This is a genomic window from Acetobacter syzygii (assembly GCF_000964225.1).
Taxonomy (GTDB): domain Bacteria; phylum Pseudomonadota; class Alphaproteobacteria; order Acetobacterales; family Acetobacteraceae; genus Acetobacter; species Acetobacter syzygii.
Genome location: NZ_BAMZ01000019.1, coordinates 1 through 57671, shown reverse-complemented (window position 1 = coordinate 57671; position 57671 = coordinate 1). Strand labels below are relative to the sequence as shown.

The 57671-nt window shown below is 56.2% G+C and carries 51 protein-coding genes and 1 tRNA gene (1 of these 52 running past the window's edge); 32 read left to right on the top strand and 20 right to left on the bottom strand.

What is annotated here, in order from left to right; translation table 11 throughout:
• Positions 1-48: the 3' end of an ATP-dependent Clp protease ATP-binding subunit ClpA gene (gene clpA, locus Absy_RS07760; RefSeq protein WP_048854170.1), read on the top strand. Its footprint begins 2298 nt before the window's first position; the window shows 48 of its 2346 coding nt (coding positions 2299-2346); its start codon lies beyond the left edge, outside the window; its stop codon occupies positions 46-48.
• 67 nt (positions 49-115) lie between these two features.
• Here the strand turns inward: clpA and Absy_RS07755 are convergent, their stop codons facing one another.
• Complete coding sequence (locus tag Absy_RS07755) at positions 116-619, bottom strand: DUF3465 domain-containing protein (RefSeq protein ID WP_052945726.1); 504 nt, start codon at positions 617-619, stop codon at positions 116-118.
• A 134-nt stretch (positions 620-753) separates the two neighbouring features.
• Positions 754-1650, bottom strand: coding sequence for a polyphosphate kinase 2 family protein (locus Absy_RS07750; protein WP_048854169.1), 897 nt, complete (start codon positions 1648-1650; stop codon positions 754-756).
• A gap of 109 nt (positions 1651-1759) precedes the next feature.
• Between Absy_RS07750 and Absy_RS07745 the strand changes: the two genes are divergently transcribed.
• Complete coding sequence (locus Absy_RS07745) at positions 1760-2368, top strand: YqgE/AlgH family protein (protein WP_084597004.1); 609 nt, start codon at positions 1760-1762, stop codon at positions 2366-2368.
• A gap of 34 nt (positions 2369-2402) precedes the next feature.
• Here Absy_RS07745 and rapZ read toward each other — a convergent pair whose 3' ends face one another.
• Positions 2403-3374 carry an RNase adapter RapZ gene (gene rapZ / locus Absy_RS07740; protein WP_048854168.1) on the bottom strand — a complete coding sequence of 324 codons (972 nt, stop codon included), beginning with the start codon at positions 3372-3374 and terminating at the stop codon, positions 2403-2405.
• 246 nt (positions 3375-3620) lie between these two features.
• Here rapZ and Absy_RS07735 point away from each other — a divergent pair, with 246 nt between their 5' ends.
• Positions 3621-4019, top strand: a complete 399-nt coding sequence (locus Absy_RS07735; RefSeq protein ID WP_048854167.1) for a RidA family protein — start codon at positions 3621-3623, stop codon at positions 4017-4019.
• Positions 4020-4037: 18 nt separating this feature from the next.
• On the opposite strand, the gene Absy_RS07730 is transcribed toward Absy_RS07735, so the two are convergent.
• Together Absy_RS07730 and Absy_RS07725 are read right to left on the bottom strand one after the other, a co-directional pair.
• Positions 4038-5819, bottom strand: coding sequence for a stimulus-sensing domain-containing protein (locus tag Absy_RS07730; protein WP_048854166.1), 1782 nt, complete (start codon positions 5817-5819; stop codon positions 4038-4040).
• Positions 5820-5828: 9 nt separating this feature from the next.
• On the bottom strand, positions 5829-6545 hold the full coding sequence (locus Absy_RS07725; RefSeq protein WP_048854165.1) for a response regulator transcription factor: 717 nt from the start codon (positions 6543-6545) through the stop codon (positions 5829-5831).
• Positions 6546-6735: 190 nt separating this feature from the next.
• Here Absy_RS07725 and Absy_RS07720 point away from each other — a divergent pair, with 190 nt between their 5' ends.
• From Absy_RS07720 to Absy_RS07680, 9 genes are all read left to right on the top strand, one after another.
• Positions 6736-7317, top strand: a complete 582-nt coding sequence (locus Absy_RS07720) for a nucleotide exchange factor GrpE (protein WP_048854164.1) — start codon at positions 6736-6738, stop codon at positions 7315-7317.
• Between the two features lie 206 nt (positions 7318-7523).
• Positions 7524-9434 carry a molecular chaperone DnaK gene (gene dnaK / locus Absy_RS07715; protein ID WP_048854163.1) on the top strand — a complete coding sequence of 637 codons (1911 nt, stop codon included), beginning with the start codon at positions 7524-7526 and terminating at the stop codon, positions 9432-9434.
• A 155-nt stretch (positions 9435-9589) separates the two neighbouring features.
• Positions 9590-10726, top strand: coding sequence for a molecular chaperone DnaJ (dnaJ, locus tag Absy_RS07710; RefSeq protein WP_048854162.1), 1137 nt, complete (start codon positions 9590-9592; stop codon positions 10724-10726).
• Positions 10717-11511, top strand: a complete 795-nt coding sequence (dapB, locus tag Absy_RS07705; RefSeq protein ID WP_173958331.1) for a 4-hydroxy-tetrahydrodipicolinate reductase — start codon at positions 10717-10719, stop codon at positions 11509-11511. Before dnaJ ends, dapB begins: the two co-directional genes overlap by 10 nt.
• A 189-nt stretch (positions 11512-11700) precedes the next feature.
• Positions 11701-12888 (top strand): methionine adenosyltransferase, encoded by a 1188-nt coding sequence (metK, locus tag Absy_RS07700; protein ID WP_048854160.1) that lies wholly within the window; start codon positions 11701-11703, stop codon positions 12886-12888.
• Positions 12889-12906: 18 nt separating this feature from the next.
• Complete coding sequence (trmB, locus tag Absy_RS07695; protein ID WP_084597003.1) at positions 12907-13644, top strand: tRNA (guanine(46)-N(7))-methyltransferase TrmB; 738 nt, start codon at positions 12907-12909, stop codon at positions 13642-13644.
• Positions 13645-13739: 95 nt separating this feature from the next.
• Positions 13740-15317, top strand: a complete 1578-nt coding sequence (purH, locus tag Absy_RS07690; RefSeq protein ID WP_048854158.1) for a bifunctional phosphoribosylaminoimidazolecarboxamide formyltransferase/IMP cyclohydrolase — start codon at positions 13740-13742, stop codon at positions 15315-15317.
• Between the two features lie 119 nt (positions 15318-15436).
• On the top strand, positions 15437-16195 hold the full coding sequence (locus tag Absy_RS07685) for an OB-fold nucleic acid binding domain-containing protein (protein ID WP_048854157.1): 759 nt from the start codon (positions 15437-15439) through the stop codon (positions 16193-16195).
• Between the two features lie 125 nt (positions 16196-16320).
• The gene (locus Absy_RS07680) at positions 16321-16497 is read left to right on the top strand and encodes a DUF1328 domain-containing protein (protein ID WP_025826588.1); all 177 of its coding nucleotides are present in this window, start codon (positions 16321-16323) and stop codon (positions 16495-16497) included.
• 94 nt (positions 16498-16591) lie between these two features.
• On the opposite strand, the gene glyS is transcribed toward Absy_RS07680, so the two are convergent.
• Positions 16592-18652, bottom strand: coding sequence for a glycine--tRNA ligase subunit beta (gene glyS, locus Absy_RS07675; protein WP_048854156.1), 2061 nt, complete (start codon positions 18650-18652; stop codon positions 16592-16594).
• Between the two features lie 4 nt (positions 18653-18656).
• Positions 18657-19541 (bottom strand): glycine--tRNA ligase subunit alpha, encoded by an 885-nt coding sequence (locus Absy_RS07670; protein ID WP_048854226.1) that lies wholly within the window; start codon positions 19539-19541, stop codon positions 18657-18659.
• A 233-nt stretch (positions 19542-19774) separates the two neighbouring features.
• On the opposite strand from Absy_RS07670, the gene Absy_RS07665 reads away from it, so the two are divergent.
• Entirely contained in the window at positions 19775-20533 is a 759-nt protein-coding gene (locus tag Absy_RS07665; RefSeq protein ID WP_048854155.1) for a DUF2076 domain-containing protein, read from the top strand.
• A 106-nt stretch (positions 20534-20639) separates the two neighbouring features.
• On the opposite strand, the gene Absy_RS07660 is transcribed toward Absy_RS07665, so the two are convergent.
• The 4 genes from Absy_RS07660 to Absy_RS07645 all read right to left on the bottom strand — a co-directional run bounded on the left by Absy_RS07660 (position 20640) and on the right by Absy_RS07645 (position 24407).
• On the bottom strand, positions 20640-21161 hold the full coding sequence (locus tag Absy_RS07660) for a helix-turn-helix domain-containing protein (RefSeq protein ID WP_181015895.1): 522 nt from the start codon (positions 21159-21161) through the stop codon (positions 20640-20642).
• A 135-nt stretch (positions 21162-21296) separates the two neighbouring features.
• Entirely contained in the window at positions 21297-22979 is a 1683-nt protein-coding gene (gene lnt / locus Absy_RS07655; protein WP_048854224.1) for an apolipoprotein N-acyltransferase, read from the bottom strand.
• A 94-nt stretch (positions 22980-23073) separates the two neighbouring features.
• Positions 23074-23919 (bottom strand): GNAT family N-acetyltransferase, encoded by an 846-nt coding sequence (locus Absy_RS07650; protein WP_048854154.1) that lies wholly within the window; start codon positions 23917-23919, stop codon positions 23074-23076.
• The gene (locus tag Absy_RS07645; protein ID WP_048854153.1) at positions 23916-24407 is read right to left on the bottom strand and encodes a Fur family transcriptional regulator; all 492 of its coding nucleotides are present in this window, start codon (positions 24405-24407) and stop codon (positions 23916-23918) included. The genes Absy_RS07650 and Absy_RS07645 overlap by 4 nt, the downstream gene beginning before the upstream one ends.
• A 159-nt stretch (positions 24408-24566) precedes the next feature.
• Between Absy_RS07645 and Absy_RS07640 the strand changes: the two genes are divergently transcribed.
• Entirely contained in the window at positions 24567-24851 is a 285-nt protein-coding gene (locus Absy_RS07640; protein ID WP_048854152.1) for a sulfurtransferase TusA family protein, read from the top strand.
• 57 nt (positions 24852-24908) lie between these two features.
• On the opposite strand, the gene rho is transcribed toward Absy_RS07640, so the two are convergent.
• Positions 24909-26207, bottom strand: a complete 1299-nt coding sequence (gene rho / locus Absy_RS07635) for a transcription termination factor Rho (RefSeq protein ID WP_048854151.1) — start codon at positions 26205-26207, stop codon at positions 24909-24911.
• Between the two features lie 251 nt (positions 26208-26458).
• Positions 26459-27607 (bottom strand): magnesium transporter CorA family protein, encoded by a 1149-nt coding sequence (locus tag Absy_RS07630; protein WP_048854223.1) that lies wholly within the window; start codon positions 27605-27607, stop codon positions 26459-26461.
• 264 nt (positions 27608-27871) lie between these two features.
• Between Absy_RS07630 and trpB the strand changes: the two genes are divergently transcribed.
• The 10 genes from trpB (at position 27872) to Absy_RS07580 (ending at position 40542) form a co-directional block, all read left to right on the top strand.
• Positions 27872-29116 (top strand): tryptophan synthase subunit beta, encoded by a 1245-nt coding sequence (gene trpB / locus Absy_RS07625; RefSeq protein ID WP_048854150.1) that lies wholly within the window; start codon positions 27872-27874, stop codon positions 29114-29116.
• On the top strand, positions 29113-29946 hold the full coding sequence (gene trpA, locus Absy_RS07620) for a tryptophan synthase subunit alpha (RefSeq protein ID WP_048854149.1): 834 nt from the start codon (positions 29113-29115) through the stop codon (positions 29944-29946). Before trpB ends, trpA begins: the two co-directional genes overlap by 4 nt.
• Before the next feature lie 19 nt (positions 29947-29965).
• Positions 29966-31222 carry a TIGR03862 family flavoprotein gene (locus Absy_RS07615; protein ID WP_048854148.1) on the top strand — a complete coding sequence of 419 codons (1257 nt, stop codon included), beginning with the start codon at positions 29966-29968 and terminating at the stop codon, positions 31220-31222.
• Positions 31219-32700, top strand: a complete 1482-nt coding sequence (locus Absy_RS07610; protein WP_048854147.1) for an ATP-binding protein — start codon at positions 31219-31221, stop codon at positions 32698-32700. The genes Absy_RS07615 and Absy_RS07610 overlap by 4 nt, the downstream gene beginning before the upstream one ends.
• 53 nt (positions 32701-32753) lie before the next feature.
• Positions 32754-33944 carry an ATP phosphoribosyltransferase regulatory subunit gene (locus Absy_RS07605; protein WP_084597012.1) on the top strand — a complete coding sequence of 397 codons (1191 nt, stop codon included), beginning with the start codon at positions 32754-32756 and terminating at the stop codon, positions 33942-33944.
• A gap of 68 nt (positions 33945-34012) precedes the next feature.
• Positions 34013-35302, top strand: a complete 1290-nt coding sequence (locus tag Absy_RS07600) for an adenylosuccinate synthase (RefSeq protein WP_048854146.1) — start codon at positions 34013-34015, stop codon at positions 35300-35302.
• Positions 35303-35554: 252 nt separating this feature from the next.
• Positions 35555-36250, top strand: coding sequence for a phosphate regulon transcriptional regulator PhoB (gene phoB, locus Absy_RS07595; RefSeq protein ID WP_048854145.1), 696 nt, complete (start codon positions 35555-35557; stop codon positions 36248-36250).
• Positions 36251-36282: 32 nt separating this feature from the next.
• The gene (locus tag Absy_RS07590) at positions 36283-37539 is read left to right on the top strand and encodes a sensor histidine kinase (protein WP_048854144.1); all 1257 of its coding nucleotides are present in this window, start codon (positions 36283-36285) and stop codon (positions 37537-37539) included.
• Positions 37540-37676: 137 nt separating this feature from the next.
• Complete coding sequence (pstS, locus tag Absy_RS07585) at positions 37677-38699, top strand: phosphate ABC transporter substrate-binding protein PstS (protein ID WP_048854221.1); 1023 nt, start codon at positions 37677-37679, stop codon at positions 38697-38699.
• A 160-nt stretch (positions 38700-38859) separates the two neighbouring features.
• Positions 38860-40542: an OprO/OprP family phosphate-selective porin gene (locus tag Absy_RS07580; protein WP_048854143.1), complete on the top strand. Its 1683-nt coding sequence runs from the start codon at positions 38860-38862 to the stop codon at positions 40540-40542.
• A 195-nt stretch (positions 40543-40737) separates the two neighbouring features.
• Here Absy_RS07580 and Absy_RS07575 read toward each other — a convergent pair whose 3' ends face one another.
• Positions 40738-41181, bottom strand: a complete 444-nt coding sequence (locus Absy_RS07575) for a glycine zipper family protein (RefSeq protein WP_048854142.1) — start codon at positions 41179-41181, stop codon at positions 40738-40740.
• A 139-nt stretch (positions 41182-41320) separates the two neighbouring features.
• On the bottom strand, positions 41321-42643 hold the full coding sequence (locus Absy_RS07570) for a hemolysin family protein (RefSeq protein WP_084597001.1): 1323 nt from the start codon (positions 42641-42643) through the stop codon (positions 41321-41323).
• 223 nt (positions 42644-42866) lie between these two features.
• On the opposite strand from Absy_RS07570, the gene acuI reads away from it, so the two are divergent.
• From acuI to Absy_RS07540, 6 genes are all read left to right on the top strand, one after another.
• Positions 42867-43850: an acrylyl-CoA reductase (NADPH) gene (gene acuI, locus Absy_RS07565; RefSeq protein WP_048854141.1), complete on the top strand. Its 984-nt coding sequence runs from the start codon at positions 42867-42869 to the stop codon at positions 43848-43850.
• 436 nt (positions 43851-44286) lie between these two features.
• Complete coding sequence (gene cydD / locus Absy_RS07560) at positions 44287-45948, top strand: thiol reductant ABC exporter subunit CydD (protein ID WP_048854219.1); 1662 nt, start codon at positions 44287-44289, stop codon at positions 45946-45948.
• The gene (gene cydC / locus Absy_RS07555; RefSeq protein ID WP_245614772.1) at positions 45945-47672 is read left to right on the top strand and encodes a thiol reductant ABC exporter subunit CydC; all 1728 of its coding nucleotides are present in this window, start codon (positions 45945-45947) and stop codon (positions 47670-47672) included. The genes cydD and cydC overlap by 4 nt, the downstream gene beginning before the upstream one ends.
• 47 nt (positions 47673-47719) lie before the next feature.
• Positions 47720-49312 carry a cytochrome ubiquinol oxidase subunit I gene (locus tag Absy_RS07550; RefSeq protein ID WP_048854140.1) on the top strand — a complete coding sequence of 531 codons (1593 nt, stop codon included), beginning with the start codon at positions 47720-47722 and terminating at the stop codon, positions 49310-49312.
• 15 nt (positions 49313-49327) lie between these two features.
• The gene (gene cydB / locus Absy_RS07545; RefSeq protein WP_048854139.1) at positions 49328-50464 is read left to right on the top strand and encodes a cytochrome d ubiquinol oxidase subunit II; all 1137 of its coding nucleotides are present in this window, start codon (positions 49328-49330) and stop codon (positions 50462-50464) included.
• Between the two features lie 14 nt (positions 50465-50478).
• A complete protein-coding gene (locus tag Absy_RS07540; protein WP_048854138.1) occupies positions 50479-50676 on the top strand; it encodes a hypothetical protein in 198 nt (65 codons plus the stop codon).
• Between the two features lie 273 nt (positions 50677-50949).
• Here Absy_RS07540 and Absy_RS07535 read toward each other — a convergent pair whose 3' ends face one another.
• Together Absy_RS07535 and argC are read right to left on the bottom strand one after the other, a co-directional pair.
• The gene (locus tag Absy_RS07535; protein WP_048854217.1) at positions 50950-51681 is read right to left on the bottom strand and encodes an SDR family NAD(P)-dependent oxidoreductase; all 732 of its coding nucleotides are present in this window, start codon (positions 51679-51681) and stop codon (positions 50950-50952) included.
• A gap of 34 nt (positions 51682-51715) precedes the next feature.
• Entirely contained in the window at positions 51716-52636 is a 921-nt protein-coding gene (gene argC / locus Absy_RS07530; RefSeq protein WP_048854137.1) for an N-acetyl-gamma-glutamyl-phosphate reductase, read from the bottom strand.
• 139 nt (positions 52637-52775) lie between these two features.
• Between argC and mazG the strand changes: the two genes are divergently transcribed.
• Positions 52776-53687, top strand: a complete 912-nt coding sequence (gene mazG, locus Absy_RS07525; RefSeq protein ID WP_084597008.1) for a nucleoside triphosphate pyrophosphohydrolase — start codon at positions 52776-52778, stop codon at positions 53685-53687.
• Between the two features lie 74 nt (positions 53688-53761).
• Here the strand turns inward: mazG and Absy_RS07520 are convergent, their stop codons facing one another.
• The 3 genes from Absy_RS07520 to Absy_RS07510 form a co-directional block, all read right to left on the bottom strand.
• A complete protein-coding gene (locus Absy_RS07520) occupies positions 53762-54289 on the bottom strand; it encodes a DUF2501 domain-containing protein (protein WP_048854135.1) in 528 nt (175 codons plus the stop codon).
• 289 nt (positions 54290-54578) lie between these two features.
• Positions 54579-56447 carry a molecular chaperone HtpG gene (htpG, locus tag Absy_RS07515; protein ID WP_048854216.1) on the bottom strand — a complete coding sequence of 623 codons (1869 nt, stop codon included), beginning with the start codon at positions 56445-56447 and terminating at the stop codon, positions 54579-54581.
• Positions 56448-56588: 141 nt separating this feature from the next.
• A complete protein-coding gene (locus Absy_RS07510; protein ID WP_048854133.1) occupies positions 56589-57533 on the bottom strand; it encodes an N-formylglutamate amidohydrolase in 945 nt (314 codons plus the stop codon).
• 66 nt (positions 57534-57599) lie between these two features.
• Between Absy_RS07510 and Absy_RS07505 the strand changes: the two genes are divergently transcribed.
• Positions 57600-57671 (top strand) — tRNA-Val (locus Absy_RS07505).

Below are 57671 nucleotides of genomic sequence, written 5' to 3'. Positions count from 1 at the left end.
GGCGAGGATGAACGTGGGAGCGAACGTGAGGAAGAAGCCGCAGATTAACCCCTGCGTCTGCCTCGCTAACAGCGTTTATGGCTGGCCGGTTTATTCTGGCCAGCCATTTTTTTATTCAGTCGTATCTGGTGCCGTTGACGGTCACATAACCGGGAATGGACCATGAGCGGCCTGTGCCCCGGTGTGTCCAGTCTACGCCCTGCTGGCGGGGGGAATCGTAATAATAACGACCAACAATATCGACCTGATCTCCTTTGGCGACCCACGGCCATGCCGGTGTGTGCATCTCGTCCAGATTGGTTACAATCCGAATGGAAATGTTGGGGGCAACGGTTACATAAAAATAACCGTGTAGCCCGCTCCGGGTCTTTTTTGCGTCTTTGGCAAAAGCCAGAACTGTTCCGCAGATATGCACGGCAGCATCCGTTCTGGGAGCACCGTTTTCAAACGCCTGCTGCTTGGCCAGAAAGTCCTTGTTATCGCATACGGCTGATACGGTGGTGGGGGGAGCAGCCTGTGTGTGCCTGTGGCGTGCCTGTGCCGGGGTGTTCAGGCTGGGTATGGCTGCCAGCCCAAGGCATAAGGCAAGCAGGCGCGTGCGGTTGGTAAAACGGCTCATTATAAACCTTTGAACAAAGAGGAGCCGCGTATGGATTTACTCCATACGCGGCTGGTGTAAGGGGCAGGATATTGCCCGGGGACGCTACGCAGTATCTGCCACACGCGTGGGCGTGAGCAGGATGCCAATAGAACTCAGGGTTTTTCTTGCAGCAGTCGGGTTCGGTAATCATCGAGTTGATGCATGACATCCGCGCTGGGTTGTGGGGTAACCTGCCGTAAATTGTGCAAGGCGCGGATAATGGTGCCGATTACCACAAGGCGGGCGTACCATTTGTGATTGGCCGGTACAATAATCCACGGTGCGTGGGGGCGGGCGGTCTGGGCAATGGCATCCTGGTAAGCGGCTGCGTAATCGTCCCAGTATTCGCGCTCATGGAGGTCGGAGGGGGAGAATTTCCAGCGTTTTTCAGGAATATCCAGCCGGGCCAGTAACCGTTCGCGCTGCTCCTCGCGTGAGATGTTTAAGAAAAATTTGAGAACAATCGTCCCCTGTCGGCTCAGATAATGCTCAAGGTGACGTATGTCGCTGTAGCGCCCCTGCCAGAATTCGGGCGTGTTGAGTTCACCCGGCAGGTGGCTGTTTTTGAGCAGATCAGGGTGGACGCGGCTGACTAGTACATCTTCATACTGACTGCGATTGAAAATGACGATACGCCCAGCCTGTGGGGCCGCAGCATGAATACGCCATAAAAAACCATGGAGCAGGTCCGTTGGGCCGGGCTGCTTGAAGGAGGTAACAGCAACCCCCTGTGGGTTCACGCCGGACATAACGTGCTTGATCGTGCCATCCTTGCCCGCAGCATCCATGCCTTGCAGAATAATCAGCAACGAGTGGGTCTGGTTGGCATACAGCAGTTCCTGTAGGTCCTGTAAAAGTCCCTTGACCTGCCGGAGCAGCTTTTTGCCCATTTCTTTGTCCAGCCCCAAGTGGCCGTCGTCACCGGGGTTATGGTCACTCAGCTTGAACTGGCTGCCATCCGTTATTTTGTAACTGTCTAAAGCATTAAGAAAGCGGGAAAGGGTGTTCATGGACATGTGTCCTGAAAATTGATCTGTGTGTGTCAGTTGCATAGAATTACAGACAACAGATGGGCTGGCAATCTTGCCAAAAAAGGAAGTGTTTCTCATATCTCTAGGGATGGCATTCGTAAACATTACTCAACCCGACCCCGCTGTTATGGATAACAGCCTTTCTCTGGCAGGTATGCTGCTGGTGGCAACTCCCATGCTGGGGGGAACGCTGTTTGGGCAGTCCCTTATTTATCTGTGCAGCCATACGCCAGATGGGGGCGCCATGGGGCTTGTTATTAACAAACGCCTGCCACGCCCGGACTTTGATGACCTGCTGGAGCAGTTGCAGATCGAGCCTGTGCCCCCCATGCGGCGCATTGGCCTGTGCGCGGGTGGTCCGGTAGAGGAAGGGCATGGGCTTGTGCTGCACTCCGCAGACTGGAGTGGTCAGGACAGTATGCGTATTACAGATAATGTGGCGCTGACATCCAGCATGGATGTGTTGCAGGACATAGCATCAGGCGGAGGCCCAAGGGATGCGCTGCTGGCCATGGGGCACGCAGGCTGGTCCGCTGGGCAACTGGAGCAGGAAATTCTTCAGCATGACGCATGGCTGGTAGTGCCTGCCACGCGGGAGCTGATTTTTGGTATGGACCACACCGTCAAATGGCGGCGGGCGCTGGCATCCATCAATATTGATCCAGCACGTATGAGCGGGCAGACCGGCCATGCCTGATTGATGGGGAAGGGGAGACTGGCGCGCTGGCCGCTCAGTTTGGTTCGGTATGAGCCGCTTCGGCCGGTTTTCTGGCCCAGCGCCATGCGCTTATGCCCTGCCGTGCCAGTTCGCGGTGCATGATCATGATGGGCCATTGGCCAGAGCCTTTGTAATGGCCCATTCCATCGGGGGCGGACAGGCGGGTTGCCAGTGCTTCCACGACTGTAACAGAACGGTGTCTGCCACCGGAGCAACCTATGGCAATGGTTGCGTATTTTTTACCTTCCTGCACAAAACGCGGCAGAACCAGTTGCAGCATGGCATGTATTTGGTTGAGAAATGGCAGGTAATCCGGGTCATGGGTTACGTAAGTCGCAACATCGGCATCCAGTCCGGTTTTGGGGGCCAGCTCGGGCACATAGTGCGGATTGCGTAAAAAACGGGCGTCAAACACAATATCTGCCTCACGCGGCAGACCCGCAGGGTAGGCAAAAGACATAAGGGTGACGGTCAACCCTTCTCCCGCTCCGCCATCCCACGGGCTAAAGCGGCTTTCCACAAACTGTCGCAGGTCTGGTGGAGGCATGTCCGTTGTGTCAATGACCAGATCCGCTGCAGCGCGGAGCGGGGCAGTCAGGGCAACCTCTGCCTCAATGCCTTCCTTGACGCTGCTGTGTGGTGCCAGCGGATGCCGCCTGCGTGTGGCCGTGTAGCGGCGTAGCAGCACGCTTTCGTCCGCTGTGGCATATATAAGTTCTACACGCAGGTGAGGGTTGACCCGCAGGCGGGCGAGTGCGGCCAGCACGGCGGAGGCATCAAATCCGCGGGTGCGGGAATCGACGCCTATGGCAACAGGGCGTTCAGCACGGGCGACGATATCGTCCAGCATTCCCAGTGGCGGGTTGTCGATGACTTCGTGGTCAAGGTCTTCCAGAATCCGCAGAATGGAAGATTTGCCAGCCCCAGACAGACCAGACACCAGCAGAATTCGGCGTGGAACCGATGTATCATCCGCCATGTGCATGGACGGCTCTTCCTTCTTTACTGTCTGACAAACAGGCACAGCTTATCCGGGCTGCGTGTGGCATAGGGCGTGCACTGTGGACCAACCATGAGTTTAAAGCAGTTTGGTAGCGGAAGAGAAGGCATTCTGCTCAGATCAGCTATACCAAATGTTAACAAATGCAGTGTCTCTGCCCTGCGGTGGCAGATTTGTTACGAAAGAGAAAATTGCGGTTCCTGAGTTGCTGGCTTACATCATCATTCCGTGATGAAAGATAAAACTCTGACACGGAATGCACGTTCCGCCGCCAGTCGCCCACATGTTGTGCAAACAATGGGTGGTTTTGTTCTGGAAGGGCTTTATGCCCCGCAGTTCCGTGGCATGGAGCTGGCTGACCAATGCCGGGCTGCTTTTGAGGAGGCCGTGCCTCTGCTGGAAGCGCATGATCTGACATTGCGGGATGTCAGTCGCATTGTCTGCCATATTGCGGATGCGGATGAGTTCCCTGCCAGTTTCCCGGTATTCCGCCAGTTCTTTTCCACCACATCCCCCGGTATGACCATGATGTGGCTCAAGAATGCTCCTTCTTCCGTGCCCAAAATCATGATTGATCTGATTATCAATGTCCCTCAGGACGAAGAGCTGGAGGCTGGGGCCGGATTTTAAGCCCCGGACGTTGTAGGTTTAGCGTGCGGGGGAAGCGAGCACGCGCGGTAGTTCAATAATAAACTGCGCCCCCTTTATGTGCCCGCGTTGGTCATGCAGGTTTTCTACGGCAATGGTTCCGTGCAGGGCTTCTATAATCTGGCGGCTTATGGAAAGACCAAGCCCGGAGTGTTGGCCAAAGTTTTCGTTTTTGGGGCGCTCGGAATAAAAGCGGTCAAAAATCGAATCCAGCTTAGCCTGCGGAATACCCGGTCCTTCATCCGAGACGGCAATACGCACCATTTTGCCGTTAGCTGCCGCATGTAAAATAATCTGCCCATTGGGGGGAGAAAACGATATGGCATTGCCAATCAGGTTGCGCAGAACCTGCACCAGCCGATCCTCCACAGCCAGAGCGGTCAGGGGGTGTTCGGGCGTATCATCCTGTACATCGGTTAGAATAACGGCCTGATCTTCCTGCCGGGTGGCTTGGTGAATTTCCGCCAGAACAGACAGTAACTGACCAATGGCCACAGGCTTTGCCTTGGCGCGGGACATTTCCGCATCCAGTCGGCTGGCGTCCGAAATATCGGTAATCAGCCGGTCCAGCCTGCGTACGTCATCGTTGATAATGCTCAAAAGACGGCGTTGCTGGTTAAGATCCTCTATGCGCAAAAGGGTTTCTATGGCGGAGCGGATGGAGGTCAGCGGGTTTTTGATCTCGTGGCTGACATCTGCCGCAAACCGCTCAATGGCGTCCATGCGCTTCCACAGGGCCTGCGCACTGGCCTGTAGGGCGCGGGCAACATCGCCAATTTCATCCCGACGAGCCAGCAGGCGTGCAGGCACTGTTCCTGTCCGCCCCGTTGTATCCCGCATGACCTGCGCCGAGGCAGCAAGCCGTAGCAGAGGCCGGGCAATGGTGAGCGATAAATACCAGGACAGCAGGACCGTCAGCACCAGAGCCAGAAAGAACAGCGACAAAATGGTGGAGCGAATGGCAAACAGGGAGCGATCTACCTGCGAGGCCACCCGGGTTAGCTGGATAACCCCTACAGTCCAGCCATCGCGCATAACCGGTTCGGCAACAGTAATAATCAGCCGCCCCCGTGCAGTGCGGCGAATATAGGGAGGCGCTTCTGGTGGAGGGTGGTCCGCTCCTTTGGGCAACTGCGGATGTGTGGGGCGGTCTGGAATGTCCTCCTCATCGGTATTGAGGGTTACAATGCCGGGGTTATGGCCTGACCAGAGCCACGTAAGGAATCGTTCGTAGATGCCGGGCTGGAACGCCGGAGGGAAAGGAATGGTATGGGAATGAAAGCGGTGGGGTTCGGGTGGGGTGTCCAGCGTATCGGCAACATCAATCAGATTGTCGGCAACCAGTTTTCCATCCGGGCCAAACAGGCGGGCATGGGCGTTGGGGCTGGGTTCGGTCAGGCGCTGGAGCAGCGGGCGTGCCAGAGCCCCTTCGAGCTCATACCCGCGGTCCTGTGGCAGGCTGGCATGGGGGTGGGTTACATGCACCGCACTTTGCCCCAGAGCGCCAGCGTAAATGCGCGCCTGTTCGCGCAGGGCCGTGACTTCGGCTGTTAGCAGGCTGTTACGGAACTGGTTGAGAAAAAGCACCGTTAAGCCAAGCAGGGCCAGCGGAAGAATGTTGACCAGAAGCACCCGGCGCATAAGGGGGGAGACCAACCGGGTGCGGGATGCCTGATAGGCCGCAGTCGCCTCTATGCTGCCTTTGTGGGGGCGCTGGCCGGGTATCCGCAGGCTGCGAGCCTGCCGGAACAGGTGCGCCAGCAAGGGGGGGCGGTTGGTCATGCCCTTTTGTCAGTCTTCCTTATAGCGGTAGCCAATGCCGTACAGGGTTTCGATCTGGTTGAAATCATCATCAACCTGCCGGAATTTTTTGCGGACCCGTTTGATGTGGCTATCAATCGTCCGGTCATCTACGTAAACCGTGTCTCCGTAGGCTGCATCAATCAGCTGGTCACGGGATTTAACCAGGCCGGGGCGCTGGGCCAGCGTTTTGACCAGCAGGAATTCCGTAACGGTCAGGGGGACATCCTCCCCTTTCCACGTGCATTTATGGCGTAGCTCATCAAGCGAGAGGTTGCCGCGTGTCAGGGCGCCACCACCAGCAGGAGCGCCATTTGCTTCCGCCCGACTCACTTCGTTGCGGCGCAGCAGGGCGCGAATGCGCTCCAGCAGAAGGCGCTGGGAAAAGGGCTTGGTAATATAATCATCCGCGCCCAACCGTAGCCCCATAAGCTGATCTACTTCCTCATTTTTGGAAGACAGAAAAATGACAGGCAGGTTGGAGCGGGTACGTAGTCGCTGCAAAAGCTCCATGCCATCCATACGGGGCATTTTAATGTCCAGAATAGCCAGATCGACCGGGTAGGCCGTAAGCCCCTGCAATGCCGACTCGCCATCCGTATAGGTGCGCACGTTAAACCCCTCTGCTTCGAGGGTCATCTGAACCGATGTCAGAATATTGCGATCATCATCAACCAGCGCGATTGTCTGCTTGGTGCGCTCTGTCATCGTTTGTGTGTTCCTTCCCTTGCCATCAGCGCAAGGTGTCTAGCTTAGGCGCCGCAGGCTTCCAATGCCAAGAGGGGGAATGGTGTGATGCACGCTTTTTTAAGGTCAGAGCCTGCCATGCACAAAATCCTGCATTGCAGGGGCCTTGCGGGTCTTGTCGGCAGGGGCGGGGTTGCCTACTTCTTGCATCATGACGAACGATTCAGAACCCACACAGGTCGAAACCCCGGTAGATCCGGCTTTGGCCGAGCAGGCGGCTCCTCAGCATGAGAGCGCCGCTGAGAGTGATGCCGACGCACGTGTGCATGAACTTGAACAGACCGCTACGGAGTTCAAGGAAAAATGGCTGCGTGCGGAAGCTGAAAACCAGAACCTGATGGCCCGTGCCAAGCGCGACGTGGAGGATGCCCGCCAGTACGCGGTGCAGAAATTCGCGCGCGATGTGGTGGAAGCCGCCGAAAACCTGCGCCGTGCGCTGGACAGCCTGCCTGCCCAGACCGAGGGTGAGGATACGGTTGTGACCAAAATGCGTGAGGGCATTGAAAGTACGGAACGCTCCTTCCTGTCCATTCTGGAACGGCATGGCATCAAGAGCGATAATCCGGCAGGCAAGGCGTTTGACGCCAATCTGCATCAGGCCATGGCGGAACAGCCAAGCGAGGAACATGCACCCGGTACGGTCATGCAGGCATGGACGCCGACATGGACCCTCCACGGGCGTTTGCTCAAACCTGCCATGGTGGTTGTGGCCAAAGGCGCTGGCGCGCAGTAACGCAGCCCATGGCAATCCTGTGGGAGGGGAGAAAAAAACCTTCCCGCAGAGTGGTTTTTCCTCCTTGAAAAAGGGAAAACCGCACCATACATCAGGCTTGTCATTCGGGTGGTGCCCCGCTTTTGGTCAGGGTGCCACCAGTTACGATAAAAAAGGGCTTTATCCGATGCTTCGGGTCGGATGAGGTCGCTAAAAGGAGCACGAAATTGAGCAAAGTCATTGGTATCGACCTCGGCACCACCAACTCCTGCGTGGCCGTGCGCGAAGGTAACGAAACAAAAGTCATCGAAAACAGCGAAGGTGCACGCACCACGCCGTCCATGGTCGCTTTCACCGAAGGGGGTGAAATGCTGGTCGGGCAGGCTGCCAAGCGTCAGGCTGTTACAAACCCCGCCAACACCCTGTATGCCGTAAAACGTCTGATCGGTCGTCGCTTTGACGATGCGACCGTCCAGAAGGACAAGGGCATGGTCCCTTACAGCATTGTTAAGGGTGACAATGGCGATGCGTGGGTTGAAGCCCGCGGCACAAATTATGCCCCATCCCAGATCTCGGCCTTCATTCTGGGCAAGATGAAGGAAACGGCTGAAGCGTATCTGGGCGAAAAAGTCTCGCAGGCCGTTATTACGGTTCCCGCATACTTTAACGATGCCCAGCGTCAGGCAACCAAGGATGCAGGTCGCATTGCCGGTCTGGAAGTGCTGCGCATCATCAACGAACCCACCGCCGCAGCTCTGGCTTACGGGCTGGAAAAGAAGAGCGGCGGCACCGTGGCCGTGTATGACCTTGGTGGCGGTACGTTCGACGTTTCCGTGCTGGAAATTTCCGATGGCGTCATCGAAGTGAAGTCCACCAACGGGGATACGTTCCTGGGTGGGGAAGACTTTGATAACCGTATCATCGGGTTCCTGGCAGACGAGTTCAAGCGCGAACAGGGCATTGACCTGCGCTCCGACAAGCTGGCTCTGCAGCGCCTGAAGGAAGCAGCAGAAAAAGCCAAGATCGAGCTGTCCTCCTCCAAGGAAACCGAAATCAACCTGCCGTTCATCACGGCGGATGCCTCCGGCCCCAAACATCTGGTGGTCAAGCTGACCCGTGCCAAGCTGGAAAGCCTTGTGGATGATCTGATCAGCCGCACGCTTGAGCCATGCAAAGCAGCGCTTAAGGATGCCGGTCTGAACGCATCCGGGATTGATGAGGTCATTCTGGTCGGCGGTATGACCCGTATGCCCAAGGTGATCGAAACGGTTAAGGAATTCTTTGGTAAAGATCCTGCCCGTAACGTGAACCCGGACGAAGTGGTGGCTATTGGTGCAGCCATTCAGGGTGCCGTGCTGAAGGGGGACGTTAAAGACGTTCTGCTGCTCGACGTAACGCCTCTGTCCCTCGGGATTGAAACGCTGGGTGGCGTGTTTACCCGTCTGATCGACCGGAACACCACCATTCCGACCAAAAAGAGCCAGGTGTTCTCCACGGCGGAAGATAATCAGGGCGCTGTGACCATCAAGGTCTATCAGGGCGAACGTGAAATGGCAGCGGACAACAAGCTGCTTGGCAACTTCGACCTGACCGGTATTCCCGCAGCCCCCCGTGGTGTTCCTCAGATTGAAGTGACCTTTGATATTGACGCAAACGGCATTGTGTCCGTTTCCGCCAAGGACAAGGCAACAGGCAAGGAACAGCAGATCAAGATCCAGGCATCTGGTGGTCTGTCGGACAATGACATCGAAAAGATGGTCAAGGATGCAGAAGCCAACGCAGCAGCCGATAAGGCCAAGCGTGAGCAGGTGGAAGCCCGCAACAGTGCGGAATCCCTTGTGCATCAGGTTGAAAAATCCTTGGCCGATGTGGGTGATAAAGTGCCCGCAGCCGACAAGACTGAGGCAGAAGGCGCTATTGCCGCTGTGAAGTCTGCCTTGGAAGGCACGGATGTGGATGCCCTCAAGAGCGCAACCGAGCGTCTGACCCAGGCCGCCATGAAGGTGGGTGAAGCTGCCTACAAGGCAGGTCAGGAAGCAGAGGGTGCTGAAGCTGGTGCCGCTGGTGGTGCCAAGGCTGATGAAAAAGACATCGTTGACGCTGACTTTGAAGACGTGAACGAAACCAAGAAGTCCTGATCGGACGCATGCAGACCCCGTGGCCATGTGACAAACATGGCCACAATGCATTATCTTTCCGGCGTCCGTGCTTTTTATAAGGCGGACGCCTTTTTACATTTTACATTCTGGACAGATGCTGTGCTCACGCAAGAGGCAGCCCCAAGAGGACTTTCATGGCTACTCAGCTTGATTACTACGAAATTCTTGAGGTAACCCGCACGGCTTCTGCCGAGGAAATTAAGAAATCCTACCGCAAGCTGGCCATGAAGTTTCATCCCGATCGCAACCCGGGGGATGATACGGCGGAAGCCAGGTTCAAGGAAATCAATCAGGCTTACGATGTGCTCAAGGATGAGCAGAAGCGTGCTGCCTATGACCGCTTTGGCCATGCTGCGTTCGAAGGGGGCGGCGCTGGCCCCGGCGGGTTTGACTTCAATGGGTTTGGCGGCGGCGGTCTGGGTGATATTTTCGAGCAGATGTTCGGGGATATGATGGGCCGGCGTGGCGGTCAGGCCCGCAGCGGGAACGATATTCAGGCCCACGTGGAAATCACACTGGAAGAAGCATTTGCCGGTGTTGAGAAAAACGTGCGTGTGATTACCCGCGTTGCGTGCGAATCCTGCAATGGTACAGGGTCCAACAGTGGCGCTGCCGGGGTGGATACCTGCCCAAGCTGCCACGGTGCAGGCAAGGTGCGCGCCCAGCAGGGATTTTTTGTGGTGGAGCGGCCATGCCCGACCTGCCATGGCGCAGGCCGTGTGGTCAAAGACCCCTGCAAGAGCTGCCATGGCGAAGGCACGGTTGAAAAAGAACGTACAATCGCGGTGAAGATCCCCGCCGGTGTGGAAGATGGTACACGCATCCGTCTGACGGGTGAGGGCGAGGCCGGTGGTAATGGTGTGCCAGCGGGGGATTTGTATGTGCATGTCTCTGTTGCCGAACACTCCATTTTCCAGCGAGACGGGGCCAATGTTTACTGCCGCGTGCCTTTGAGAATGGCGCAGGCAGCGTTGGGGACCGAAATTGAAGTGCCGGTTATTGATGGCAGCCGCACCAATGTAAAAATTCCCGCGGGCACCCAGAGTGGTGCGCATTTCCGTCTGCGTGGCAAGGGGTTCTCGGTCCTGCGTTCCTCCGCACGGGGCGATATGTACATTCAGGTCACGGTGGAAACCCCGCAGGTGTTGACCAAGCGCCAGCGTGAACTGCTGGAAGAATTTGAAAAAGAAGCGGGCGAGGATGTGAAGCACAGCCCGGAACACACCGGTTTTTTCCGCCGTGTGCGCGATTTTTTTGAAGGATCGGAATAAAACAGATGCGCATTGGTATTGCCGGTATTACCGGCCGTGTAGGGCGCCTGCTGGTTGAGGAAGTACAGGCCGCGGGTGTGGCTCTGGCGGGTGGGACCACCCGCACCCCCGATAGGGCCGCAGGTCTCCCCCCCGCTTGTCCGCTGTTTGATGACATTGCCGCGCTGGCGGAAGTGTGTGACGTGGTAATCGACTTTACACATGCGGATACAGTTGTGGCCAATGCCCGCGCTTTGGCCGGTACAAAGGCTGCATGGGTTTTGGGGACCACAGGCCTGTCTGCCCAGCAGAACGAGTCTGTGCTTAAAGCTGCGGAGCATGTGGCCGTGGTTCATGCGGCCAATTTTTCCCCCGGTGTTACACTGGTTCAGCGCCTAGCCCGTATGATGGGCCAGGCTTTGCCTGCGCAGGCATATGATGCCGAAATTGTGGAAATGCACCACCGGCAGAAGGTGGATGCTCCGTCAGGTACAGCGTTGGCCATAGGGCAGGCCGTAGCGCTGGGGCGTGGCGTGGACCTGGATGCCGTGCGCGAGAGCGGGCGTGATGGCCATACCGGCCCCCGGCGGGAAGGGGCCATTGGCTTTGCTGCCCTGCGCGGTGGGCAGATTGTGGGTGAACATGACGTTCTTTTCACATCTGCGGATGAGCAGATTACCTTGTCGCATCGTGCCTTTGACCGGCGCATCTTTGCCACGGGTGCAGTCAGGGCCGCTTTGTGGGTAAAGGGGCGGGAAGCCGGTCTTTATAGTATGGAAGACGTGTTGGGCCTGCCCCCCCTTTAGGGATTTACCCTGGCGGGTTGGGGCGTGCTCCGCGTCTGGTGCAGGGCTGAAAACAGGGGCTTGCCTTTTGCGCAGGAGGCGTATGGCCCTTGACCATTGCTGTCTATCCCGCCATACGGTCTCGTCCCCTTTTTTTGGGGATGGTTACCTGTTTCCTTTTTTCATTGGCGTGGGGCGAACGGCACCATCATGCGTAAAGACGGCGATTTTCTGTTTACTTCGGAATCCGTTTCCGAAGGTCATCCCGATAAAGTTGCTGACCGGATCAGCGATACCGTTCTGGACGCGTATCTTGCGGCAGACCCGGAAGCCCGCGTGGCGTGTGAAACGTTGGTAACGACCAACCGTATCGTTCTCGCTGGCGAAGTCCGTGGTCCGGATTCCGTAACATCTGATCACCTGATCCATCTGGCCCGTGAAGCCGTGAAGGACATTGGTTACGATCAGACCGGTTTTTCCTGGCGTCATGCGGAAGCATCCAATTACCTTCATGCACAGTCCGCGGACATTGCAGTTGGTGTGGACAGCACCTCGGACAAGGACGAAGGTGCAGGCGATCAGGGCATTATGTTCGGTTATGCCTCTAACGAGACAGATACCCTTATGCCTGCGCCGCTGTATTATGCGCACCGTATTCTGCACACCATCCGTGACCTGCGTCGCGCTGGTGACTCGCGCGTTGCAGGTTTGCAGCCCGATGCCAAAAGCCAGGTGACCCTGCGTTATGTGAACGGTCGTCCGGTTGGCGCAACCTCGGTTGTGATCTCCACGCAGCATGATGAAGGTGCAGATCAGGCAGCCCTGCGTGACCGTCTGTTTGACGTGACACGGGGCGTTCTGCCCGAAGGCTGGATGCCGCCGGAAAATGAATTTTATGCCAACCCGACCGGTGTGTTCGTCATTGGTGGCCCCGATGGGGATTGCGGCCTGACCGGGCGTAAGATCATTGTGGACACCTACGGTGGTGCAGCGCCGCATGGTGGTGGTGCGTTCTCCGGTAAGGATCCGACAAAGGTTGACCGTTCTGCGGCCTATGCCTGCCGTTACCTTGCCAAAAACGTTGTGGCGGCTGGTCTGGCTGACCGTTGCACCATTCAGCTTTCTTACGCCATTGGCGTGTCTCATCCGTTGTCCGTTTATGTGGATCTGGATGAAACCGGCAAGGATGTGGATGAAGCACGTCTGGGCAATATCCTGCGGGAGGTCATGGACCTGACGCCGCGTGGTATTCGCAAACACCTGCGCCTGAACCGTCCGATCTATGCCACGACCTCCGCTTACGGGCACTTTGGCCGTACGCCGGATGACAAGCTGGACACCTTTACGTGGGAACGCACCGATCTGGTGGACGCCCTGCGCAGCGCCCTGAAGCGTTGATTTAAAGGCGTAATGTTCATGACGGAGGCAAAGGGGCAGCCCGTTACTGGCCAGCCAGAAGCAGTGGATGTAAAGCCCCCGCCGGAAAGGCTCTATGGCCGCCAGCGAGGGCACCCCTTGCGCCCCCGTCAGGAGCGCCTGCTGGATGAAACACTGCCCCGCCTGCGGTTTCCGCTGGAGCGGGCAGCAGACCCGGCATCTGTTTTTGGGCATACGCCAGAACAGATCTGGTTCGAGGTCGGGTTTGGTGGGGGCGAGCATGTGCTGGCCCAGACCAATGCCCATCCCGAAGTTGGCTATATTGCCTCCGAAGTTTTTCACAACGGTCTATGTTCGTTGCTCAACAAACTGGTGCCTGTAGAGCAGGAGGCAACAGCCCCTCTGCCAGATATGCTCCGTTTGTGGGATGATGATGCACGGCTTGTGTTGCGGGCTTTGCCCGACGCCAGTCTGGACCGTCTGTTTCTGATGTTCCCTGACCCATGGCCCAAGGCCCGGCACGCCAAACGCCGCTTTGTGCATCCGCAGAATGTTGCCTTGTGCGCCCGTGTGCTCAAGCCCGGTTCTGTATGGCGTGTTGCCAGTGACGACCCGACCTATCAGGCATGGGTGCAGGAGGTCATGTCGGCCCAGCCGTATTTTGAGGCTCCACCGCCTGCCACGGTGCGGCCAGATGGCTGGTTCCCCACCCGGTATGAGGCCAAAGCCATAGCGGCAGGCCGTCAGCCACTGTACTGGACGTTTACCCGCCGGTAAGTACAGTCCATCTTCTTTCCTTCGGCTGGTTGCCTGCGCGCGGCATGTTGGCTAATCAGCCGCATTACGTTTTTTGCCGTGCGAAAGGTCCCTCCATGAGCCAGACGACGCTTCCTATCCGTCGCGCCCTTATTTCCGTTTCCGATAAAACCGGCCTGCTTGATCTGGCCCGCGCTCTTGCTGCGCAGGGGGCGGAAATCCTGTCCACGGGTGGTTCCGCCAAGGCTCTGCGGGATGCTAACGTGCCGGTTACGGAAGTTTCGGATTACACGGGCTTTCCCGAAATTCTGGATGGTCGTGTTAAAACGCTGGTGCCCAAAATTCACGGCGGCATTCTTGGCCGTCGCGACCTGCCTGCCCATGTGGCGCAGATGCAAGAACATGGCATTGGCCCGATCGATCTGGTTGCCGTTAATCTGTACCCTTTTGAAAAAACGGTTGCCTCTGGTGCAGATGCGGAAACCTGCATTGAAAACATCGATATTGGTGGCCCAGCCCTGATCCGTGCCGCAGCCAAGAACCACGCCCATGTGGTGGTGCTGACTGACCCGGCCCAGTATGAAGGGTTGATTGACGCGTTGGGTAACGGTGGTACCACGCTGGATATGCGGCGTTTTTATGCCGGTGCTGCTTATGCCCGCACGGCTGCATACGATGCGGCGATTGCCGCATGGTTTGCTGCGCAGGCGCAGGATGCTTTTCCCGAACGGTTTGCCTTGGCTGGTCAGCGGGCGGAAATCCTGCGGTATGGTGAGAACCCCCACCAGCAGGCTGCATTCTACCGCGATGGCAGCACCCGTCCGGGTGTGGCAACTGCTGTGCAGGTGCAGGGCAAGGCGCTCTCGTATAATAATATCAACGACACGGATGCAGCGTTCGAAGCCGTTGCTGAATTTGATGCCCCGGCAGTTGTTATTGTAAAGCATGCCAACCCTTGTGGCGTCGCTGTTTCTGGCGCATTGACCACGGCCTGGGATCAGGCCCTACGGTGTGACCCGGTTTCTGCTTTCGGTGGGATTGTTGCCCTTAACCGTCCGCTGGATGCTGCAACGGCAGAAAAAATCTCGACCATTTTTACCGAGGTCATTGTTGCACCAGATGCGGAAGAAGATGCCAAGGCGCTGCTGGCCCGCAAAAAGAATTTGCGCCTGCTGCTGACTGGTGGCCTGCCTGACCCCGCTGCGGCAGGTACGGTTGTGCGTTCTGTCGCCGGTGGTTTTCTGGCCCAGACCCGCGATAACGGACAGATAACCCCAGAAGGCCTGAAGGTCGTAACAAAGCGTGCACCAACCGAGCAGGAAATGCGGGATCTGATCTTTGCTTTCCGCGTGGCAAAGCATGTTAAGTCCAATGCCATTGTTTACGCTAAGGATTGCGCAACAGTGGGCATTGGTGCAGGCCAGATGAGCCGTGTGGACTCCGCGCGGATTGCCGCCAGCAAAAGCGGCGAGGCAGCCAAGGCTGCGGGCCAGTCCGCACCGCTTACGCAAGGTTCTGTGGCTGCGTCCGATGCGTTCTTCCCCTTTGCTGATGGACTGGAAACAATTGTGGCAGCCGGTGCGACTGCCGTTATTCAGCCCGGTGGTTCCATTAGGGATGATGAGGTGATTGCCGCAGCAGATGCCGCCGGAATTGCCATGGTGTTTACTGGTATGCGTCATTTCCGCCACTGACGCGCTTTTCCCGCTCTTGCGGGAATGGTCCATCATGGCAGACTATAGCACCCGAGTCTCACGCATTGCCGTGCTCTGTCCTGTATGGGCAGGGCGCGCCTGTCCTTAGTGGTTGTTCCATGCGCTTTTTGCTTAGTTTGTCTGGTCTTATTCTGGCGTCTTCGGTTGCGGTGGCTGCTCCTGCCCATAAGGGGGGAGGCAGCAGTACCGCATCTTTTGCCTCCAGGCAGACAACAACGGAAAAGCAGGCAACAGGCGTGTATGACCTGTCTGCCCTGCCCGTGTTTACGGGGAGTGTCGTGCAGTTTTTGCCAGCCCCCCACGGTGGTGTTGTCGGGTTTGTGCTTAATGATGGCACGCAGGTTTTTGTTTCTCCCGAACAGGCCCATACATTTGCGGGGCTGGTCAAGGTTGGCGATAAGGTAGAAATTCGCGGCATTAAAGGACAGGTTCTGCCTATTATTCGCGCGTTTAGTGTTGCCAATCCGCGTGGACGCACCGTGCAGGACAGCTTTATTGAAATGCCCTTGCATTCGCCCGAAATGATCGCAGGGCCAGACCTTGTGCTGCATGGGGAGGTCTGGATGCCGCTGTACGATGTTGGTGGGCATTTGTGTGGGGCAATACTCAAGGATCATTCGGTTATTTATCTGTCCCCGCGCGAGGCGGGGCGTGTTGCCGATCTGCTGCGACCCGGGCAGACCCTTTATGCGGTTGGTGGTGGCAGCAGCGGGGATTTGGGCGTGGCGATTGATGCGCGCGAGATTGGACCCGCATCTGATAAGTTGATCAGTATTGCTGTTGGGAATACGCCTCCACCCGGTCCGGCACCGGGGAGCGCTGGTTATGATATTATTCCCGGAGCGGACGAGCACTAAGTCCGCTCAATACAAAGTGTTATGTCCACAATGGCGACCACCGAACCGTGGTCGCCATTGTGCGTTAAGCCTCTAGAAGGATCATGAAGCATTCATGGCAGGACCGTGGGTGAGTGGAGGTCGTAATGGCACTTATACGGTGGATTATTGTTTTTCTTATTTTTGCCCTGCTGGCTTCTTTGTTCGGGTTCAGTGGTGCTGCATCCGGTTTTTCAGAAATAGCCAAGGTGCTTTTGTTCGTTTTTGTTGTGCTGCTTATTATCAGCCTGTTTTTTGGCGGTCGGTCCCGCTCTGGCCCGTAAACAAAAATATGGCGCGCACTTAAGGTGCGCGCCATGAACTATTTGAATGCTACTTTTATGTTTCCCACCTTCCAGTTGCTGGAAGGTGGTTTTTTTATCCCTCGATCTGGCTGAAGTCCGCAATCAGCCGCATCATGCGTACAAGGCGCGATAGCAGTTTAAGCCGGTTCTGGCGCAGCTCTGCTTCTGGCGCGTTGACTGTGACAACTTCAAAAAAGCAGTCCAGTGGCTGGCGCAGGCTTGCAGCAGCACGCATGGCATCGGCAAAATGCTCTGCTGCAAATGCCTGTTCCACTGCGGGTTCCACCGTTTGCAGCGTGGTGTAGAGGGTACGTTCTTCCTCTTGCTGGAACAGGGCGGGGTCGGGCATACCCTCGTGCGGGCCATCTTTTTTGTCTTCAATGCGCAGAATATTGGCAGCGCGGCGGGTTGCTGCCAGCAGATTTTTGCCGTCTTCGGTTTCCAGCATGGTCTGGAGTGCCTGTGCACGGGCCAGCAGGCGCACAATGTCGGTATCTTCATTATCGACAGAGATCGCGGCTAGGCAGTCATGCCGAGCCCCTTCCGCACGGAGCTGTACGCGCAGGCGTTCGGCTATAAACTGGGGCAGAAGAGCCAGATCCGGTGCCGTACGCAAAAGTTCGGGCAGGGCTTGTGCTGCCAGTACAAACACTTCCACCAGATCCAGACGTAAACCGTTTTCGCGGATCAGGCGGATAATGCCAAGAGCTGCGCGGCGCAGTCCAAACGGATCACCGGAACCGGATGGTTTTTCGCCCGCAGCAAAAAATGCCGTTAGCATATCAAAGCGATCAGCCAGCCCAACAACAACAGAGACAGGAGCTGTTGGTACCTCATCACCCGGGCCACGAGGGGTGTAATGCTCGCTAATGGCCTGTGCCACATCGGCATGTTCGTTGTCATGCCGGGCATAATACCCACCCATCACCCCCTGCAGTTCGGGAAACTCCCCGACCATGCCGGTTGTCAGGTCTGTTTTGCTCAACAGGGCGGCCCGCTCGCAATGCTCCTGCGAGGCACCAGTTTTTTGTGCCAGAATGCCCGCAAGACGCACCATCCGGCGGGTACGGTCCCCCTGTGTGCCCAGCTTGGCATGGAAAGTAATATTGTTCAGCCCTTCCACGCGGGAGGCAAGGCTTTGCTTGCGGTCCAGATTCCAGAAGTGGCGGGCATCTGCAAAGCGGGCACGGAGCACGCGCTCGTTACCGCTGACGACCAGAGAGCCATCATCGGTTGGAATAATATTGGCAACAAAGGCAAAGCGCGGTGCGGCGGAACCATCGCTGTTGCGCAAGGCAAAGTAGCGCTGGTTAACCCGCATGGACACCTGCATGACCTCGGGTGGCAGATCCATGAAAATCGTGTCGATCTGGCCGAGGAATGGCACCGGCCATTCGACCAGACCCGCGACCTCGTCCACCAGTCCGGCATCGGGGACAATGCTCAGCCCCTCTGCTGCGGCAAGGGCGTTAAGCCCGGTTGTAATGGTCTGGCGGCGTTCGGCTGCATGTACCATAACATGGCGGGCGTGGAGTTCCTGCTGCCATTGTGCCGCGTTGTGAACATCCATAACACCGGGATTGAGGAAGCGGTGTCCTTCGGTCTGGTTGGAGGCACAAAGATGATGCCCATTATCCTCCGCCGTTGCCATAGAGAACGGAACAATCTGCCCATCCAGCAGGCACACAATCCGGCGCAGGGGGCGGACCCATGTCATGGTGCTGCCATTGCCCCAGCGCATGGATTTGGGCCAGGGGAAGCGGCGCAGCAGGTCGGGCATGACCGCAGCAATATGAACGGCGGCCGCAAGAGGGGCTTCCTCGCGTTCCAAAACCCAGAACCCGTTTTGCAGGGTCAGTACGTCTTTGTTAACACCGTGCTTGCGGGTAAAGCCTTCCAGCGCTTTTTCCGGCGCGCCTTCACGCGGACCCCGTTCGGAAATGGTGCGTCCTGGCACCATGCTATCCAGCTTGAGTGTTGCGGCAATGCGGCGTGGACCTGTGTAGCTGCGTGCATCAACCGGGTTGAGGGGAGCCAGTGCGTCGGTTAACAGGCGGAGCAGGTTTTCGCCTGCCTGTTGCTGCATACGGGCAGGGATTTCTTCAGAAAAAAGTTCTATCAGCAATTCGGGCATGGTTTTATTTGTCCTCGCCTGCCAGCCAGGTCTCGCAACAGAGTTTTGCCAGTGTGCGCACCCGGCCAATGTAGGCCGCGCGTTCGCTTACGCTGATGACGCCGCGTGCATCAAGCAGGTTGAACAAATGGCTGGCTTTTAGGCACTGGTCATATGCGGGCTGGGCAACGCCTGCTTCTGCCAAGGCGACGCTTTCTTTTTCTGCATCGGTAAAGTGCTGGAAGAGCAGGTCCGTGTTGGCCAGTTCAAAGTTATGGCGTGAATAGTCCTGCTCGGCGCGCAGGAATACATCACCATAGGTCAGGCCTGCTCCATTATAATCCAGGTCGTAAACATTTTCGACGCCCTGCACATACATGGCCAGACGTTCCAGTCCGTACGTCAACTCCGTGGACGGCAAGGTTACGGGAATGCCCCCAACTTGCTGGAAGTAGGTAAACTGCGTGACCTCCATACCATCGCACCAGACCTCCCATCCCAGCCCCCATGCGCCAATGGTGGGGTTTTCCCAGTCATCTTCCACAAAACGGATGTCGTGTTTGTCCGGGTCAATGCCAATGGCGCGGTAGCTGTCCAGTAGGAGCTTCTGGCTTTCTTCCGGTGTGGGTTTGAGCAGAACCTGATACTGGTAATAGTGCTGGAGCCGGTTTGGATTTTCCCCGTAACGTCCGTCAGACGGGCGGCGGCAAGGCTGCACATATGCGGCCTTCCATGGCTTGCTACCCAAAGCCCGCAGTGTTGTGTGGGGGGAGAGGGTGCCCGCGCCTATTTCCTGATCATAGGGCTGGAGAATGGCGCACCCCTGTTTTGACCAGAACTGGTGCAGGGTCAGAATAAGATCCTGAAAGGAAAGAGCCCGCTCTGTGGGGCGGGGAGACGCCGGGTCCATGATAGGGATGAAACTCCGCAATATGACGATCAGGTTGGATGTGCCCAGGGCACGGTTTGGCACACCATACAGCCCCATGGGCAAGACCGGAAGAGAAGGAGGCGTTTATGGCAGGGTTTCCCTGCTGGCACACTCTCTTGTAACAGTCTTGTCGGCACGCCACATCTTGGTCAGAGTGTTCTGGCAGAAAGCTCTGGTGCTGCAATGTGCCCGGCAGGGCGGGAAGGTATGGAATGACAAACGAAGAACGCGACCTTATTGAAAAATTTATGGCCCGTGTTGGTGGGGCTGCTCAGGGCAGTTTTGGCAGCGTGCCGGGGACCCAGCCCAACCTGCCAGCGATTGACCCGCAGGCGGACCAGTTTATTGCACAGGAATTCCAGAAATACCCCGAAGCCCGCTACCGCGTGACCCAGATGGCCGTGGTGCAGGAAGCCGCTCTGGTGCAGGCACAGAATCGGATTCAGCAGCTCCAGTTCCAGCTCCAGCAGGCACAGCAGGCTCTACAGGCCGCGCAGCAGCAGGCAAATGCAGGGCAGCAGAAGTCGGGTGGTTTTTTTGGTGGTCTGTTTGGTGGCGGGCAGTCTGCCCAGCCACAGGCGGCTCCGCCTCCGGGGTGGGGTGGTCGGCCAGCCATGCCTCCGCAGTATCAGCCCCAGCCCATGCCTTATGGTATGCAGCCTTCGGCTTTTCAGGGCGGTTCGGGCTTTCTGGGCAGTGCCCTTACAACGGCAACCGGGGTTGCAGGTGGGATGCTGGCAGCCAATGCCCTGACCAGTCTTTTTAGCGGCCACCACGATGCGGGCGTGGGAGATGCTGGCATGGGTGGCACCACAACCAATGAAACCATTGTGAACAACTATGGTGATTCGGGAGCTGACCCTTTTGCCGGTGGCGGTGTGCAGGCCGATCAGGGATTTGACGCCGGTGGTGACTGGGGTGGTGATGCCGGTGGTGGTGATTGGGGCGGTGGAGATGACCAGAGCTTCTGATCTGCCATCAGACTTTGGGCTGAGGTAATAAAAAGAGCGGTGCTTGCAAGCATCGCTCTTTTTTTGTGCGCAGGCCAGCCGGGCTATGCTGGCAAAAAGGGGAGGGTTAATCCGTAAAGCTCGGTTTAGCCATGGACTGGACCAGATCAAGCACTTTTTGCCGTAAGGTTTTATCCGGAATCTGGTAATAGGCCCGTACCAGATCCAATGTTTCCTTTCTGGCCAGAAGATCCTGTTCTTCCGTCATGGCTTGTGTGGTTGTGTTGGGGAAGGGAGGTGGAGGGAAGGCGGGTGGTGGCGGTGTACCAAAAGGCTTGCGTGTTTCCGCAAATCCTTTGGTGTTCATGCCCAGATCCTGCCTTGCTGTCATATCGTCAAAGAAAAAGCTGATCGGTACGTCCAGTGCTGTTGCAATGTCGTACAGTCGGGAGGCTCCGACCCGGTTGGTACCCCGTTCGTATTTTTGAATTTGCTGAAACGTGACCCCAAGTGCCTCTCCCAGTTTTTCCTGCGAAAGACCCAGCAGTGTCCTGCGTAGCCGAATGCGTTTGCCAACATGGGCATCAATGGTTTCGGCGTGGGTGACTATCGTGGGGGCTGGATCCGTCAGAGGTTCAGTTTTGCTCACGACTGGGCTTTTTCCCGCGGCTGTGAATGCTGGAACAAGGGGACGGATAACATGCAATCTTAACGTTTCATAAAGGAAAATTGGGAATGTTTCACCAAAACGTTCAGTAATTGCACCATAAAAAACCCTACCTATTTAATGCATAGTCGTTTTTTGCGAGGGCGCAACAGATTGTCGCGTAGCAGGCCGTCGGGGCACACCGGCCAGCAGGAGCAGCAGACCGCACAAAGCAAGAGGAATGGACTGACCAAACCTGCCAAATAAGGTTGGCGGAAGTGAGGCAGGGAGCGCGGTGACCAGAACACCTGTTTTACCCCACCCCAGATGATCAATCATATGGCCCAGACCATCATACGCAACGGAAATGCCAGTGTTGGCGGCGCGCGCTACTGGCAGCCCTTCTTCCACGGCGCGCAGGCGCACGGAGGAAAGGTGCTGGCGTGGCCCGGCACTGTTGCCAAACCACGCATCATTCGTCACGTTTGCCAGCCAGCGTGGGCGGTCATGGCTGTTGACCACATCGCCTGAAAAAATTACTTCGTAGCAGATCAGCGGACCAACGGCGGGAATGTCCGCCAGATGCCAGGTCTGTGGACCGGGGCCTGCGGCCATGCCTCCCTGAGGTACGATTTGCAGGGGAATAAACGGTGGCTGGTATTCCCCAAAAGGAACCAGTCTGGCTTTATCGTAAACAGCTTCCATGGCACCGTCAGGCGCAAGCGCAATAACGGAGTTACGGTAATGTCCGCTGTCATCCATTCGCAGCGCGCCAATAATTCCTGCATCAGCCCCCGTAGCCCATTGCATGATAATCTGCCGTGCATGGGGGCTATCCTGTAACAGATCATAGCCGGGGAAGGCTGTTTCGGGCCAGAGGAACACAATCGGACGGAAATGCTCCCCCGGTTTGTTCAGGCTGGCCTGTAATGCCTGCGCATGATGCACACCTTCGGCGGTTAGGCGCAGATAGCGCATAAAAATATCGCGTGGTGACTGTCGGCCAATCTTTTCAGTTTCCGGCACATTGCCTTGGACCATAATGGCAATGGGGCCGGGTTCACCCGTGGGGTGGGTGCTGGATAGTCGCACGTTTCCGGCAACACACCAGAGAAGAACACCACTGACCGAGCACACAAAAACGCGCTTGCGCAAGTCAGGGAGAGAGGGGGCCGGGGTATGATTTGCGCCGGTTTGCAGGCATATCCACCGCGCCAGCACTGTTGGTTCCAGCCAAATGGCACCACACAGACTGGCAAGCAGAACAAGAGCCAGAGTCAGCCCATCTTCCCCGATCCATGCAGCGGGCTGAATAAGCAGGCTGCCAACCGGGCCGGGAACGGCAAGGCTGCTGCCCAGAGCATTCCACGTAAAACCACTAAAAATAAAGGTGCGACCCATATCAAACAGGGTCCACAAGGCGGCAAAAGCGCTCAGGCGGCGTATGCCTGCGGGTAACAGGCAGCAAAGGGCGGCGGGAGCCGCAACTGTCGGTGCCAGAATGAGCGCACAGCCAAGGGAGGGAAAAGGTACAAACCACCAGAACTCATCCGCCCGGATCAGAACGGCATATACCAGCCAGTAAAGGCCTGCGGCATAGAACCCGAACCCGAATAGTGCTCCCGCCCATGCTGCGCGCTTCCAGCTTTGGGTGGCATTCAGGATCAGCCCCAGCGCCCCAAAGGTCAGGAGCAGGACTGGCAGACAATGCACAGGTGGGAGCGCTAAGGTGGAGAGGCCCCCCAAGCCCAGCAGAATGCCGGCAAAGCGGAGAGTTTCCCGCTTTGGGCAAAGGCGGGCAAACGCAGTTGTAAGGCGCATGGGGGTGCTCATGGCGCAAGTGGGCTGCCAGCCCGCTTGGTGGATCGGTTAAAATTCAGGGCGTAAAAGACCCATGGGCTACGCCATGCACGACTTAGTCCAGAGCATCGCGCAGGCGGCGTTCGTAGTGGCGGTAGTATTTATCTGCCAGCAGTTCGCTTTTAACCAGAATGGCAACATCCGTGGTGTTGAACTGCGGGTCAATAACCGCACCATCACCAACGTAACCACCAAGGCGCAGATACCCTTTGATCAAGGGCGGCAGGCCAACAAGGCAGCGGCGTACATTCAGTGTGTGCGGGTCGGTACGCAGCATTTCCACCCGCCGGTTTTCCAGCGCTCTTACGCGCAGGGCAGGGGGGGCCAGATGGTTGTGGTAGAGGTAGGTCAGTTCATCGGCAATCTGGTCCGGGTCCGTGCACGGCAGGCTTGCACAGCCGAACAGCAGGTCGATGCGATGCAGGAAGATGTAGGAGGCAATGCCCCGCCACAACAGTTGCATGGCTGCCCGGCCACGGTAGTTCTTGTCCACGCAGGAACGCCCGACTTCGAGCAGTCTGCCGGGGAACTCCTTGAGGGGGGTAATGTCGTATTCGTTGGAAGAGTAAAAACGACCGATTTTCTGGGCCGCGTCGCCCTGTACAAGGCGGTAGGTTCCAACCACACCGCGTGCATCGGAAGCAATGGCGTTGTCGATGACCAAAAGATGGTCGGCAACACTGTCAAACTCGTCAATATCGCGCTTTAAACGGAGGGTTTCTGCACTGGGGTGTGCGCCCATTTCCTCGTAAAAAACGCGGTAGCGCAAGGCTTGTGCCGCATCGCGCTCATCGTCTGTTTCGGCAATACGTACACTCAGGCTGCCGCCATGCAGCTCTGGAAAACGCGACCGGTCCAGTTCCAGTGCGGAGAGACCGCCAGTTGTTTGTGTGGAACTCATGTCTGGTCTCCCTTGCGGCGTGAACGAGGCGTTGTTTTGCCGGGGGCCTTGCTGGCGGGCTGTCGTTTTTTACCAAACAGTTCCAGTCGCATGGACACAAATTCGAATCCAAGCCGGTCCGCCACCTTCATCATGAAGGCTTCATGCTCGGGGTCTTCAAACTCGATCACTTTACCGTTATCAACGTCAATCAGGTGATAATGGTGCCGACCATGTTCCGTTGCTTCGTATCGAGCACGGCCACCGCCAAAGTCGCGGCGTTCCAGAATGCCTTTTTCCTCTAGCAGACGCACCGTGCGATACACGGTGGCAACCGAAATGCGGGAATCCAGTACCAGCGCACGGCGGTACAGTTCCTCCACATCCGGGTGGTCATCTGCTTCGGAAAGAACACGGGCAATAACGCGCCGTTGTCCGGTCATTTTCAGGCCGTGTTCGATACACAGCTGCTCAATCCGTGATTCTGCCGCTTGTACCTTCAAGGTCACAAACCCTGCCTAATGTTATCATCTCTGCGCTAGCCTTTCAGGTAGCCGAACTCAGAGGTGTTTGTCCAATTTTACACGATCATACAGTTTTTTTATGGTGTGTAAGCCTGAAGTGTATGATGGCGGCCTGTCGTTTTTTCCTCGGAAGGAGGCGTTTACATGCATGATACCCCGATACCCGAACGTGAGAACGAGACCAGTGCGGCCATGCTGGATATTACATCCGAGAAGTGCCCCATGACGTTCGTGCGCACTCGGCTGGCGCTGGATGTGCTGCCAGCAGGTGGTGTACTGGCCGTGCGCCTGAAAGGGGAGGAATCCCACCGTAATGTCAGCCGCTCCGTAAGGGCACTGGGTCATAGCATTCTGGCAGATGTGCCCCAGCCCGGAGGTAGCGTGCTGCTGACAATCCGCAAAAAAGAGGCCGCATCTGCTCCTGCCTAAAGAGTATTAAGGTGTGAGCACATGCGGCCTTGCCGTATGGCCCTGCCGAATGCAGGGCTAGTTGTTCATGGCTTCAAAGAAGTCATTGTTTGTTTTGCTGTATTTCAGCTTATCAAGCAGGAAGTCCATGGCGTCCATGGTACCCATGGGAGCCAGAATCCGGCGCAGGACCCACATCTTGGACAGGGTGGACCGGTCAACCAGAAGCTCTTCCTTACGTGTGCCGCTTTTGGTGATGTCGATGGCGGGGAAGGTACGCTTGTCCGCCAGCTTGCGGTCCAGCACCAGTTCCGAGTTCCCTGTGCCTTTGAATTCTTCAAAGATCACTTCGTCCATGCGGCTGCCTGTATCGATCAGGGCGGTCGCAATAATGGTCAGGGAGCCCCCTTCTTCAATATTGCGGGCTGCACCAAAAAAGCGTTTGGGGCGTTGCAGGGCGTTTGCATCCACACCACCGGTCAGGACTTTACCGGATGAGGGCACAACCGTGTTGTAGGCGCGGGCCAGGCGGGTAATGGAGTCGAGCAGAATCACCACATCGCGTTTGTGTTCCACAAGGCGTTTGGCTTTTTCGAGCACCATTTCGGTCACCTGCACATGGCGGTGGGCCGGTTCATCAAAGGTGGAGGCAATGACTTCGCCCCGTACGGAGCGGGCCATATCGGTCACTTCTTCCGGGCGTTCGTCAATCAGCAGCACAATCAGGAACACTTCGGGGTGATTGGCTGAAATGGACGAGGCAATGCTCTGGAGCATAACGGTTTTGCCCGAGCGCGGTGGTGCCACGATCAGGGCGCGCTGGCCCATACCAATGGGGGAGACAAGGTCGATCACCCTGGGGGTGAAGTCTTTTTGCGACCCTTTTTTGTTTTTGTCGCCCTTTGGTTCGGGGGCAGATGCCTGACTTTCCACTTCCATCTGCAAGCGGCGCTCCGGGTAGAGCGGGGTCAGGTTGTCAAAATTGATCCGGTGGCGAACCGCGTCGGGGGACTCAAAATTGATCGTGTTGATCTTGAGCATGGAAAAATAGCGTTCGCCGTCTCTGGGCGCGCGAATCTGCCCTTCAACCGTATCACCCGTGCGCAGGCCAAAGCGGCGCACCTGTGTGGGGGAGATATAAATATCATCCGGGCCGGGAAGGTAGTTGGATTCGGGGGCACGCAGGTATCCAAACCCGTCGTGCATGATCTCAAGCGTGCCTTCGCCATAAATGGCCTGATCGTTATCAGCCAGAGTCTTGAGAATGGCGAACATCATATCCTGCTTGCGCAGGGACGACGCGTTTTCGATATTCAGGTCTTCAGCACAGGCCAGAAGGTCGGCTGGGGACTTGGCCTTGAGTTCCGCAAGATGCATCTAATAAATGCCCTGACTGGCAAGAGAAGTTCAAAAGGGGAAGGTCCGGGTTGTTCCATGCACGGCAAAGTCGATCGGGGAGACCGGAAACATACATGCCCTGAAGAAGGCATGGCCGAGCCAGAAAAAACCTGACGGGAGGAAAACCGCTGGGCAGGTGAAGTCAGCCAGCGTCTGGGTCCGAATAATAGCTACGGCAGAATTGATCGTCAACAACAGATCAGGTCTGGCGTACGCATGGCGGAAGGGCGTTATTTAATGCCCCCCAGCCAGCCTTTTTTCCAGAACCAGAAGAGCGGGAGCACAATGGTGGTCGCCATGAGCCCTAGCGAATACCAATAACCGTAAGCCCAATCCAGTTCGGGTATGTATTTGAAGTTCATTCCGTAAATGCCTGCAATCAGGGTTGGTGCTACCCCGATAAAGCTGACTACGGTCAGAATTTTCATCACGCCATTCTGCTCAATGTTGATGAACCCCAAGGTGGCATCCAGCAGAAACTCCACCTTGTCCTGCGACTGGGAAACATAGGCATCAAGTGAGGACAGGTCGTGGCTGACAGAGGTTATGCGTGCACGCAGAATCCCTGACAGGGCATAGGCAGCGGTTATTTTGCCTTCCTCATCCGGTGCAGGAGTCGCAAGGGATGTCGGGGGGGCTGTTCGGGGCGTGCACAGGGCAAAGCCGGTTACTGGCAGGGCGGAGGCGGTTTTCCGGCTTTCTCCCAAAAACAGGGCAATCCGTTCCATGCCCAGCAGCGTATCGCGCATACGGGAGCATAGGTTGCCTGCTTCGCCCACGCGCTGGAGCAGGTCGCGCTGCCACATGGCAACATTGCGAATGGGAGTCTGCTGCGTGCGGGCACGGAAAATATCGTGCGAGAGCGTGTCGAGCAGATTGCCCATGCTTTCCAGAATGTCGGCCAGCCGGTCCACAATCCCTTCTATCAGGGCGACCAGTATCTCGCCTGCATGGAGCAGGGTTTCGTGCTGGGGGGGCAGTTCGCTGGGCTGGGCGGGCGTGCTCAGGTGGTCGGGTGTTGTATGCGGTGGCGGCATGGCAGAGGCCACGCAGTTTGCAACAAGCTGGGCTACGGTTTCGAACGCCAGATAAAACTGGAAACGAATGGTAAAAAGCCGGTTTTCGGTCAGAATAAAACCGACTGGCATGGTCTGAAAATCCGACCCACTCTTGCGGAGCAGGGGGGAGGATAAAAAAGCAGCCCCATTGCGCACACTGATGCGGGACGAACTTTCAATCGCGCTCAGGTCTTCCAGCGTGGGTATGGGCTGGCCGCAGAGCTTTTCTGCCAGAGCCAGTTCCTGGGGGGTGGGGTTGAGAAGATCCAGCCAGACAGCGCTTTTGGCATCGTCTTCCGTTTCAACGGCGCGAGCAGGCATACCGGGCCTGTGGGCCAGAAACATGCGATTCTCCGTGTTTTGCCTTTGGTTGGCGCAGGCGCATGGTGTGCTGCTGGCAGGTGTTCCAGAGCATGTGCGTCTCTCAAGTATGACGCCTTTGCCCTGTTTGTTGCAAGATGAGCGCACGGGACCGTGCAATGCGGTCGCGCATCTGGTAAGCCATTTGACACGTTGAAAAAGACAAAAATGGAAAGGCACCCGCCAGGGCGCGCAAAGTGGTTACAAGGAGCGGCAGGACGAATAATGGCGAACCCGACAGAGCACGGCGCCCCAGTGGCACAGAGCAATTCCTTCAGGCAGCAGCCTGATGAGCATGGTCATTTTGGTGGTCGCTACGGTGGCCGCTTTGTGGCCGAAACGCTTATGCCGCTTATTCTGGAACTGAACGAGGCGTACGAGGCCGCAAAGGCTGATCCTGCTTTTCATAAAGAGCTGGTGTACTATCAGACCGACTATATTGGCCGTCCTAGCCCGCTGTGGTTTGCCCGCCGTATGACCGAAGAGCTTGGGGGCGCAAAAATCTACCTCAAGCGTGAAGAACTGAACCATACGGGGTCGCACAAGCTCAATAACGTTATGGGGCAGATTCTACTGGCCCGGCGGATGGGCCGCACCCGTATTGTGGCCGAAACCGGAGCTGGCCAGCATGGCGTTGCAACCGCAACCGTGTGCGCCCTGTTCGGCATGAAGTGCGTGATCTACATGGGCGCGACCGATGTGGAGCGGCAAAAGCCAAATGTGTTCCGTATGCGTCTGTTGGGGGCGGAGGTTGTTCCCGTGACCGCTGGGGCCGGAACACTCAAGGACGCCATGAACGAAGCCATGCGCGACTGGGTGGCAAATGTTGCCGATACCTACATGCTTATTGGCACCGTGGCTGGCCCACATCCATACCCCGCCATGGTGCGTGACTTCCAGAGTGTTATTGGCGAGGAAACCAAGGCGCAGATGCGTGCAGCCGAAGGGCGCCTGCCCGATGTGGTTGTGGCTGCCATTGGTGGTGGCTCCAACGCAATGGGTATTTTTTACCCGTTCCTTGATGATGTGTCCGTGCGTCTGGTCGGGGTGGAAGCCGCAGGTCATGGGCTGGATAGTGGCAAAACGGCGGCGTCCATCGAGCGTGGTCGTCCGGGTGTACTGCATGGCAACCGGACATACCTGCTGCAAAATGCAGATGGTCAGATTGACGAGGCGCATTCCATTAGCGCGGGGCTTGATTACCCCGGGGTTGGGCCGGAACATTCCTGGCTGAATGATATCGGGCGTGCGGAATATGTCGGTGCGACCGATAACGAGGCACTGGAAGCCTTCCAGCTCTGTACCCGACTGGAAGGTATTATTCCCGCACTCGAATCTGCTCATGCCGTGGCTTATGCTGCCAAACTTGCCCCTACCTTGCCCAAGGACACGCTGTTGGTGGTCAACCTGTCTGGTCGGGGTGACAAAGATATCTTTACTGTTGCCGAGCATCTGGGAGTTACGCTGTGAGCCGTATTGCCGCCCGTTTTAAAGCCCTTGCTGCCGAAGGCCGTGGTGCGCTCATTCCTTATCTGGAAGCGTATGACCCCGACCGCTCCACATCGCTGGAACTGCTCAAGGCCATGCCAGCCGCCGGGGCTGACCTGATTGAGGTTGGGATGCCTTTTTCCGACCCATCGGCTGATGGTCCGGTTATTCAGGCTGCGGCGCTGCGTGGGCTCAAAGCAGGTGCCACGCTGGTGGGCGTGCTGGATATGGTAGCCGAATTCCGCAAGGATGATGACGAAACCCCGGTTATTCTCATGGGGTACGTCAATCCTGTAGAAGCTTATGGTTACGACCGCTTCTGCAAGGATGCTGCCGCTGCTGGTGTGGATGGGCTTATTCTGGTTGACCTGCCCCCAGAAGAGGCGGGCGTTATTGCCGCGCCCGCTCAGGCTGCTGGTCTGGACATGATCCGTCTGGTTGCTCCCACCACGCCCGATGCCCGTTTGAACTATGTGCTCGCTCATGCTTCGGGCTTTGTTTATTATGTAAGCATTGTTGGTATTACCGGCACGCGTTCGGCCAGTGCGCATGATCTGGCCAGTGCCATTCCGCGTGTGCGTGCGGCCACCAACCTGCCCATAGCCATTGGTTTTGGTGTGCGTACGCCAGAGCAGGCGGCACAGGCATCCAGTATTGCTGATGGTGCGGTTGTGGCTTCTGCCCTGTTGGCCACACTGGCTGAAACACTGGACGAACAGGGGCGGGCAACCCCCCAGACTCTTCCCCGTGTTCTGGAGCAGATTCGCGCTCTGGCGCAGGCAGTCCGTACCGCTGGGCAGAAAGCCGAGTGAGCAGCACTGTTGATGCCGCATGACGGATAAGCCGCGTATTGTTGTGGTAGGCGGTGGCCCGGCAGGGTTGGCGGGGGCGGAGTATCTGGCAGCGGCTGGGTGCTCCGTTCATGTTATGGACCGTATGCCCAGCTTTGGCCGTAAATTTCTGATGGCGGGGCGGGGTGGGTTGAACATTGCCCATTCCGAACCTCAGGCCATGGTGCTTGAGCGGTATGGTCCTGCGCGCCCCTGGTTGCAGCCTGCATTGGACCAGTGGACCATGCAGGACATAAGGGACTGGATGGCCGGTTTGGGGCAGGAAAGCTTTATTGGTTCCTCCGGTCGTGTTTTCCCCGTGGGGATGAAGGCATCCCCCTTGCTGCGGGCATGGCTTGCCCGGCTGAAGGATGCCGGGGTTGTTTTTCAAACCCGTGCAGACTGGTCGGGTTGGAATGCGCAGGAGCAGCTTCTGTTTGCTGTGCAGGCACACGCCCATGCAGTCCCGCAGCAGACTGTGGTGGAAGCAGATGCCGTTTTGCTCGCTCTTGGAGGAGCAAGCTGGCCTCGGCTTGGGAGCACTGGTGGCTGGGCACCGTTGCTTCAGGCCCGTGGGGTGGAGGTGGCCCCGCTGGAGCCTGCCAACTGTGGGTTCTGTTGCCAGTGGTCTACGTTTTTTGCCACGCGTTTTGCCGGAACACCCCTTAAACCGGTTGCCCTGAACTTTGGTGGCAGGCGTGTACGTGGTGAGATTGTGGTGACCGGTACAGGGGTGGAAGGAGGGGCACTTTATGCGCTCTCCCGCTTCATCAGGCAGGCTATCACGGCGCAGGGACAGGCCACGGTTCTATGCGACCTGCGACCCGACCTGACCGAGCAGGAACTGCTGGACCGCCTCCGGGCGACCCGCGCGCGGGAGAGCCTGAGCAATCGGTTACGCAAAGCGCTTCGCCTAGCCCCTGCGGCCGTGGCCCTGCTGCGGGAAGGAGGCGACCTTCCGACGGATCCGCGTGCGCTGGCGGCCCGGATTAAGGCTGTACCACTCATTTTTTATGCACCTGCGCCACTGGCCCGAGCCATTTCCACCGCAGGCGGGGTCACGCAGGCTGCGTGTGACGAATCCTTTATGCTCAAGGTTCTGCCCGGCGTGTTTGTTGCGGGGGAGATGCTGGATTGGGAAGCTCCGACCGGAGGGTATCTGCTCCATGCCTGTCTGGCTACGGGCAGGGCCAGTGCAAAGGGCGTGCTGGCATGGTTGCGCAAGGGTGGGGCAAGGCGGTATCCCCTTCAACCATGAACAGCATGATTACGATGGGGGAAGTGCCGGGGGGCGGTCCGGCACAGATGGACCTTGGCGAGCTTCTGGCGACACGCCTTCTGGTTCAGGGGAATTCCGGTTCAGGCAAGTCGCACCTGCTGCGGCGCTTGCTGGAGCAGTCTGCCCGTATGGTGCAGCAGGCCATTATTGACCCCGAAGGGGATTTTGTCAGTCTGGCTGAAAAATTTGGCCATCTGGTCATAGATGGTGCCGATCATTCGGAAATGGCTTTGCACGCCGCAGGGGAGAGGATGCGGATGCACCGTGCCTCGGTCGTGCTTAATCTGGAAGGGCTGGATGCAGACCAGCAAATGCGCTGGGCGGCAGCTTTTCTGGGGGGCATGTTCGAAGTGCCCCGCCAGTACTGGTACCCGGTGCTGGTTGTGGTGGACGAAGCCCAGCTTTTTGCCCCCGCCGCAGCGGGCGAGGTCTCGGATGAGGCACGTCGGGCCTCCCTTGGCGCCATGACCAATCTGATGTGCCGTGGCCGCAAACGTGGGCTTGCAGGTATTATTGCCACGCAGCGCCTTGCCAAACTGGCCAAGAACGTGGCTGCGGAAGCCTCCAACTTTCTTATGGGCCGCACATTTCTGGATATTGATATGGCCCGTGCGGCTGACCTGCTGGGTATGGAGCGCAGGCAGGCTGAAGCGTTCCGCGACCTTGCGCGTGGTACGTTTGTGGCCCTTGGCCCGGCTTTAAGCCGTAGACCGCTCTCCGTCCGTATTGGCACAGTGGAAACAGAAAGCCGCTCGGCCGGACCGGTTCTGGCTCCGTTTGTTCCCCCCGAAGCCCCGGTGCACGAGCTTATTCTGGCTCCGGTGCCTGTGCAGGAACTGCCAGCCCGGCAGCGCAAGGCGCCAGCGCCATCTGTACCGGATCTGCTTACGCAGCTTGCAGCCCACGGCGAAGTACAGGCCAATGTGCAGGCAGAGCAGGAACAGGAGGAAGAAGAGCCAGAATCGCAGGCCGAGCGGGAAGCACGCATGAGCGCCATCCTGCGGGATATGATGGACGACGAGGATTCGTCCTTTCGGCCTGTCCCCGTTCTGTATCAGGATTTTCTGGTGCGGTGCCGTATTGCAGGGTTGGGCCGCAATGCGCTGGACCTGCGGCGCTTTAACCGCGCACTGGCGACAGCCCGTAGCGGAGTGAGTGAGGATATGTCCGCATCGACCGAGTGGCAGGAGGCCGAAGCCCGTGCATCGGCTCTGCCGGAGGATTTGCAGGCGGTCTTTCTGTTTTTGGCCCGCGCTGCCATTGAACGCACACCCTGCCCATCGGATGCGCAGATTGCAAAGGTCTATGGTACGGTCTCCAAAGGTCGCGCACGCCGCCTTCTGGCTTGGTTTGAGGACCAGAATCAGGTTGTTCTGAGGGCCGATGGCGTGGGCCGCAGAGTACTGACCTTTATAGGCACAGGGTGGGAAACGTTGCCCGGTGTGGCGGATGGCTGAGCGCGCTCTGTGCATTTGTATGGCAAAAGGCGCAAAAGAACATGCCCGCGGGCATGACGGGCGAAGCGGGGAGTGCTATAGCCCGAGGCATGACGGACGACCCGCCCTTTAGCCCGGCCCTGCTGCCCGCTGGCTTTGTAGATCTGCTAACCCCCGATGCCCGAACGGAAGCGCGGGGTGTTGCAACCCTTATGGATGTGTTTGCCTCCCACGGGTATGACAGCGTCCGACCGCCTCTTATGGAATTTGAGGAAACCTATCTTGCCGGTGCAGGCGTTGCACTGGCAGAGCAGTGCTTCCGGGTGATGGACCCTGATACGCGGCGTATGATGGTGCTGCGGCCAGATATTACGCCACAGATTGCCCGTATGGCAGCGACTCGCGTTGGCGGGTTGCCACGCCCACTCCGTGTTTCTTACGCGGGGCCGTGCGTTGTGGTGGCTCCCGTTGCTGCGGAGGAAAGCAGCCGCCAGATCATGCAGACGGGCATAGAGCTGATTGGGCCGGATTCGCCCGAAGCCGATGCCGAGGTCATGTCCATTGGTGCTGAAGCGCTCATGCGTCTGGGTGTGAAGGATGTCTCCTTCGACCTGACCATGCCCCCTTTCATCCCTGCCTTGCTGGAAGAAGCTGGCGTACCGGTTGCTCACCGTCCGGCTCTTATGCGGGCTCTGGATCGCAAGGACGCTGCGGCTGTTGCCCAGCATGGGGGCGCATTGGCCGCAACGCTGATTGCTTTGCTCGATGCGACGGGGGCTGCAGAACATACAGTGGCGCATCTGGCGGAATTGACCTTGCCGCCCAAGGCGCGGGTTATTCTTGATCGTCTGATCGATACGGTTGCCGCCCTGCGGGAAATCTGTCCGACCCTGCGTATGACCGTGGACCCTGTGGAATTCCGTGGCTGGAAGTACCATACAGGTGTGTGCGTTACGTTGTTTGCCGTTGGCCGTTCGGAAGAGCTGGGCCGTGGTGGACGTTACCTTTGCAATGATAATGAGCCAGCCTGTGGTTTAACCCTGCGGCCCGATATCCTGTTCCGCATGATTCCACCAGCACCTGCGCGGGAGCGGGTGTATCTGGCGGTAGATGCCAGCAGGCAGCAGGCAGCCAGCCTTCGTGCACAGGGGTATGCCACCGTGCAGGGTTTTGCCTCCGGTGCACAGGCCGAGACCGAGGCCCGCCACCTTGGGTGTGCCAGCCTTCTTACCAGCACCCAGCGAATTGACCTTACCCAGGGGTAAGGTCTTGCCCCTGGGTGTGATTTTCCTTTTTTGACCAGCAGGCAGTTTTTTTCAGGAGCAGACCGTCTATGTCCAACGTAACCGTGATCGGCGCCCAGTGGGGCGATGAAGGCAAAGGCAAAATTGTTGACTGGCTAGCCAGCCGGGCCGACGTGGTGGTGCGTTTTCAGGGCGGTCACAATGCTGGCCATACGCTGGTGGTTGGCAATCAGGTTTACAAGCTGTCGCTTCTGCCGTCTGGCGTTGTAAGCGGCAAGCTGGGGATTATTGGCAATGGCGTGGTGGTTGACCCACAGGCCCTGCTGGCCGAAATTGGCCGTATTGCCGAACAAGGGCTGAAGGTTACGCCCGAAACCCTGAAAATTGCTGAAAATGTACCTCTTATCCTGCCTGTGCATGGCGCGCTTGACCGTGCGCGAGAAGCCGCACGGGGCGATCGCAAGATTGGTACAACAGGCCGTGGTATTGGCCCTGCCTACGAGGATAAGGTTGCCCGCCGCGCTATCCGTCTGTGCGATCTGGCAGAGCCGGAAACGCTGGACTGGAAGTTGGATGAACTGCTGCTGCACCACAACACGCTGCTCTCAGGCCTTGGTGCGCCCACGTTCTCCAAGGAAGAGCTGCTGGCTTTTCTGAAGGATGTTGCACCAAAGGTGCTGCCGTTTATGGCGGCAACGTGGGATATTCTGGACGATGCCCGCCGCAATGGCCGGCGCATTCTGTTTGAAGGCGCGCAGGCGGTCATGCTGGATGTGGACCATGGGACATATCCGTTTGTGACCAGTTCCAACACGGTTGCAGCCAATGCAGGGACTGGCTCCGGCATGGGCCCATCTGCCGCCGGGTTTGTGCTGGGGATTGCCAAGGCTTACTGCACCCGTGTGGGTGAGGGGCCGTTCCCCACGGAACTGCATGATGCGGTGGGCCGCCGCCTTGGCGAGCGTGGTCATGAATTTGGTACGGTTACCGGGCGTCCGCGCCGTTGCGGCTGGTTTGATGCCGTTCTGGTGCGCCATGCCGTGCGGGTTGGTGGTGTTAACGGGCTGGCCCTGACCAAGCTGGATGTGCTGGATGGTCTGGACGAAATCAACATCTGTGTTGGTTACGAACTGGATGGACAGAAGATTGAGCGCTTTCCTTCCGGCTCGGCTGCCCAGCAGCGTGTACGCCCGATTTATGAGACGATTGAGGGCTGGAAAGAAACCACGCAGGGTGCGCGCCGCTGGGCCGACCTGCCCGCTCAGGCAATCAAATACGTACGCCGGGTGGAAGAACTGGTAGGGGCACCGGTAACGCTGCTGTCCACCAGCCCGGACCGGGATGACACCATTCTGGTGCGTGACCCGTTTGAAGATTGATACATGATCGTTTTGTGACGACGTGCCGTAAAAGCCTCCGCCCTGTGCGGGGGCTTTTTTGTTCGTATGTTTGGTGCTGGGGTGCGCTGGTCATAAAAGATTCATAAAGCATTTTTTGCCGCGTGAACGGCGGTTTTTACGGGTATTCTGCGCGCAAAAACCCCTTTGATAAAGGGTTTGGAGCGGCGGATGGTTGTTTTTTGTCATCTGCGCGTCATATCCTAGTGGCAGGTTTTTAAAGGGCATTCTGGTATGCACAAGGCAGATCTTCTGGTTGTTGAGGATGATCCGGCACTCGCCCGGCTCGTTTGCTACAATTTGGAAAAACAGGGTTACATGGTCCGCCATGCGGCAGACGGAGAGGCGGCTCTGGACTATGTTCGCCAACGTCGCCCGGACCTGATTCTGCTGGACTGGATGTTGCCCGGTATTTCCGGGCTGGAGGTTTGCCGCCGTTTGCGCGAGCAGGCCAGAACAGCCGCCCTGCCCATTATTATGTTCAGTGCCCGTGGGGAGGAGGCCGATGCCATCCGTGGTTTGGATACCGGGGCGGATGATTATTTGGTCAAACCCTTTAGCATGGATGCGCTGTTTGCCCGCGTAAAAGCCATTTTGCGGCGTGCTCCACCGGCAGATAAAACCTTGCGGTTTGATACGTTGGTGATGGACCGGGTCAGCCACAAGGTGGAGCGCGATGGTCGCCTGCTTTCTTTAGGGCCGACGGAATACCGGCTGCTGGAATTTTTAATGTTACATCCGGCTCAGGTTTTCTCGCGTGAGGAGTTGTTGAAGCACGCGTGGGAGCGCAGTTCTTTTGTGGAGTTGCGGACAGTGGATGTGCATATCCGCCGTTTGCGGCAGACCCTGAACGAAGGGGGCGGCGCAGATCTAATCCGTACCGTACGGGCCCGTGGCTATGCGCTGGATAAAGTGCAGGATCAGGACTAAGCACAACCACCGCAGAAAAGGGGCGGCTGATCATGCAAGCTTGGCTGGCTGCACTCTACGGTATGGTAGGGGGGGGCGTGTTGGCGGCTCTGCCGCTGTATTTTGCGCGCTCAGACCGTTTTGAACCCTTGCCGGATGATGCCGAAAGGCAAAAAAGCCGCTTAGGGCGGGACGCCGCGTCTGTTACATTGGACGAGGTCATGGCCTGCCTGCCAGCTGCAACGCTGGTTCTGAACGATACGCGCCTGCCGTGTGTGATTTCCCCCGAGGCAAAGCGGCAGTTTACAAACAGTATTGGCAGCATTATTCGCCATCCGGCTTTTCAGAGCTGTGTGGACCGGCTTCTGGCGCAAAAAAAAGACGATACGCAACCAGCCGAAGCATTGATTATGCTGGATATTCCGCATTACCGGATTGTGCGTGCATGGTTGCAGAAAAAAACTGTCCCCGATGTTTTTCTCTCCGAAGGGTATCGCAAGGGAGGGGGCGCGTTTTCGTCTAAAACAACGCTGGTGTTTGTTGCTTTGCATGACGAGACGGAAGCTGTGCTGGCAGAGCGGCAACATACGGATTTTGTGGCATTTGCCAGCCACGAACTCCGCACGCCGCTGGCCTCTCTTTTAGGGTTTATAGAAACCCTGCAAGGCCCAGCAGCAGATGATGCGGCTATTCAAAAAGAGTTTCTGGGCATTATGTCCGAACAGGCCAAGCGGATGCAGCGTTTGCTGGACGGTCTGCTTTACCTGTCGCGCGTGCAGATGCAGGAGCACCATCGCCCAACGGATACTATTGGTATTGCAGAATTGCTCAAGCGCTTGTCGGATGAGGCATCCGGGTTAATTGCCGGTAAGCCCGTGCATTTTCAGGTTCAGGCGGATGGTGTGCAGGAGCTCTGTGTGCAGGGTGATGAAGCACAGCTTTTGCAGGTGCTGATGAACCTTGTTGAAAATGCGTTAAAATATGGCCTGTTTGACCGCGGTAAGCGTAATGGCCAGCCATTGGATATTACGGTTGCCTGTACACGGGCGACAAAAAACGCAGGCTGGCCGACCGAACCCGGTCTGGTGCTGAGCGTTACGGACTCTGGCCCCGGCATTCCTGCACGCCACCTTAACCGGTTGACAGAGCGGTTTTATCGAGTGGCCAAAACGGCCGCCAGTGTGCAGGGGAGTGGATTAGGGCTTGCCATTGTGCAGCAGATTCTTGCCCGCCACGATGGGCGCTTTGCGGTGGAAAGCACGGTAGGGGAGGGGACAACCTGCCGCATCTGGCTTCCGCTTCTGGCGTAAAGCGCTTGTCATAAAACCGTCATGTAATTGTCCTGAAAGCATAACACCATTTTGGCCTGACTTCCGTTAACCCAGAACAGCACGGCACATTTTTGCTGCCGGAAGCTTTATGCAATTGGCTCAGGGAAAAAACCAACATGCGTTTTTCAGTCAGGTCTGGAATGTGTCTGGCCGTTATGACAACCTTCCTTACGGCACTTCCAGCAGTATCTCGGGCCGAGAGCGTGACCGGTGCAGGTTCCAGCTTTGCCGCTCCGATTTATGAAGGTTGGGGTGCTGTTGCCAAGTCCGCTACGGGCGTGACGGTCAACTACCAGAGCGTTGGGTCCAGTGCAGGTCAGAACCAGATTGTAGCTGGCACGGTGGATTTTGGTGCGTCCGATGCACCAATGGATGCACAGAAACTGGAAACCAACCACCTGTTCCAGTTCCCCACCGTCATGGGCGGCATTGTGCCGGTTGTGAACATTCCCGGCGTTAAGCCAGACACGGTAACCCTGAGCGGGGACGTGCTGGCAGATATTTATGCTGGCACCATTACCTCTTGGAACGACCCCAAGATCGTGGCCCTGAACCCCGGTGTTAAGCTGCCAGAAGTTGCTATTGCGCCTGTGCACCGTGCGGACGGGTCGGGTACGACTTTTGTGTTTACCTCCTATCTTGCCGGTTCTTCCTCCTCCTGGAAGGAAAACTATGGTGCAAGCACATCCATTAGCTGGCCCGGTGGTCTGGGTGCCCGTGGGAATGATGGTGTTGCAGCAACCGTGCAGAACACCGAAGGTGGCATTGGTTATGTTGAATACGCCTATGCCAGCCGTAACCACCTGACCACCATCCGCCTGCGTAACCATGCTGGTGCCAGCGTGGTTGCGGGTATGAACAGCTTTTCTCAGGCTGCGCAGGCTGCGGAGTGGGATCATGCAACGCACTTTGCAGTAAATCTGTTGGATACGGACGGTAAGGAAGCATGGCCGATCATGTCGGCAACTTATGTGCTGGTTCCTGTTCCTGCCCGTAACCCTGATCGCGATCAGGCCGTGCAGAAGTTCTTTAGCTGGAGCTTCAATAACGGCGATGCCATTGCGACCAAGCTCGACTACGTGCCGCTGCCCAAGACTGTTAAGGATAATATTATGTCCGCCTGGAAAAACGGTAAGTAATCGTTTTTCCCGGATTTTAACGTCTTGATTGAAACGTATTGGAAAAGCGGCCCCGAAACGGGCCGCTTTTTTTCATAATTCCGTAACGAAACCATCATCGAAGCATCACGCACAAAAAGTTTGGCACGGGTTATTCACAGCTCATCGTTCTTATCATGGAATGGCCACAATGCGCTGTAAATCGCTTTTTTCTTCTGTTGCTCTAACCTCTTTTATGTTGGCTGGAATCGCTCCTGTGGCCGAGGCGGCTTCCACTGAGGATTCCGAAATTCGTCTGCTGCGTGCAGAAATGTCCCAGATGCGTCGGGATATGCAGCAGCAGATTATTACCCTCAAGCATCAGCTGGCTAAAAGCGATGTCGCGACAAAGGGCCGTGCTTCTCAGACGGCTGGCCATGGTCGTACCCTGCATGTTGCCGATGGCGCATATGATCCGAACATCCAGTTTGGCGAGCAGCAGCCCATTAAAAAAATTGCCCCTCTTTCTGGTATAGGCACTCCGCCATCAGACCGTGGCGATACCATGTCCTGGAAAGACTTTAAGGCTGCAACGGCAAAAGACGAAGAAGTCCAGATCGGCGGAATGCAGATTGGCTTCCCCAAAGGTCGCTTCACGGTTTCTTCTGAAGATGGTGCTTATGGCTTTTCGGTCGGCTTAGCTTTCCATGAAGACTTTGGTAGCTTTATTGGCATGTCCAACCCAGGTGCTGGTGGTAAAAAAGGCGATTTTGATAGCTTTACTGAAAACGCCCGTCGTATCCGTATTCCGTTTACGTTCCGCTACAAAGACTGGGTTGCCAACGTAACTCCTGACCTTGGTGCTGGCGGCGTGGATGGTGACACCACAAACCAGGGCCTCTATGAAGCCAACCTGAACTATACCGGGCTGCACAACACAATTCTGACGGTTGGTTACTTCCAGCCACGTGTTACGGAAGAAGATTCCGAAAGCTCGAACGATTTTGAAATGATGGAACGTCCCGTCATTACCGATCTCGTCCGTAAGATTGCCGCTGGTGACGCCCGCTTTAGCTTTGGTGGTCTGCATTACGAAAAACGCTGGTGGATTGCTGCCTACTTTACGGGGCAGAGCTTTGGCGGCCGTTCCAGCTCCAGCGGTGCCAATACGGCACTGGTTGATAGCCAGACAGGGGGCACGTTCCGTGCCGCAGGTCGTCCGTTTGTATCCAAGGATATTGATCTGCACGTAGGTGTGTCTGCCATTAGCGCATTTAAGGTTGCGCAGAATGGTAGCGGTCGCACGTATTCCTTTGCTGACCAGCCAGAAGTTAACCTGACGACAACAAACCTGCTGGGTAGCGGCACTATTCCTAACGTTGCTTCCGTATGGTCTGCCGGTCCGGAATTGGGGCTGCGTTGGAAAAAACTGCTGCTTAAAGGTGAATATTACCACATTGGCGTGACCCGTGGCGATGCTGCCACAACCCCGGCACAGAACCACAATGCCAGCTTTGAAGGGTATTATGGTTCTGCCAACTACACCCTTATGGGGCAGGGTCGCCAATACAACATTAAGGAAGGCGCATTTGGCGCTCCCGGTGTTGAGCACGAATTCGACCCCTCACGCGGGTTCTGGGGTGCGCTTGAAGTCTCTGGCCGCTACAGTGTGACAAACTTCAAGGATGTGGCCGCAGGCGTTGGCAACGGTAACAAACAGACTGTCTGGTCGGGTGGTTTGAACTGGTACCCCAACCGTCATTTCCGCTTTATGGTTGACTTCAACCACTTCATGACATCCGGCGGTGGCGGTGGGGCTACGACCTATAACATCTATGGTCGTCATGGTAACTCGCTGGCTGCCCGTGTGCAGGCTGCGTTCTAAAAAAGACCAGTCTCTGGCGTTAGTCAGGGCAATATTAAGGAAAAGGGCCATTCGCAGGAATGGCCCTTTTTTTATGCGGCTCGTTTTGGCGGAGTAGCACAGATAGTGCGACCACCAAGACCCACGGTGATTATGACGGATTAAGCTAAACCTGCGCGCATGCCCTGCACAGGGCGTGCGCGCTTGAGTGTGGTTTTAGCGGCTGTAACCGTAGGCGGGCTGGGGTGCAGGCAGAACGTTTTTGTAAGCGATCATGCACGCAACATAGGCGTTGTTATACTGGGTTTGAATGCCACCCTGCTGGCTGTTGGAATAGAGGCTCCCCCCCAGACCACCGCCCATGGCACCAGCAGCAGCACCAATGCCAGCGCCTGCGCCGCCGCCAGCGGCTGCACCAAGGCCAGCGCCCAGAGCTGTTGCTGCGAGTCCACCGTAAATGGCTTTATGGTTCTGGCGTTCGGCCTGCCCCTGAACGGCAGCAGCAGCCTGTGAACGACAGAAGTTCTGTTCCTGCAGGAACTGCCCGTAGTCCTTGCCCGGCCCGGGCAGCACCTGTGCAGTTGGGCCCATTGGGGTTTCTGCGCAGCCTGCCAGCAGAAGAACGGGCAGGAAAGCTATGGAAAGCGCTTTAAACTTCATCTCACTTTCTCCAAGTTCTATTGGATAATGGTCAAGTGAGAAGACTATGTCATTTTTTTTCGATTAGAGGAACAATAGAAAAAGGGGGCAAAGGCTACAGTGATCACAATAGCCTTTGCCCCCTTTTTCTAGCGACTACTTATGGAGTGGTGTTCAGCCGCGTAACCAGTAGCTGGTTGATGCGGAAGCCCTCCACATCCACCACCTCAAACCTGAAGCCCGATGCATCGACCCGGTCGGTTTTGCGCGCCATACGGCGGAGGCGGTGCATGATAAAGCCGCTGATCGTATCAAACTGCTCATGGTCAGGCAGGTTTACAATATTCAGTTCCCGCATGACCTCCCCAATAGGGGCCGCTCCATCGACCAACCATGAGTTGGCATCACGCTGCACAATGGCCTGCTCCTCAAACGGGCTGGCCAGCCCGTCCATCAGAACGCCCATAATGTCTTTAAAGGTAATCAGCCCTACAACCAGTCCGTACTCGTTAACAACCAGCGCAAAGCCTACGCCTGATGTGTCAAACTGGGCGAGCGTATCCCACAGGTTCAGTGTTTCTGGTACGGAGGGCACATCGCGGCGCATACGGGCAATGGGATTGCTATGGGGGCGGCCGGATGGTGCAATGGATGGATCCACAACCGAGGCCAGAACGTCTTCCGCGCGAATGGAACCAATAACCTTGTCCAGCCCCCCATTGCACAGCGGGTAGCGGGAGTAGGGCTCTGTGCGCACTTTTTCGTGGTTGTGTTCGGGGGTGTCCTGAATATCGAGAAAAATAATCTCGTCCCGCGGGGTCATGGCGGATGTGACCGACCGGTCCTGCAAGCCCAAAACATTTTCGATCATCTGGTGTTCTTGCTGAAGCAGCGCGCCAGAGGCCGTGCCAGCAGCCAGAATGGCGTGCAGGTCTTCCGGGGTCACAGGCTCTACGGCCGAAGCTGCGGGAATTTTGAGAGCTTTGAGCACCACATCGGAAATCTTGGAAAAAATCCAGACAACCGGATACAGAATACGCAGGGCAAGGCGAGGGAACCAGCCAACGGCCAAGGCCACCTTATCCGGGTTGCTCATGGCGACCCGTTTGGGCAGCAGGTCTGCAAACAGAACAAACATACCGGTGACAAAAACAAAGCTGATCGTGGAGGCCAGATTTTGTGCCCACCAGTCAGACAGCTTCCACTGGGTAAAAAAAACGGCCAGTGGGGGAGAGAGCATTTCCGAGCTGACAATACCGCCCATAATGCCCACACCATTCAGGCAGATCTGGATAACGGTTATGACCTGCCCACTGTTGCGGCGGAGCGCCAGAAAGGCCTGCGCGCGGGGGTCTCCTGCTTCTGCACGGCTGCGGAGCCGGACTTCCCGGGCGGCCGCAAATGAAATTTCAGAAAGCGCGATCAGGATACTGATGGCGATCAGCAGAACAAGGGTCAACAGACCCATAATGAACAGGAGCAAGAGAACGTCCGGTATACTGTTAGGATGCCACAGTATGAACAAAAAGGAAGCGGCTGACCAGCATCATTCCTGTTGTATTTTTTATGTCATGAAGGTGGGAGGTGGGACTTCAAAAATCTGTCAGTGTGGCACGGGGGCTCTTTGCAGGCGTTGGAGGGTTGTTAGTGTGTTTGGCCTGCTCTTCTGAGTATGGCGGGAACGCGCCCATCTGGATGTGAATGTGATGTTTGAAGCCCTCTACCTTGAAAAAACAGACAGGAACGGCCCAACAGCCACGCTGCGGCATTTGCCCGAAAGTGCTCTGCCAGAAGGGGATGTGACAGTTCGTGTCCATTGGTCAGGGCTGAATTACAAGGATGCACTGGCAATTACCGGGCGTGGGCCTGTGGTGCGGGCTTGGCCCATGGTGCCGGGCATTGATTTTGCGGGTGTGGTCGAACAGTCCACCAGTCCGGCTTTTTCTGCCGGGCAGGAGGTCATGTTGAATGGTTGGGGTGTGGGGGAAAAACACTGGGGTGGTCTGGCGCAAAAAGCACGGGTGCCCCATGACTGGCTTCTGTCATTGCCAACTGGTTTGAGTGCGCAGCAGGTTATGGCGCTGGGTACGGCGGGTTTTACGGCAATGCTCTGTGTGCAGGCGTTGGTGCGGGAAGGTGTGGAGCCGCATGATGGGCCTGTACTGGTAACCGGGGCAACTGGTGGGGTGGGTAGCGTGGCGGTCATGCTGCTGGCCAAAATGGGGTACGAGGTGGTTGCCGTAACCGGTCGGCTGGAAGAGCAGCCCTATCTACGAAAACTTGGTGCGGCTGATGTGCTGGCACGTTCGCATTTTGAAATGCCGTCCAGACCACTGGAAAACGCCCGCTGGGCAGGAGCCGTGGATGTGGTTGGGGGGCAGGTTCTGGCATCCGTCTGCGCGGCCATAAAACCTCGTGGGGTCGTTACAGCCTGCGGCCTTGCTGGCGGTATGGATTTTCCGGCAACGGTGGCTCCTTTTATTCTGCGGGGCGTCACTCTTGTGGGCATAGATAGCGTGATGTGCCCCCAGAATGTGCGGCAACAGGCATGGGCACGTTTGGCGACTCTGGTGGATAAAGACCTACTGGAGGGCATGACGCGGATTCTTCCGTTATCAGGCGTGCTGAATGCTGCAACAGACCTGCTGGATGGTAAAATAAAAGGCCGATTGGTTGTTGAAATACCCTGAGGGGCTTTGCAGGGCGGATAAAACGGTTTGATCTGCCTACTCCATGAAATTCGGATAGTTTAAGAAATTATGTAACTTTTGGCTTGATGAGGAGTCAGAAGATGAATTTTTGCGAACAAAAATAAAAATCATGAAGAAAAAAATCCATAAATTTTGTAATCAATAGATAAAAATAAAATACAAAATTATCAAAAAATATTTTTATATGAGATAATAAATAAATTCATAGAATATAAATATGTATCATTCATATTATTTTTTTCATATCAGCGCATAAATGTAATTTTTTAAGATAATTCCCTAGTTGAGAAAATTCTCAACATCCAGAATCTCTTGACGAGCGATACTTTCAAATATAATTAAACATTATTGTTAATTAAATCTTGTAAGTATTATCAGGATGATCACCACCCCTGCCAACTCTCTCGGCGCAGATATGACCAGGCGACTGACCCGTATTGTGCGGGGCTGGTTGCTGGGGTCTGTCGTTGCGGGTGGGGTCTCGGCAGTTCTGCTGGTTTGCCAGTTTGTGCAGCTTGCTCATGTTGTGGACGATATAGCCTTCCGTAACCACACTGTGGGGGCGGAGGGGCTACAGTTCGCCTTTATTCTCATCTGCCTTGCCGGGCAGGTGGGGGCGCGTTTTGTCTCGGATATGATGGGCACTCAGGCCGGGTTGCGGGTGGCCAGCCATGTGCGGAGGCAGCTTTTGGCGCGTCTGTTTGCAGCAGGGCCCGTGGCTTGTGCAACCATACCTGCAGGGGAGGTCATAACGACCTTTACCGAAGGTTCGGACGCATTGGTTCCCTATTTTGCCCGTTACATACCCTCTGCGGCCATGATGGTGGTTTTGCCGCTTCTTATTCTGGGTGTGGTTGCCGGAGTGGATGGATGGAGCTTTCTGGTTCTGGCCTGCACTGGGCCGCTTATTCCTGTTTTTATGGCGTTTGTGGGGTATGGCGCTCAGGTTGTTATGGACCGGCGGTGGCGCGAGCTTTCTGTGCTGGGTGGCAGTTTTCTGGATGCTTTGCGGGGGCTTAAAACCCTGCGGCTTTTTGGCCGCACGCAGGCAAGTCTGGAGCGTATTGCCTCCCTGGCAGATGCCCACAGGCGCACGACCCTGTCGGTTATGAAGGTAGCATTCCTGACTTCTGCTGCGCTGGAGTTTTTTTCCAGCCTGTCTATTGCTCTGGTAGCGATTGTGTTTGGCACACGTCTGCTGGCGGGAACGGCAGATTTTAGGTCTGCATTTCTGGTGCTGCTGCTTGCGCCGGAATATTTTATGCCTTTGCGTACGTTCTCCGCCAGTTACCATGCTCGGCAGAATGCACGTGCAGCTATGGAGAGCATGGGCAAACTGTTTGCCTTACCCACCGTGTTGCGGCGCGATGGTGATCTGGCCAAAATGCAAAAAAATGTTGTTGGGCAGCTAAGTTGCCAGTCTCTTGCTGTGCACAGTCTGGATGGAACACCCCTGCTGCACGATGTGACCTGCCATTTTGACCGTAACAGACTGACTGTTTTAACAGGTGCAAGTGGTGCGGGTAAAACCACACTTTTACAGACCGTGTTAGGATTTTTGCAGCCGCAGTCGGGTAGCCTGATCGCTTATGATCCATCTGGGCAAGTCATGCCGCTGGAAAATTTGCGCATGGCATGGGTTCCGCAGCGCCCACTTATGGTGTTTGGAACAGTGGCGGAGAACCTGCGCCTTGCCGCACCCAATGCGGATGCGCAACAGTTGCGGCGCGCTGCGGAGCAGGCCGATGCGTTGGGGTTTATTGAACAGCTTCCACAAGGGTTTGATACGCATTTAGGCGAGCGGGGGAGTCGCCTGTCCGGTGGGCAGGTGCGTCGGCTGGCGCTGGCGCGCGCATTGCTGCGCGACCCGGACGTGCTGGTGCTGGATGAACCCACGGCAGGATTGGATACGGCTGGCGCCATGCGTGTGGCCGATGCAATTTGCCGCTGCACTGTGGGGCGTATTGTTATTGTTGCAACGCACAGGCAGGCATTGGCCGCACGGGCAGATCTGTTGCTCCATGTGCAAAATGGCGCTGTGAAAGAACTGCCCATGCAAAAGGAAACCGTTGCATGACCACGCAGCAAAAACCTTTGCAAGTTGAACGCCTGGAACTGGGTATTTCCGGTTTTATGTGTCTTTCAGCCACTGTACGCTGGCGCCTTGCCGGAGGGGTGGTGTTGGCTTGCCTTGCGGCTTTATCCAGCTTTGGTTTGCTTGTTTTGTCCGGCTGGCTGCTGGCTGGTGCGGCAGTTGCCGGGCTTGCAGGGCAAAGTGCAGCGCGTGCGTTTAATATTATACTCCCAGCGACAGGCGTGCGTTTTTTCGCCATGACACGCATTCTTGGGCGTTATCTGGAGCGGGTTGTAGCGCATGATGGTGTGTTACGCCTGACGGGGTATTGGCGCACATGGGTTTATGCGCGCCTTGCTCCCCTTGCTCCCGCAGGGCTGATCGACCTGCAAGGGGGGGATCTGCTGGGGCGCTTTGTCTCGGATACTGATAAAGCTGCTGCATACTATACGGATGTTGCGTTGCCTTTTGCACGTGCATTGGTGTGTAGTGTGGTTTTTGTGGGTGTGTATGCCTGTTTTCTGCCTTCTGCTGCGTTGGTGCTGGCCGTAGGGCTGGTGCTGAGTGGCGCATTGGTGCCATTGCTTTTTGGTGGTGCCATAAACAGATGTGTGTGCAAAAATGCGCAAAAACAAAGCCATATTCGCAGTGATCTGGCAGAAACACTCCAAAATATTGGTGAATATCTCATTCTGGATGCGGCGCAAGGTCGGGCAGAGCAGTGGCAGGCGCAGCAACAGGCGGTAGACCATGATCGCTGGAAGCTGGATGCTCTGGAGGGTTCTGCCCGCGGTTTAATCACGATCATGGCGTTTGGTACGGCCCTGGTTGTACTTATGCTGGCGGCACAGGCCTATAAGGCCGGACATTTGAGTTCTGCGGAAATTCCCATGCTGGTTCTGGGAGTATTGGCAGCTTTTGATGTGATTATTCCTTTACCTCTGGCGCGGCAAGCCGCAGCAGAAGCCCGTTTGTCTGTTACACGGCTGGAACAGGCATGTGCCCCCCATGGGGTGGGCCAGAGCGTAAAGCCCCGGAGTTTACCGCACGCACCGTACGATCTGGTGATGCGGAATGTGAGTTTTGCGTACCCCTTGACCATGACGCCCGTGTTGGAAAACGCGTCTCTTACCATCAGGCAAGGTGAACACGTTGGGCTTATTGGTCCATCGGGTGCGGGAAAAAGCAGTCTGATCAATCTTTTGTTTGGTTTTTATGCCCCTCTTGGGGGGAGCATTACCTTTGGCGGTGTGGATGTGCACACGCTGGGTGCAGAAGATATGGCTGATTTTGTGAGTGTCGCTGCACAGGATTTTCATATTTTTGCAGGTACATTAAGGGATAATCTTCTCCTTGCCGCACCGTCTGCAACAGATGCAAAGCTTGCGGAAGTTCTGGAGATTACGCAACTCACCCATTTTGTGGCCTCTCTGCCAGAGGGTTTGCAAACGTGGGTAGGTAATGATGGTTTGCGTCTTTCGGGTGGGCAGGCCCGTAGGCTGGCTGTGGCTCAAGCCCTGCTGCGGCAGACCCCGTGGCTTATTCTGGACGAACCAACCGAAGGGCTGGATGCGCCAACAGAGCAGGCGCTTATGGCTGCCCTTATGCGGCACGCGAACAATACGACCATTGTGTGCATGACTCACCGTGCTGCGGTGCTGCCGTTCATGCACAGAATTGTCAGGGTGGAAGACGCCTGTTTTCACCCGGAAGGGGGAGCCGCATGACGAACTGAAAGTGAAAAGCGCTTTTCTTCTGGAATAAGGTTGTAAAAATGGATTTGATTAACCCTACGGTCGTTGATCTTTCGCGTTTTCAGTTCGCGTTGACGGCTCTTTACCACTTCATGTTTGTTCCCCTTACGTTGGGGCTCACTTTTATGCTTGCTGCCATGGAAACGGTGTACGTCGTGACCGGCAAGCAGGTTTACAAGGAAATGGCTCTTTTCTGGGGCAAGCTGTTTGGCATCAACTTTGCTCTTGGCGTGGCCACCGGCCTGACCATGGAGTTCGAGTTTGGCACCAACTGGTCCATGTACTCCCGGTTTTTTGGCGATATGTTCGGCACGCCGCTCGCCATTGAAGGGTTGATGGCGTTCTTTATGGAATCTACCTTTGTTGGTCTTATGTTTTTTGGATGGGATAGGCTGAGCAAGCCAGCTCATCTGGCCATTACCTACCTTGTGGCGCTGGGGTCCAACCTGTCTGCCTTGTGGATTCTGGTGGCAAACGCCAGCATGAACATGCCCAATGGCGCGCATTTTGACCCCGAAACCCTGCGCATGACGTTTGATAGCTTTGTTGGCGTGGTCTTTAACCCTGATGCTCAGGCCAAGTTTGTGCATACATCGGTCGCAGGGTATGTGGCGGCATCCCTGTTTGTAATGGGGATCAGTGCATTTTATCTGTTGCGTGGCGAACATCGTGCGTTTGCTGCACGGTCTTTTCGTATGGCTGCGCTGTTCGGTATTTTCTCCACCGTTGCAGTCATTACCTTGGGGGACGTGCTGGGCCGGTTGGATTATGAACATCAGCCAACCAAGATCGCAGCAATCGAGGGGCTGTGGCATACCAGCAAACCCCCGTATGAACCTTGGATTGTGGCGGCACTGCCCAACGACGAAAAGCAGGAAAGCTCTTTTGAAATTGGTGTTCCGTTTGTTCTGACCCCGCTGATTACGCACAGCTTTAATACCCCTATTACGGGTATGATCGAACTGGAAGATGCCGCGGCACCACGTATTGCATCGGGTATTAAGGCCATTAGTGCCCTGCGCAGATACGAGGAAAATCATCTGGCGGCAGATCTGGAAGAATTCCATGCCAACCAGAACGACATGGGTTACGGTTTGCTGGCTACCCGCCACGCTCCCAATCAGGATGTAACGGCCATACCGCCGGAGCAGCTCCAGACTGTTATTGACCAGACCAAACCTGACATTCTGCCGAATGTGTTTGTGACCTTCTGGTCCTTCCGCTTTATGGTGTTTCTGGGCGTTTTCTTTTTTGTTCTGTTCGCCATGGCGTCTTATCTGAGCCTGAAGAACCAGCTTGAACGTAATCCACTGTTCCTCAAGCTGTGCATGTGGTCCATTCCCCTGCCAATTCTGGCTACGGAATTTGGCTGGATCACTGCAGAAGCAGGCCGGCAGCCGTGGACTGTGTTTGACCGCCTGCCAACCTTTATGTCCGCGTCAACACATAGTGTGTCCTACATGGTGTTCTCGCTGGCCGGATTTACGGTGCTTTACAGCATATTCATCGCGGTGGAGCTTTATCTGATGTTCAAGTTTGCGCGGCTGGGGCCGGAAGCACATGACCAGCATGATAATGCAGACCCCGTTCACCTGTCCGTTGTGGCGCATTAAGGAGGATCTTGCATTATGGACCTCTACGTTATTCTCAAACTGATCTGGGCTGGCCTTTTATGTGTGCTTCTGATCGGGCTCGGCCTGATGGTAGGCATGGATATGGGGGTTGGCACCCTGTTGCGTTTTGTTGGGCGCACGGATGGGGAGCGCCGTACGGCGCTGAATATTATTGGCCCACACTGGGACGGCAATCAGGTTTGGTTTATTCTTGGGGGAGGCGCTATTTTTGCGGCGTTTCCCACATTGTATGCCACTTCGTTTTCAGTGTTTTATGTGGTGATGATCCTGCTGCTGTTCAGCATGATCCTGCGCCCTGTGGCCTTTGAATACCGTTCCAAGGTGGATGCGCGCCTGTGGCGTGCAAGCTGGGACTGGGTTTTTCTGCTTTCCGGCTTTTTACCCATGTTTGTTTATGGCGCGGCATTTGGGAATATTCTGCAAGGTGTAGGCTATCACTTCAACTGGACCGGGCAGTATTTTCAGGACGCATCATTCCTGACCTATCTGTTTAACCCTTTTGCCATTCTATGTGGCCTTATGGCGGTTTCGCTGAGCGTTATGCAGGGTGGCGTTATGCTGATGATGCGCTCGGAAAACCCAATTTATGACCGTGCGCAGCGTTATGCCAGCCGTGCAGGCGTTATTGCGGCAGTGTTGTTTGTTGCTGGTGGTGTATGGGTGCGTGGTATGCCCGGATTTGTGCTGGAGCAGGGTGACCCTGCCATGCCAGCCAACCCGATGCACGGGCAGCATGTGACTGTGCAGGTCGGAGCGTGGTTTGCCAACTATGCTGCCCACCCGGTGCTCTGGCTGCTACCCGTGCTTGGTGTGGTGTGCATGTTGGCGGGTGTTGCCCTTGTTAAGGCCAATCGCCCCCATGTGGCATGGTGGATGGGTCTGGGGTCATGGCTTGGTACGATTGGTACGGTTGCTGCCTCCATGTTCCCTTTCTTCATGCCGTCAACAACGCGCCCGGATCAGAGCCTGACAATCTGGAACAGTTCCGCCAGCCAGTATGGTCTGACCTGTATGCTGGCTGTGGCTTTGATCTTTGTGCCGCTTATTCTGTGTTACACATCGTGGTGTTACTACGTTATGCGCGGCAAGGTGCGTACAGCCGACATCATCAAAGATACGCATAGCTACTGATAGGAAACATGCAGATGATTATATTACTGCGTTGCGCCGGTCTTGGTCTGGCACTTGTTGTGGCTTTGCTGTTTGCCGTTTTTGTTGGTGACCAGGGACCATGGTACTTTGCATGGGCGGTCGGCACAGTCATGATTATTCTTGTCGCTGCAGCGGGTGCCGTTCTGTTTGATGCCCAGTCCGCACAGCATACGGCCGAAGAGGAGTTTTAACCATGATGGGTGATCTGGAAGCTATTATATTTTTTGTGCCATTTTTGTATTTATCCTTTTATATAATAGCATTTTCTGTTATTAAAAAGATGTTTCCCTAGCCTGTAGTTCTGACATCAGGGAAGCATTCACAAAGCAGCAGCCTGCATACCCTAGGGTATGCAGGCTGTTTTGTTCTGGTGCATACAAAAACCCCTGCACCGCATTGGGTGCAGGGGTTTATTTTTAATAAGTTTCTATTTTTTGAAGGAGTTTTACCATACCTTCTGTGGATTAAGCTTCCAGGCCCCCATCAACAGGCAATGCCGCACCCGTAATGTAGGATGCTTTTGGGCTGGCCAGAAAAGCAGCCATGGAGGCAATGTCATCCACCGTTCCGTAAGCGCCAGTTGCCACAAAGCTGCTGATCAGGGCTGCGCCTTCGCTATCTTCGGGGTTCATATCCGTGTGGATGGGGCCGGGTTCGATCACATTGGCAGTAATGCCGCGTGTACCCAGGTCGCGGGCCACACCTTTTGCAAAACCGCGTAGCGCGGCTTTGGTGGCAGCATAGAGCGAAATACCGGGGAAGGGGGCGCGGGCACCAAAGGCGGAGCCGATGTAAATAATCCGGCCACCTTCCTTCATGTGCTTGACCGCTTCCATGGTTTCCACCATCACGGCACGCACGTTCAGGTTCAGAATATTTTCAATCTGGGCAACCGTCATTTCGTCAATCGGGCCGTAGGGGTATGTCCCCGCATTGCAGATCAATGCATCAATGCGGCCAAAAGCGATCATGGTTTCGGCAATAACTTCGCGGTTGCCTTCCACCGAAGCGCTATTGGCTTTGATGGTCAGCGCCTTGCGGCCCATGGCTCTTACTTTTTCAGCAACTTTTTCTGCCGCACCTGAACTGCTGGAATAAGAGAGGGCAATATCATAACCATCTTTTGCCAGTGCCTCTGCAATAGCAGCTCCAATGCCACGGCTACCGCCGGTTACAATAGCAACACGATTGCTCATAATGTTAAAACCTTTCAATATATAAGCCTGTTTTTCAGGCGTTGTTCAAACCCAGCATCAGGCTGATGTTCTGCAAGGCAGCCCCTGATGCCCCTTTGCCCAGATTATCCAGACGGGCGGTTAACAGGGCCTGTCTGGTCTGCGTTGTGGCATGCACACGCAGTTCCATTTTGTCGCTTCCGGCCAGAGCCTCGGCAGAGAGTTTGGGTTCTTGTGGCATCACACGGACATGCGCCTGCCCTGCATAGTGTTCTTCCAGAATGCGGTGCAAGTCACACCCCGTAATATGACCCTGCATGTCATCCAGATGCAGAGGTATGGAGACGATCATCCCGCGGGCAAAATGCCCGACCGATGGCACAAACACGGGGCGGCGGGTCAGTCCGGCATGTTGGTGAATTTCGGGTACATGCTTGTGTTCAAGGGTAAGGCCATACAGCTCAAACGCGGGGCCGCCCTCACGCTCATGTGCTTCGATCATGCTGCGCCCACCACCGCTATACCCGCTGACGGCATTAATGCAGATGGGGTAGTGGCGGTCCAGTACGCCCGCCTCAATCAGTGGGCGTAACAGGGCAATGGCACCCGTGGGGTAGCAGCCGGGGTTGGAAACGCGCAAGGCGGTGGCAATCGCCCGGTCCTGCCCTTTGACCAGTTCGGGAAAGCCATAAACCCATGTTGCATCGGTGCGGAAGGCGGTGCTGGCATCTAACAGGCGGGGCGCGGAGGCTCCCAGTGTTGCAGCCATTTGCACAGCCTCGCGCGAGGCATCGTCTGGCAGGCACAGAACCACCAGATCGGCAGCAGCCATGGCGTCCTTGCGGGCGGCAGGGTCCTTGCGCCGGGCAGGGTCGATCGAATACAGCGTAACAGGGAGAGTGGAAAGGCGTTCGCGTATTTCCAGCCCTGTGGTGCCTGCTTCGCCATCAATAAAGATAACGGGTTTCTGTGTCATGCCTTCCTCTTCTGATTCTGGGCGGTAGGTTAGGCTTTCTGTCTGCTAACGCATAGACGCAGCGCAGGATTATGGCACAATGTTTAACACATTAAGACCCCGCCTCCTGCGTGGCAGGCTACCAGAACAGGCACAGAGCATGACCAATACGCCCCAGTCCCCCGTTACCGCACCATCTGCTGTGGTTCAGTGTCGGCAGAATGCTGCCCAGACCATGGAGCGCCTTCTGGCTCTTATGGCGCGCTTGCGCGACCCGGTGGAAGGTTGCCCTTGGGACCGGGAGCAAACGCACGAAACCATAGCCCCTTATGCTATAGAGGAAGCGTATGAGGTGCTGGATGCCATTCAAAAACAGGACTGGCAGGCGTTTCCCGATGAATTGGGAGATCTGCTGTTGCAGGTGGTTTATCAGGCACAACTGGCGGAAGAGCAGGGCAGGTTTGACTTTGCCGATGTTGCCCGGATTGTAACGGAAAAAATGATCCGTCGGCACCCCCATGTTACATTTGGTGCGGATGTACTGGGCCACACCAGACAGGCAGAGGGTGCAGCGAACAACCTGCCTGCCAGTGCCATGCCAGGGCAATGGGAGATGCTCAAGGAACAGGAGCGCAAGCGCTCTGCACAGGTAGGGGGGCAAAAGGACCAGCGCCTTGGCGCTCTTGCCGGTGTACCTCCTGCGTTGCCTGCATTAATCCGGGCGTCCAAGCTGGCATCGCGGGCGGCACGCGTTGGGTTTGACTGGCCCGATGTAGGCGGTGCGCTGGAGAAGGTCCATGAAGAAATAAATGAATTTTCCGTGGAAATGCACAAAGGTGACCGGGAAAAAATGCAGGATGAGCTGGGGGATGTCCTGTTCTCAATCGCCAGTCTTGCTCGCCGCCTGAAGCTGGACCCAGAGGTATGTCTCCGTCAGGCATGTGACAAGTTTACCCGCCGGTTCGAAGCCGTGGAGGCATGTCTGGCGCAGGAGGGGCTGAGTATGCAGGACCAGAGTGTCGACCAGTTGGACGCGTTGTGGTGTGCGGTCAAGCAGACCGAAAAGCCGTAAAGCTTCATGCTCAGGTGTGGCTTGGTGGCCAAACCACACCTGACGGGGTTGAACAGCAGATTAAATTTGCTGTTTTAAGGCAGCAGGGACTGGCCTTTTTTGGTCAGGTCACTGCACAGTTTAACGCGGGCTGACTGGTCGAGTGTTGCTACGTCAAATGGTGTGGATGTGCCGTTCTGCAACAGACCTTGTCCACCGATTGAATAGTGCGGGTCATTTTTAACATCTGGTCGTTTTGCCAGTGTGCGGGCCACGCTGCGGGGCGTGGTGCCAGAAACATAGTTTTTGTGAATGCAGTAAGTCAGCAACCCGGCCACATTCCCTGCGCTGGCGTGAGTAATGTCTGGCAGGCCGTTTTCTCCCAGAGCGCCAGGCGTTGTAGCGGTGGTGGTGCCCGTTACATTATTAATAATTTGTGCGCCATTGGTTGGAGCAGAAGCCGGATTGGCCGGGTTGGTTGCCAGTAGCGCACCCGGTGGTGGGGTTGGCGTGGTTGTGCCTGCAGGAAGTTCTGCAGCAACTGTTTGTGCCTGTGCGACGTGAACACCACCAAGGGCAAGAATAAAAGCTGATGCAAGCAGAGCAGTTTTGGAATAGGTCATACAAAAAGGTCCTTGCTCTATAGAATACCAAAAAAGAAGTGATCAGAAGAGAAAAAGTCATATTCTTCTGATGATTTTCCATCCTTCTTTGTGCCTATAAAGCGTGAGGAACGGCATGGTTCATTCTGTATTGTGTTTTTTGAAAATTTTGGTGTGATTTAATTTAACAATAAATGGTATGTTTGTGAAAATAACATAAATATCAACTAATAATAAAAACGGCTGGAGATGTGCTCCAGCCGTTCTGCCATTATCAACAAAGAGTGATGTCTGGTGTGTGTAGTGCCCGTTATGCTGTGGCACTCTTTGCCAGATAATCCATAATCCGGCGGGAAAAAGCATTTACGTCTTTGGGTGTTTCACCATTCTGTATGCTGGCGACATCGAGCAGAATATGGGCAAGGGAGTCAATCTTGTCCCCCGCCTGCACTTTTTGCGCCAGTGTGTGCACAATAGGATGGGTTGGGTTGAGTTCCAATACAGGCGTTACGTCTGGTATATCCTGCCCGCTCCGCTGCATCAGTTTGCGTAATTGCAGGTCCGGGCCGCCTTCGGGGGCACTGAGCACCATTGCACTGGAAACCAGACGGTCGGTTGCCCTTACATCGGATACGGCATCGCCCAGAGCGGTTTTAAGAGCCGGTAGCAGGGTGTCCATATCCGCTTTTTCGGCGGCGTTGGTTTCTGGTGCGCCAAATTTTTCAAGGTCATTCAAACCTTGCGCAACATTGCGAAGGTTTTTGCCTTCGTAGGTTCCAAGTCGTTCAGGCCAGAAGGAATCTACCGGGTCGGAGAGCAGAAGCACTTCCACACCACGGGCTTTGAACCCTTCAATCTGGGGAGAAGCATTCAGAACATCTGTATTGTCACCCGTTACATAATAAATGGCATCCTGCTCCGGCTTCATGCGGGTCAGGTAATCATCCAGCGATGTCAGACCTTCCACCGCACTGGAGCGGAAACGGCTTAATGCCGCAACATCAGCCTTATAAGTGGGATCATCCCACATGCCTTCTTTCAGGACCGGGCCAAAATTGTCCCAGAATGTGGCGTAACTCTGCGCATCCTTGGCGCGGGTCTTCAGTTCGTTAACAACTTTTGTGGTCACCGCTTTGCGGATGCGGGTTAGAATAGGGGTGGCCTGTAACATCTCGCGCGAGACATTGAGTGGCAGATCCTCCGTATCCACAACGCCTTGCACAAAACGCAGCCATGGCGGCAGAATTTCCGCATCATCTGTAATGAACATGCGGCGGACATGCAGCCGCACTTTGCTCTCACGCATCTGTTCGCCAAACTCAAATGGGCGCGTGGAAGGCACAAACAGCAGGGCGGAAAATTCCATGGTTCCTTCTGCGCGCCAGTGCAGCGTGTCCCATGGCTTGTCAAAATTATGCGTTATGTGCCGGTAAAATTCTTCAAGCTGTTCTTCCGTTACCTCATTGCGGGACTTGCGCCACAGGGCCGTACCTTCGTTTGCGGCTTCTTCTTTGCCATCACGCATGATGGTAACAGGCCACGCAATATGGTCAGACCATTTGCGAATAATGTCCTGCAAACGCCACGGATCCAAAAACTCATCCGCATCGGATTTGATGTGGAGCGTAATATCCGTTCCTGCTTTGTCACGCGTGGCGGGTTCCAGGCTATAAGATCCTTTGCCATCGGATGACCACCGCCATGCTTCGTCCGATCCAGCCCTGCGGGAGACAACGTCAACTTTATCCGCCACCATAAAGGCTGCATAAAAACCTACCCCAAACTGCCCGATCAGACTGGGGCGGTCTTCGGGTTTTGCGCTTTCCAGTTTCTGGCCGAATGCCCGGGTGCCGGAGCGGGCAATGGTGCCAAGGTTGGCGACCAGTTCGTCCCGGCTCATGCCCGACCCATCATCGCTGATTGTCAGCAGGCGGGCATCCTTGTCCGGATTAATGCTGATTTTAGCATTTTCGGGGAGGGCCTGCGCGCCATCTGTCAGGGCTTCAAAGCGGCGGCGGTCTGTGGCGTCTGCTGAGTTGGCGACCAGTTCGCGCAGAAAAATTTCGCGTTCGGAGTAGAGCGAATGCACAACCAGATCGAGCAGCCGACCGACTTCCGCGCTAAATTCGCGTGTTTCGCTGCCTTGGTGTGCTGTGGGGTTCTGGGTTGCTTCCGTCATGCTAATGTCCTGTTGTTCTGTTTCTATAATATGTTTGTGGGCAGTGAATGCCATACCCTTGGCACGGGTGCACAGTCCTGCCTGTTCTGGTTGAACAGATGTGGTGGGGGATGCGCGTTTTCAATATCTTGTGCTGGTCTGTCAGCCTATAGACTGCGTTTTGCTCTCATGAGAAGGAAAATGGGCCAGCACCTGTTCAACCATAATGGTTAGGGCATCAGCAAGGCTGGCAAAGCCTGCATGTTTGGTGCGTGTGCTTTCGTCCATATAAAGGTCACGCCGCATTTCTATTTGGAGTGCGTGCATGTTGATCCCTGGGCGACCATAATGGCGGGTAATGTATCCGCCCGCATATGGGTGATTGCGGACCGTTTTAAAGCCAAGTCCCTGTAACGTCTGCTCGGCAAGGTTGGTCAGGTGTGGAGTGCAGGATGTGCCGTATCGGTCGCCCAGCACAAAGTCGGGCGATCCGGCCTGCGGTGCCGCTGGCATGGAGTGCAGGTCAAGCAGCAGGCAAAAGCCATGCCTGTTACGCGCCTGTTCCAGCAGATTGGCCAGAGCAGCATGATAGGGCATCCAGTAATGGCGGATGCGCAAAGCGGCTTCCATAAATGGCAGGCGTTGCCTGTAAATCGGGCGCCGATCTGCCACAATACGTGGGATGGACCCCAAACCCGCCAACCCCCGCTCGGAAGGGGCAACAAAGGAGGGAATGCTCCCGTGGAACATGCGACTATCCAGATCCCACGCGGCTCGGTTTACATCGCAGAACACACGGGGAAAAGTTGCCTGAATAAGAGGTGGCCCCAGTGCCTGCGCACCCAGTGCGAGTTGCTCCACAAAGCTGTCTTCGCCACTCCGTAGAATATCCAGCGGTTGGCGTGCGGAGGATACAAATGCTTCAGGGTAGAAATGCCCGGAGTGGGGGGATGCCAGCACCAGAGGTCCAGTGGCAGGTGTGCCAGAAACCAGAACTGGTGCGGGTGAGGTTTGCCTCCCTGAATGTTCGTGCTCAGTCGTGCCTGATTGCGCCTGAAAAAGCCGCATCAGACTTGGTGGAAACAGGGAGGCCGCAAATTTTTTCATATTCGTACTATTGTGGGCTTGCGCTCTTAAGGCAAGGAGGATAAAAGGCCAACACACATCAGGAATGGGCGCATAGCTCAGCGGTAGAGCACTACCTTGACATGGTAGGGGTCACAGGTTCAATCCCTGTTGCGCCCA

Excerpts from the sequence above, each read along its gene's own strand:
- Absy_RS07650 (WP_048854154.1), bottom strand. The coding sequence starts at position 23,919 with ATGAGTTCCACACAAACAACTGGCGGTCTCTCCGCACTGGAACTGGAC.
- Absy_RS07520 (WP_048854135.1), bottom strand. The coding sequence starts at position 54,289 with ATGACCTATTCCAAAACTGCTCTGCTTGCATCAGCTTTTATTCTTGCC.
- Absy_RS07510 (WP_048854133.1), bottom strand. The coding sequence starts at position 57,533 with ATGAAAAAATTTGCGGCCTCCCTGTTTCCACCAAGTCTGATGCGGCTT.
- Absy_RS07725 (WP_048854165.1), bottom strand. The coding sequence starts at position 6,545 with ATGACAGAGCGCACCAAGCAGACAATCGCGCTGGTTGATGATGATCGC.
- Absy_RS07550 (WP_048854140.1), top strand. The coding sequence starts at position 47,720 with ATGGATTTGATTAACCCTACGGTCGTTGATCTTTCGCGTTTTCAGTTC.
- glyS (WP_048854156.1), bottom strand. The coding sequence starts at position 18,652 with ATGCCCGAATTGCTGATAGAACTTTTTTCTGAAGAAATCCCTGCCCGT.
- purH (WP_048854158.1), top strand. The coding sequence starts at position 13,740 with ATGAGCCAGACGACGCTTCCTATCCGTCGCGCCCTTATTTCCGTTTCC.
- Absy_RS07640 (WP_048854152.1), top strand. The coding sequence starts at position 24,567 with ATGCATGATACCCCGATACCCGAACGTGAGAACGAGACCAGTGCGGCC.
- Absy_RS07665 (WP_048854155.1), top strand. The coding sequence starts at position 19,775 with ATGACAAACGAAGAACGCGACCTTATTGAAAAATTTATGGCCCGTGTT.
- phoB (WP_048854145.1), top strand. The coding sequence starts at position 35,555 with ATGCACAAGGCAGATCTTCTGGTTGTTGAGGATGATCCGGCACTCGCC.
- cydC (WP_245614772.1), top strand. The coding sequence starts at position 45,945 with ATGACCACGCAGCAAAAACCTTTGCAAGTTGAACGCCTGGAACTGGGT.
- Absy_RS07605 (WP_084597012.1), top strand. The coding sequence starts at position 32,754 with ATGACGGGCGAAGCGGGGAGTGCTATAGCCCGAGGCATGACGGACGAC.
- Absy_RS07630 (WP_048854223.1), bottom strand. The coding sequence starts at position 27,607 with ATGCCTGCTCGCGCCGTTGAAACGGAAGACGATGCCAAAAGCGCTGTC.
- Absy_RS07750 (WP_048854169.1), bottom strand. The coding sequence starts at position 1,650 with ATGAACACCCTTTCCCGCTTTCTTAATGCTTTAGACAGTTACAAAATA.
- Absy_RS07755 (WP_052945726.1), bottom strand. The coding sequence starts at position 619 with ATGAGCCGTTTTACCAACCGCACGCGCCTGCTTGCCTTATGCCTTGGG.
- argC (WP_048854137.1), bottom strand. The coding sequence starts at position 52,636 with ATGACACAGAAACCCGTTATCTTTATTGATGGCGAAGCAGGCACCACA.
- Absy_RS07730 (WP_048854166.1), bottom strand. The coding sequence starts at position 5,819 with ATGACCAACCGCCCCCCCTTGCTGGCGCACCTGTTCCGGCAGGCTCGC.
- htpG (WP_048854216.1), bottom strand. The coding sequence starts at position 56,447 with ATGACGGAAGCAACCCAGAACCCCACAGCACACCAAGGCAGCGAAACA.
- trmB (WP_084597003.1), top strand. The coding sequence starts at position 12,907 with ATGACGGAGGCAAAGGGGCAGCCCGTTACTGGCCAGCCAGAAGCAGTG.
- rapZ (WP_048854168.1), bottom strand. The coding sequence starts at position 3,374 with ATGCACATGGCGGATGATACATCGGTTCCACGCCGAATTCTGCTGGTG.
- lnt (WP_048854224.1), bottom strand. The coding sequence starts at position 22,979 with ATGCGCCTTACAACTGCGTTTGCCCGCCTTTGCCCAAAGCGGGAAACT.
- metK (WP_048854160.1), top strand. The coding sequence starts at position 11,701 with ATGCGTAAAGACGGCGATTTTCTGTTTACTTCGGAATCCGTTTCCGAA.
- Absy_RS07575 (WP_048854142.1), bottom strand. The coding sequence starts at position 41,181 with ATGAAGTTTAAAGCGCTTTCCATAGCTTTCCTGCCCGTTCTTCTGCTG.
- pstS (WP_048854221.1), top strand. The coding sequence starts at position 37,677 with ATGCGTTTTTCAGTCAGGTCTGGAATGTGTCTGGCCGTTATGACAACC.
- Absy_RS07590 (WP_048854144.1), top strand. The coding sequence starts at position 36,283 with ATGCAAGCTTGGCTGGCTGCACTCTACGGTATGGTAGGGGGGGGCGTG.
- Absy_RS07670 (WP_048854226.1), bottom strand. The coding sequence starts at position 19,541 with ATGGACCCGGCGTCTCCCCGCCCCACAGAGCGGGCTCTTTCCTTTCAG.
- Absy_RS07745 (WP_084597004.1), top strand. The coding sequence starts at position 1,760 with ATGGCATTCGTAAACATTACTCAACCCGACCCCGCTGTTATGGATAAC.
- Absy_RS07600 (WP_048854146.1), top strand. The coding sequence starts at position 34,013 with ATGTCCAACGTAACCGTGATCGGCGCCCAGTGGGGCGATGAAGGCAAA.
- Absy_RS07610 (WP_048854147.1), top strand. The coding sequence starts at position 31,219 with ATGAACAGCATGATTACGATGGGGGAAGTGCCGGGGGGCGGTCCGGCA.
- acuI (WP_048854141.1), top strand. The coding sequence starts at position 42,867 with ATGTTTGAAGCCCTCTACCTTGAAAAAACAGACAGGAACGGCCCAACA.
- mazG (WP_084597008.1), top strand. The coding sequence starts at position 52,776 with ATGACCAATACGCCCCAGTCCCCCGTTACCGCACCATCTGCTGTGGTT.
- cydB (WP_048854139.1), top strand. The coding sequence starts at position 49,328 with ATGGACCTCTACGTTATTCTCAAACTGATCTGGGCTGGCCTTTTATGT.
- dnaJ (WP_048854162.1), top strand. The coding sequence starts at position 9,590 with ATGGCTACTCAGCTTGATTACTACGAAATTCTTGAGGTAACCCGCACG.
- Absy_RS07685 (WP_048854157.1), top strand. The coding sequence starts at position 15,437 with ATGCGCTTTTTGCTTAGTTTGTCTGGTCTTATTCTGGCGTCTTCGGTT.
- Absy_RS07580 (WP_048854143.1), top strand. The coding sequence starts at position 38,860 with ATGGCCACAATGCGCTGTAAATCGCTTTTTTCTTCTGTTGCTCTAACC.
- Absy_RS07735 (WP_048854167.1), top strand. The coding sequence starts at position 3,621 with ATGAAAGATAAAACTCTGACACGGAATGCACGTTCCGCCGCCAGTCGC.
- cydD (WP_048854219.1), top strand. The coding sequence starts at position 44,287 with ATGACCAGGCGACTGACCCGTATTGTGCGGGGCTGGTTGCTGGGGTCT.
- Absy_RS07615 (WP_048854148.1), top strand. The coding sequence starts at position 29,966 with ATGACGGATAAGCCGCGTATTGTTGTGGTAGGCGGTGGCCCGGCAGGG.
- Absy_RS07720 (WP_048854164.1), top strand. The coding sequence starts at position 6,736 with ATGACGAACGATTCAGAACCCACACAGGTCGAAACCCCGGTAGATCCG.
- Absy_RS07540 (WP_048854138.1), top strand. The coding sequence starts at position 50,479 with ATGATTATATTACTGCGTTGCGCCGGTCTTGGTCTGGCACTTGTTGTG.
- Absy_RS07680 (WP_025826588.1), top strand. The coding sequence starts at position 16,321 with ATGGCACTTATACGGTGGATTATTGTTTTTCTTATTTTTGCCCTGCTG.
- Absy_RS07535 (WP_048854217.1), bottom strand. The coding sequence starts at position 51,681 with ATGAGCAATCGTGTTGCTATTGTAACCGGCGGTAGCCGTGGCATTGGA.
- rho (WP_048854151.1), bottom strand. The coding sequence starts at position 26,207 with ATGCATCTTGCGGAACTCAAGGCCAAGTCCCCAGCCGACCTTCTGGCC.
- trpB (WP_048854150.1), top strand. The coding sequence starts at position 27,872 with ATGGCGAACCCGACAGAGCACGGCGCCCCAGTGGCACAGAGCAATTCC.